This window comes from Aeromonas sp. 102P (genome assembly GCF_051920345.1).
Lineage (GTDB): Bacteria > Pseudomonadota > Gammaproteobacteria > Enterobacterales > Aeromonadaceae > Aeromonas > Aeromonas veronii.
This window is the reverse complement of the sequence record NZ_JBQBCZ010000001.1, coordinates 986,561-1,043,402: the sequence shown is the minus strand read 5'-3', so window position 1 is coordinate 1,043,402 and position 56,842 is coordinate 986,561. Positions and strand designations below refer to the sequence as shown.

Genomic DNA, 56,842 nt, shown 5'->3' with positions numbered 1-56,842 from the left:
CCGGCACCGTGGGCCGAGGCGCCAAACCCCGCCCCCTTGCCGAGACGACTGCGAATGGCCAGCACGGTGAGCACGCTCTCCCCCACCGCCATGCCGATGACGCCGGTCAGCACCACAAACAGCGCCGTGAGATCGCTCTGACCGCCGATGGCGCGGGTCGCCTCCACCGCAAACGGCGTGGTGATGGAGCGCATCGCCAGACTGCGCTGCAGCATGTCGGAGAGATCGAGCCAGCGGGCCAGCAGCACGGTACTCCCCACCGCCATGATGACCGAGGCGACCACCCCCACCGACAGCGACAGCCAGTGGCGACGAATGAGCTGGCGGTTCTCGTAGACCGGCACCGCGAAGGCGACGGAGGCCGGGCCCAACAGCCAGAGCAGCCAGTGGGACTCCGCCATGTAGTCCTGATAGGGGATGTGGAACAGCAGCACCACGGCCACCAGCAGGGTCGGCGCCAGCAGCAGCGGCATCAGCGGCAGGATCCGCTTTTTGCCGTAGAGCCATTTGCTGGCGTAGTAGAAGAGCAGAGTGAGGGCGAAACAGATCAGCCCGAGCAGGGTATCAGACATGACGGCGACTCCGGCGGGCCAGTTTCAATTCGAGGCGGTAAACCCGATCCACCACCAGCGCCGTGGTGCCGAGTACCAAGGTGGTGCTCACCAGCAGCACCACCATGATGCGCCACCCCTCTTGCAGCAGCAGCTCCTGATAGTTGACCACCGCCACTACGGCGGGGACGAAGAAGAGCAGCATCTCCGCCAGCAACCAGCGCGCACCGGCACTGAACCACTCGGCCTTGACCACTCCGAGCAGGATGCAGGCCAACAGCAGCAACATGCCGGTGAGGTTGGCGGGCAGGGGCAGATGGAGGGTTCGAACCGCGGTATCGGCCAGCAGCCAGATGGCTGCCAGCAATACAATCTGGAAGGGCGTCTGTAACCAGCGCAAGCAGAGGGCTTTCATGATCATCGTCTTTCTGTGAACCGACTCACAGTATAGAGTTGAGCAAAACCTGCCAGAAATGAATTAAAATTATCGAATTCATGCCGCATAGGCATACTTCATCCCGTACCCGCCAACACGAGTCGAGAGAGTCCATGGATATTCGCGCCCTGCGCTATTTTGTCGAACTGGTACGGGAAAAAAGCTTCACCCGCGCCTCTGAAAAGCTGTTCGTCACCCAGCCCACCATCAGCAAGATGATCCGCAATATCGAAGAGGAGCTGGGTCAACCCCTGCTCAACCGGGAAGGACGCCGCTTCACCCTGACCGACAGCGGCCAGGTGCTGTTCAACCGGGCCCAGACCATCTTGGCGGAGATGCAGCAGCTGGAGGCCGAACTGGCGGATCTGCAGAGCCTGCAACACGGTCGCCTCACCCTTGGCATTCCCCCGATGGTGGGTCACGTCTATGCGGATCTGATCCGCGCCTACCGCACCCGCTATCCCAAGGTGGAGCTGACCCTGGTGGAGTACGGCGGCCGCCGCATCGAACAGGCGGTGCTGGAGGGGGAGCTGGATCTCGCCATCACCATGCTGCCGACCAAAGAGGGGGGTGCCCTCAGCGCGCTGGAGCTGGATCAATACCCGATCCGGGTGGTGCTGCCGGATCAACCGCGCTGGCATGGCGAAGCGCCGCTGCGGCTCGAGTCCCTGCAGGAGGAGCCCTTCCTGCTCTATACCCAGGCGTTTACCCTGAGCGAGCGGCTGGAGCAGGCGTGTCAGGAAGCGGGCTTTGTGCCGCAGGTGGCGGCGCGCAGCAGCCAGTGGGATTTTCTCACCGCCATGGTGCGCAGCGGCATGGGAGTCGCCTTCTTGCCGGAGCCGGTCTGCAACCGGCTGACCCCGGATGGTCTGGTGCTGCGACTGCTGGAGCCCGAATTGAGCTGGCGACTCGGGGTGATCTGGCCGAGCGAGCGCTACCTGTCGCGCACCGCCGAGGCCTGGCTGGCCCTCTGTCGCCAGCGGCAGGCACCTCAGTAATCGCCGAAGCGATTGGTCTGCGGATTGTAGAAGTAGGGGTGGTAATCGAAGCTGATCCCGTCGAGGAAGGGATTATCCAGCCGCAACAGTCGGCGCTGGGAGAGTTTGGCAAAGGCGATGGCCGGGCCAAAGCTCTTGCGCCACAGCGCCTGTAGCGAGCCATCCTGCCACGCCAGCTGCAACCCCCGCTCGACCCGCTGCAGCGCCTCGCGATTGTTGGGATTGGTGTAGAAAACCCGGGGCAGCGGGTAGTAGATCAACAGCGCGTCATCCACCAGCAGATCCGTCATCTCCTTGTGGGTCAGCTGCTCGCTGCGCAGCTCGCTCACCCCACGGCAGAAGAGATCGAAGCGGCCCCGCGCCACCATTTTGAACAGTTTCTCGTACCCCTCCACTTCCACCACCTCCATCCCGGCGTAGCGCAGGATATCCACATCCAGCCACCCCTTGCCCTGACCAAATGTGAACTGGCGCAGCCCCTTGAGGTCGGTCACTTTGCTCACCGCCGCCTTTTGCTGCGGACTGACAAAACAGATGCGGTAGCTGACGATCCCCAGATGGATGGGAAAACGGACATAGGCGAGCCCCAGATCCTCGCGGGTGCTGCTGTAGCTGTCCATCACAAACAGGTTGGGATAACTGTTGAGCTGCATGCTGACCCGCTCGCGCGCCTTGGTCATGGGCGGCGCAGGCTCCAGCAGATAGTCGCCAAACTGGTCACGAGTCTTGTCGAGGGCGAGCCGCAGCAGCTCCCGATCATAAGTGGTGCGCGGATCCCGCTCGCTCTCCGGGCTGATGAAGGTAAACCGGGTGGCAGCCTGTCCGGTCAGCGACAACATGCAGAACAGAGCGGCAGCCAGCAGATGCAGGGGTGACATAAACCGCGCCTTGGTTGAAGGGTTACTTTCAGTGTAGCCCTGAGCGTGGGCCCCCCACCTTGGCGCGGCCTGTGCGAGGATAAGCAACACGACAAACAGGAGGATGCGGGCAGATATCCTCACGAGTCACATCGCCTCCGGGCCACCACCGGCCCGGAGGGCAGGTTCACACCGTGCCCGGCACTACTCTTCGCCGATGGGAGCGGCGATCCACTTCATCAGCGTCAGCATATCCTGCGGCGCCACGCCGACCGAGAGACCGCGCTTGCCGCCGCTCACCAGGATCTCGTCAAACTGCAGCGCCGACTCGTCGAGCACGGTGGGCAGCAGTTTCTTCTGCGCCAGCGGGCTGATGCCGCCCACCTTGTAACCGGTCAGCTTCTCCGCCTCCGCCGGTTTCATCATCTCCACCTTCTTGAGGCCGGTCGCCTTGGCCAGCTGTTTCAGACTGCACATGCCGGATGAGGGAACGATGGCCACAACTGCTTGCTTGTCGTGATGGGCAACCAGAGTTTTGAACACCTGCGCCTCCGGCAGCCCAAGCTGGGTCGCGGCATGCTTGCCGAAATCATCGTGGGCTTCACACTCGTAGGGGTAGAGCTTGTGGGGGATCTTGAGCTTCTTCAGCAGGTTGATGGCAGGAGTCATGATGGTTGCCTTGAATCGAATCGCATAAAAACAAGGCCAAACAGTCTGCGCCTCACTCTGGGGTGATGCAAGGGGGATGGAAGTTGCAAGGGCCATTGACTGGCCGCCATACCATGCACGCTGGCGGCGAGCGACCAGAACACTTGACCAAACAGAGTCCAAACGGGTATTGCTTTAACCCTTTGACGCCGCCACAACCCATACAGCAGGAGCCCATATGCAACTCACCCCACCCCAACCGCCTCAGGACGATGATGTTGAAGCTCTGCGCATAGGCCTGACGGGCTACAACGTAAGTCAGGCGGGCCCTCAACTGTACGAACTTCGGCGCGAGCGGATCGCCAGCTTTATCAAGGATAAAGAGGGCAAGGTACACGGCGGCATCATCGCCGACATCAAGTGGGGCTGGCTGCACGTCGACTGGCTCTGGATCGATGAAAGCATCCGCCGCGATGGCTGGGGCGGCCGCCTGCTCGGCGCCATGGAGCAGTACGCCCAAAGCAAGGGCATCAGCAACTACCATCTGGAAACCACCAGTTTTCAGGCCCTCCCCTTCTACCAGAAGCAGGGTTACGAGGTCTTTGGCCAGCTGCCCGATATGCCGCCGGGGCATATCAGTTATTTTCTGAAAAAGCAGGAGCACTAATTGAAGATCCTGCCACCTGTCAAAAGGGGGATACCCCAGAACATACATTCCATCATTTCGCATCGGCGATGTAGAGGGTGCACCAACTCACATTAAAAGACTCAAATGCTTCATCATGGGATTGGTTGGAGCTACACTGCCACAAGATGATTTTTAATATATATAATTATTATCTCGGGGTGTTTATGAAAATAAGTAAGTCTCTATCTTCATTGTTTCTATTTCTTCAAGAAAAAGAAAAAAATGGTATTTCTTTCTCCCTAGAAGAAGTTCTTTCTGCGACAGGATGGAAAGCAACAACATTCAGAACTTATTGGATAAAAGGGCAACTAGCAGACTTCATCAGTGAAACCCCAGATGGTTTATATGATGCGTCAAACTGTCAAAATATATCAGAAGTAGAGTTTTCAAAATTACTATCCCAATCCAAAAACAGGAGAGGATTAGGTCACAACTGTAGGTCAAAATTAGCCAAAGCATTATTATCAAAATCTAAAGACAATATGCTCCTTGCCTTGGAGTTATACAATAGGCCATCCTTGGAGAACAAGATGGATGCTTTCTCAATGTGTTTTTGCACGGCGTGGGAGCAATTTCTAAAGGCTGCACTCATAGAACGAGATGGTGAAAAATCTATTTTTCGAACCAAGACAAAAGGATTCAAAGAAACAATATCCTTACGGGAGTGCTTAGAAAGATATTACCCTGCGAATTCTAAAATAAGAAAAAACATAGAGCAGGTCGCTTATTTTAGAGATCAAGCTGTTCATCTACTTATGCCGGAGATACAAGGAATTATATCCAGAGTATTTCAGTCTGGAGTCCTTAACTACACGTCGCAATTCGAAAGTTTCACTGAGGTTTCATTTATAAACAATAGCCACACTGGCATGATTTCCTTAGTTGGTGAATTTAAATCACCACCTATATCTATAATGAAGTCAACTTATGGTGACATTGCTGATGACATCCTAGAATTAGCGACATCAATCGAAAATGAGGTAAATCAAAGCAATGACATTGAGTTTGCCATTCCACTTAATGTAAAACTAATATTTGCTACCGATGATGCTCAAGGAAATACTATTGCGTTAACCAGAGCGGAGGATGGTATTGAAGCCCTTAGACAAGCACTAATAATAGAAAAGCCAACCGATCGAGAAAAGACTCATCCATTCTTACAGAAGGATGCGATCAATGAAATAAACTCTCGACTACAAGACAGATATGATGAGAGTGTTCTTAAAAAGCATTTGTCACATGATAAGAACACAGGCATACCACTAATAAATAAAAATTGCTTCGATGCTGTCGCATTCAAGAATTCGTGGAAATCATGTAACAATAAGTTCCATTATAAGAATGCAAACCCAGAACTACACTATTACTCCATTGAGCTAGTCGAAGAATTTATCAAAAAAACAATGGAGCACTGTGATTATTTAAAAAATGCCAAGAGGAGCTATAACCTCGCAAGAAAACAAAAAAACTAATAATCCCATAATGTACAGTTCTATTTATCACCTACGCTCCCTTTGAGGTTATGGCTGGCCCGGTATTTTTTCCCCCTCCAATCCGCCGAGGGGAAGGTGCAAGGTCAGGAGCGCCATCAGGGATGATGGCGCAGACGCAGCCGGCACAGGGATGTGCCGTCTGCGGCGGTCTGTCCGACCTTGTTCCTGACCCGAGGGAAACCGCGTAGCGGTCGGGTTGGCGGGGGTGGCCTTTCTTTTGGTGACTTTTCTTTGGCCACGCAAAGAAAAGTTACTCGCCCAAGCCCGAAGGGCGGGCGAAACCCCTTCGAGGCCAGCGGCCTCGCGTCCTGCACGGCAAAGCCGTGCCACCACACAACGGCCCCTGCCGCCAGCGCCATACCTCGGAACGGACGATTACGCCTACCGGCTAATCGACCCTACGATTGCACGGCGCAGCCGTGCCTGCTCGCCACTGGCTAGGAGTCTGGCTGGACGACGGGATGCCAGCGGCAAAGGAGGCGTGGCCGCCCCTATCGGCCCAAGAAGGGTTCCCAATCCTTAAACACCGGCTGCAAACCCGCCTGCCGCACGGCGGCGGCGACTTCCCCCACCGGGCGGTCGTCGTGGATGGCGAACTGCTCCAGCTCCTCTTTATCCCCCTCGGCATAGCCACCCGGCTGGGTGCGCGACTCGGCCGACATCTGGGTGATGCCAAGGCGCACCGCGCCGTTGCGAAAGATGGCGGACTCGCGGGTAGAGAGGGACAAGTCCAGCGTGGGCGAGAAGAGGCGCCAGGCGCAGATCAGCTGGGCCAGCTGGCGATCCGACATGACCACGGCAGGCTCCAGCCCACCGGTGCAGGGGCGCAGGCGCGGGAAGGAGAGCGAGTAACGGCTCTGCCAGTGGTGGCGCTCAAGCCAGCTCAGATGCTCGGCGACAAAGTAGCTGTCGGCGCGCCAATCCGAGGAGAGACCGATGAGCGCCCCCAACCCGATTTTATCGATACCAGCGCGGCCCAGCCGATCCGGCGTGGCAAGGCGCCATGCGATGTCCCGCTTGTTGCCGCGCAGGTGGTGGCGGGCGTAGGTGGGGGCGTGGTAGGTCTCCTGATAGACCATGACGGCGTCGAGGCCGAGGGTTTTCAGCTCGGCATATTCGGCCTGCGAGAGGGGCTGCACCTCCATCCCTACCGTGCTGAAGTGGCGGCGGATGATGGGCATTACCTCGCGAAAATAGGCGAGCCCCACCTTGTGCTCGTGCTCGCCGGTCACCAGCAGCACGCTGTCGAAACCGCGCGCCTTGATGGCCAGACACTCGCGCTCAATCTCCTCGCTATTCAAGGTCTTGCGCTTGAGGCGGTTGCTCATGGAGAAGCCGCAGTAGGTGCAGTCGTTGGCACAGAGGTTCGACAGATAGAGCGGCACATAGAAGCCGATGGTGTTGCCAAAGCGCTGGCGAGTGAGCCGCTCAGCCTCGGCCGCCATCTGCGGCAAAAATGCCTCGGCAGCCGGCGAGATCAGCGCCATAAAATCGGCCAGGGTGCGGCGCGGGGCACTCAGGGCGCGTGCCACATCGGCGGCAGTTTTGGCGCGGATCTGCATACCGATATCGTCCCAATCCAGCTCCTGCCATCGGTCGAGAAAGGTAGGCTCCTTAGCCCTCACCCCCAGCCCCTCTCCCAGAGGGAGAGGGGGGCAAACCTCTGGCTGCCCTTGGGGCAAGGGGGAGATGTTCATGGTCGCCCCTGTTTCATGACTCATAACGCCCCCAGAAAATCGGTGAGCGGGCTGGAGGCTTGCGCCTGCAGGGCGCGGGCGCCAAGGCCTGCCTCATAGGCGCTGCGACCGGCGGTGCAGGCCAGCGCAAAGGCGCGGCCCATGGCGACCGGGTCGCCGCTCACCGCGATGGCAGTGTTGACCAGCACGGCATCGGCGCCCAGTTCAAAGGCGGCGGCGGCGTGGCTCGGCGCACCGATGCCCGCATCCACCACCACAGGCACATTGGCCTGCTCGACGATGATGGAGAGAAACTCCCGGGTCACCAGCCCCTGATTGGAACCGATGGGCGCACCGAGCGGCATCACGGCGGCGCAGCCCACCTCTTCCAGCCGCTTGCAGAGCACGGGATCGGCGCCGCAGTAGGGCAGCACCACAAAACCCTCTTTCACCAGCTGCTCGGCGGCTTTCAGCGTCTCGATGGGATCGGGCAGCAGATAGCGCGGGTCGGGGTGGATCTCCAGCTTGAGCCAGTTCGTCCCCAGCGCCTCGCGGGCGAGGTGGGCGGCAAACACCGCCTCGGCGGCGGTCTTGGCACCAGAGGTGTTGGGCAGCAGCTTGACCCCGAGCTGCAACAAGGGGCTCAGGATATCGTCGTGGGCCTTGCCCGGTTCGAGCCGCTTGATGGCCATGGTGACCAGTTGGGAGCCGCTCGCCTCGATGGCGGCGGCCATCAGGTCAGGGCGGGCAAACTTGCCGGTGCCGGTAAAGAGACGCGATGAGAAGGTGTGATCGGCAATTGTCAGCATGTCAGCCTCCCGCAATGGCGGTAAAGAGGTGAATTTCGTCCCCGTCATTGAGACGGGTCTCGGCCCAGCGGCCACGGGGCAGCACGGCGCCGTTAAGGGCCACCGCCACCCCCTGTGGATTAACGTCTTGCGCCGCCAGCAGGTCGGCCACGCTCTGCCCTGCCGCCAGCGACTGGGCTTTATCGTTGAGTCGAATGGTCAAGGTCATGGGGTGATCTCCTTACGCTGCCCGCAGACCGGGCAATCGGGATCGGGGGCCAGAGTGAGGGTCTGCCACTGATGGGTCAACGCATCGAAACGGCGCAGAGTGCCAGCCACCGGGCTTGGCATCCCTAACAGCAGTTTCAGTGCCTCCAGCGCCTGCAAAGAGCCCATCACCCCGACCAGCGGGCCGGTGACACCGCTGGTCTCGCAGCTCTGGGAGAGCTTGGTATCCAGCGGATATAGGCAGGCGTAGCAGGCGTGCTCACTGCTGGTTCGCGCCATCAGCTGCCCCTGCCAACCCACTGCGGCGGCGGAGATCCAGGGCTTGCCCTGAGCCACGCAGGCGGCGTTGATGGCCTGGCGGGTGGCGAGGTTGTCGCAGCAGTCGATCACCAGATCTACCTCGGCCACAAACTCCGGCAGGCTGGCGGCATCGAGCCGCTGGTTAATGGCAATCAGCTCCACCAGAGGGTTGTGGGCGGCCAACCGCTCGCGGGCCAGCTCCGCCTTGGAGTGGTTGACCGCCTCGCTATCGAACAGGATCTGGCGCGGCAGATTGCTGGAGTCCACCGTGTCGCCATCGGCCAGCCACAAGGTGCCCACACCAGCCCCGGCGAGATAGAGGGCGAGCGGCGAGCCAAGCCCGCCGAGGCCCACGATCAGCACAGACTTATCTTTAAGCCGTGCCTGCCCTTCTTCGCCCACTTCCGCCAGCATCAGCTGGCGGCCGTATCGCAAATACTCTTTGTCACTAAGAGAAGCGGCATCAGAGCGCATGTTCTGCCTCCCGTATAACGGTGGCCGAGCGTGGCTCATCCCCTGCCCCCACGGCCGCGAGCAGCCGCTCGGTCGCCCCCTGCCAGTCGTCGCTCGCCGTGATGGCCGAGACCAGCGCGATACTGCCGACCCCGCTTGCCTTGACCGCCGCCACCCGCTCCTCGCTGATGCCGCCGATGGCCACCGTCGGCCACTCCGCCATCAGGGCGCGGTAGCGGTGCAGCCGCACCAGCCCCTGAGGACGCGAAGGCATCGCCTTGGTGTTGGTCGGGAAGATATGGCCGAGCGCCATATAGGAGGGGGCCAGCTCGCGCGCCCGCATCAGCTCGAAGTAGCCGTGGGTGGAGATGCCAAGGCGCAGCCCGGCCGCCTGAATGGCGGCGAGATCGGCGGTCTCCATATCCTCCTGCCCCAGATGCACGCCCCAGGCGCCCGCCTCGATGGCCAGCTGCCAGTAGTCGTTGATAAAGAGCCGCACCCCATGACGGCGACCAAGCTCAACCGCATCGCGAATGGCCGGTGCTACCTGAGCGGCGGGCAGATTCTTGATCCGCAGCTGAATGGTCTTGACCCCCTGCCCCAGCAGGCGGCGCAGCCACTTGACCGAATCGACCACCGGATAGAGACCGAGGTTGTGTTCGGTCGGCGCGAAGGGGCCCTGCGGCAGGCGGGCACTGCTTGTCTCATAAAGTCCGAAGCGGCGATCGAGGGTTGACCCCGCCAATACGGCGCGGGGGAAGTGAGCCAGATCGGCTGGCCAACCGAGATGGGCGATGGGGCCGGGGCCTGCCCCCACTCCTTGCGCCGCCGCCAGCCCCTGTTGCAGGTAGGCGCGAGCGAGGGTGATGGCGTCCTCTACCGGATAATCCTGCGCCACCACGGCGGCGATGGCGCTGGCGTAGCAGCAGCCGGTGCCGTGGCCGTGGCGGGTATCGAGGCGCGGCGCCGCCAGCCAGAATTCGCGGGTCTCATCCTGGTAGTAATCGAGGCAGAGATCGCCACTCCACTCCAGATGGCCCCCCTTGACCAGCACGGCGCGGGCGCCGAGTTCGCGCAGGCGGCGGGCGGCAAGGCGCACCAGTTCGGGGCTGCTGACCGGCAGTCCGGTCAGGGCTTCCAGCTCGGGGCCGTTGGGGGTAATAAGCGACAGACGTGGCAGCAGCTGTTCGCGTACCGCCTCCAGCATATTGGGCTCCGCCATCGGGGTGCCGGTGCTGGCAATGGCCACCGGATCGTAGACCACGAAGGGCGCCTCGATGGCCGCCAGTCGGCGGGCCAGCACCTCGACGTGAAGCCGGGTTGGCAGCAGGCCGATCTTGATGGCGGCAGGCGGCAGATCGACGCCGAGGGCATCGATCTGGGCGGTGAAGGTCTGCATCAGCACCGGGTCAACCATCTTCACCGCCACCGAGTTCTGGGCGGTAATGGCGGAGATGACCGAACAGCCGTGCACGCCGAGGTCGTGCAATGTGTGCAAGTCGGCCTGAATGCCGGCGCCGCCGCCGGAGTCGGAACCGGCGATGGTCCAGACAACTGGGCGGGAGTCCGTCACAGGCGGCAGATCGGCGGGGCTGACAGCCCCGCTTGCGCTGCTCACGCCTCCTCCCCTGCGGCCTGTTTCAGCGCCGCTGCCTGATGGTAGATCTCGCCGCCAGTCTCCTTGAAGGTCTCTGCCATGCGGGCCATGCCGCTCTCCACCTGAGCCACCACCTGCTCCTGCTGGCCATCCATACCGACCAGCTTGATCTCAACGGCTTCCAATTTCGCCGCGTAATCACGCACATCCTGAGTGATCTTCATGGAGCAGAACTTGGGCCCGCACATGGAGCAGAAGTGAGCCACCTTGCCGGACTCCTGCGGCAGGGTCTCGTCGTGGTAGGCACGGGCGGTGTCGGGGTCGAGGGCCAGATTGAACTGATCCTCCCAACGGAACTCGAAGCGCGCCTTGGACATGGCGTTGTCGCGGATCTGGGCGCCCGGGTGCCCCTTGGCCAGATCGGCGGCGTGAGCAGCGATCTTGTAGGTAATCAGCCCCTGCTTCACATCCTCCTTGTTGGGCAGGCCCAGATGCTCCTTGGGGGTGACGTAGCAGAGCATGGCGCAGCCGTACCAGCCGATGAGCGCGGCGCCGATGCCGGAGGTGAAGTGATCGTACCCCGGCGCGATGTCGGTGGTGAGCGGGCCCAGCGTATAGAAGGGCGCCTCGTGGCAGTGCTCCAGCTGCTCGGTCATGTTGCGCTCGATCATGTGCATCGGCACGTGGCCGGGGCCCTCGATCATCACCTGCACGTCGTACTCCCAGGCAATTTTGGTCAGCTCGCCCAGGGTGCGCAGCTCGGCGAACTGGGCCTCGTCGTTGGCGTCATAGACGGAGCCGGGCCGCAGACCGTCGCCCAGCGACAGCGCCACGTCATAGGCGGCGCAGATCTCGCAGATTTCGCGGAAGTGCTGGTAGAGGAAGTTCTCCTTGTGGTGCGACAGGCACCACTTGGCCATGATGCTGCCGCCGCGCGACACGATGCCGGTGAGGCGCTTGGCGGTCATAGGCACGAAACGCAGCAGGACGCCGGCGTGGATGGTGAAGTAGTCCACCCCCTGCTCGGCCTGCTCCAGCAGGGTATCGCGGAACAGCTCCCAGGTGAGGTCTTCGGCGATGCCGTTGGTCTTCTCCAGCGCCTGATAGATGGGCACGGTACCGATGGGCACCGGGCTGTTGCGCAGGATCCACTCGCGGGTCTCGTGGATGTAGCGACCGGTGGAGAGATCCATGACGGTGTCGGCGCCCCAGCGGGTCGACCAGACCAGCTTCTCCACCTCCTCTTCGATGCTGGAGGTGACCGCCGAGTTGCCGATGTTGGCGTTGATCTTCACCAGAAAATTGCGGCCGATGATCATCGGCTCCGCTTCCGGGTGGTTGATGTTGCTGGGGATGATGGCGCGACCGGCGGCCACCTCATCACGCACAAATTCGGGGGTGATGTTCTGGGGCAAACGGGCACCGAAATCGCGGCCCGGATGCTGGGTGCGCAACAGCTCGGAGCGCACCCGCTCACGGCCCATGTTTTCGCGAATGGCGATAAATTCCATCTCGGGAGTGACGATGCCGGCACGGGCATAGTGCAGCTGGGTAACCCGACGACCCGGCTTGGCGCGGCGCGGCTTGGGCAGATGTTCGAAGCGCAGGTGATCCAGCCCTTCGTCGGCCAGACGCTCCTGAGTGAAGGTAGAGCTGAGCCCCGGCAGTTCGTCGGTATCATCGCGCTCCAGCACCCAGTTTTCCCGCAGGCGCGGCAGGCCGCGGCGCACGTCGATGGCGACCCCCTCCTCCCCGTAACGGCCAGAAGTGTCGTAGACCGGGATCGGTTCGTTGGGTTCGAACTTGGGATCTTCTTTGGTGCCGCCGACGAAGGTATCAGCCAGCTGGATCTCCCGCAGGGGAACACGAATATCGGGGCGGGAGCCTTCGATAAAGATGCGACGGGAGTTGGGGTGAGCCATCCCCTTGAGGCTGTCGATAAAGGCCTGAGCGCTGGAGCGCTGCTCGCGGCGGCTGGATTTGGTGGTATCAGATACAGAAGTAGACATAGCAAAACTCACATTAACTGGTTGAAGTTATGGGTGTTTGCTTGTCTGGAGTTCGAGGAGAAGATGAACTTGCGGCGGGGTGTTTATCTCGGGAGGGAGTGCGTACGGGATGGATCTCCGCGCCGCTGTTCTGCCACTTCCCGCTCTCTGCATGCTGTGGGCAAGGCGCCCCACGTGCTGGAAAACCGGACGGGACAGACTCCCTCCTGTGCGCCCTGACCCATCAAGGGTGATCCCTACGATGAGCGGAAGAGGCTTGTTCCTCCTCCGGCGCGGTAACCCGCAAGTTACCCTTGTTCCCTTCGCAGGTTTTAACCTGATCAGGTTCCACGGATCCCGAATTAACGGTCTCAGCTTCGCGTCGTTCGACGGTCAGCACTCCGACAAGATGGCGCCAGTATAAGGGGGAAAATTTAAAGCACAAGCCGTTAACAATCTGGCCAACACTCCTCTTTCAACAAATGAGTGAACGATGCCTCGCTCACGGGGCCACCCCAAACAGAGGTCAAACCTGCGTTGGCATCACCTTGGCAAGCCATAGCTTCCTGTTGTGATCATTTAGGGACAAGAGGACAAAAAGAGAGAAAATCGAGGGGCGCAGGGCAAGCGCATCGTCTTGCGCAGAACAGAAACAGGCCCCTATGAAAGGGGCCTGCGAGTGAGGTTATTGAACCGGAACTATGGTCAGGGATACATTGCCAAACCCTTCGTTGGCAAGGGCCTCGCTGTCCAGATCCACACCGGTAAGCGCCACCTCATCGGCAGAGGCACTGCGCAACTGGGCAGCCTTCGCGGAACGGGTCTGGGGCTGACCGATTTCGATATCGCCGGCAAACTGGCTCTCGGCATAGAAGTCACCGGTCACCGCCGAACGGATCGGGCGCAGCACACGACCCAGGTTATTCTGCATGGTCGACAAACCATACTCGCTGATGGTCCAGTTCCAGTCCCACCACTTCACTTCACCCGGGATATAACGCTTGTCCCACTGGTAGCGGATGCTGCTCGCCTTGTCGCGGAACGGGCCGACGGCAAAGGTATGCTCCCAGGTCGGACGATTCTCAGGATGGGTATACCAGGCATTGCCGCCCCAACGCAGGAAACCCTTCATGGTCAGGTCATAATTGACCTCGGCCTTGAACTCGTAGGGGTAGGAGATGTTGGACTTGTAGAGGGCAACCCGCACCGGCAGGCTGGAGTGAGGCGGCACCGTGGGGCGCGCTTCAACCGAGACGGTCTCGGTCGTCGAACCCCCTTTCTGGGAAGCCCAGCTCTGGCTCGCAGCGATCTCGATAGCCAGTTCGGTTTCCCCCACCAGCGGCCACTGAAACTTGTTCTTGGTGGTCACCTTCTCGCTCAGGCTGTAGGTGTCGGTCTTCGACCAGTTGGTGGCCTTGTCGTACTTCAGGGTCACCACCACCTGCTGGGGCAGGTCGGTGTAGTTGGTCGCATTGGCCGTGATGGTCTTGACCAGCTGCTTGCCGCTCTCGGTGACCTGACCATGGCTGAAGGAGTCGGGTTCCAGGGTATATGAGAAGTTGCTTACCTTGATGGAGCTCTTCTCCCCACAACGATATCCGGAGCAGCCGCCGTCATTATTTCCCTTTATCAGCCAGCCATCGCCAACCCGGGTAACATCCATATCTTCCCCGACATAGGGGCTATGATTTCCACCCACCCAGGCGTATCCCAAATAATGGGCGAGATAACTGACTGGCTTGATAAAATAATCATTGTCGTGGACAAGCCGCCATTGCACATCGACCTCATCACCCGCCGGAATATTCCAGTCAGAGAGTGTTGGTATTTCTCCGGAAACCGGTGAGTTGGGATAACACCAGGTTTCTCCGGCAGTGCCCTGTTTGATTTCGCCATTATATCCAGGCCCCATAATCACCCAGCGATCAGCCAGCCCGGTGATCTGCCACTGCCCCATGCGGCTGACCAGATTACCCTTGATACTCATGGCTTCATCGCGGGTCAGAGGACGATAACCACTGGCACAGACGCCCGTGCCAAGACCCGCCCACTTGACCTGATCAGGGTAGACAGGTTCAGCCGCCTGCACCTGAGCGAGCATCAATGAAGACGCCCAAAACGCCAGATTGGCGGTAATTATTCTATTCATCATTTATCCCTCTTTCAGACATACGATAATTGTTATTGTGTAGAAATATCCTTTTTCATTTGACAGGTATGGACTCCGACAAAACCTGACACAAATAAAATAAACCACCAAAAAACATCCATGACAAACAAAATAATGGTGATACAGGAAAATAATTAGAGCGATGACTTTATTGAGGAATAAATCATAAATATTGTGACAGTCATTATTTAATGGCTGCCACAATATGGTGAAACCATATTAAATAAGAAGATGCTGAATTACTCTTCCGGATTGATCACTTCAATTCCCTGCAATATTCCATCCGCCGAACGGATCAATACCAGCTCGCTCCCGGCATGCAGATCGGCGGCCGAGCCGTTGACCCAGCGCACCTGCGGATTGAGTCGCACAGTGCCCAGGGTGGCCAGCGTGAGCTGCCGGTCATCGAAGGATTGCAGGCGATCTTGCGCCCGCTGCCAGGGCTGATTGGCCAGTGGGGCTCTGGCGGCCAGCAGCTCGATCCGGGTGGCAACGCCATTAGCCACCAGCAGGGCGATCTGGTCGCCGGGTTTGAGTGGCTGCGGCCAAATCTCCCCCTGCCGCCAGATGGCGGCACTGCCCAGCTCCACTTCGGCCCCCTGAAATTGCAGGCGGATGCCGTCGCTGTGCTCCAGTTCCACCAGCCACAATTCGTCGGCTCCCGCCTGCGCCGCCCAGAGCGGCACACCCAGCATCCATGCACACCACTTTCTCGATTGTTCCATCTTCGTTCGTCCCTGAACAAAAAGCCCATGCTGGACAAGCATGGGCTTCATTCGAGAGCATTTCTAATCGGAACGCAGAGGTCGGATCAGTCATCCTCGCGGCAGCGGCTCAGGCGCATGCCGTCAAACTTGCACTCCAGCTCGAGCCAGCGCCCTTCGAACGGCGCCAGACTGTTGTCCGAGGTGGTGTAGCCCCAGATCCGCCCCCCTTCGACCGGCCCCTCCAGTTCCATCTCGTCCTTGTCATCTTCGTCGAGGGCTTCGACCTTGCGCACATAGCGCACGCCGTTCTCCACCACCCCCTTCATCTCGACCCAGGTACCGCCGAGATCATCCTCGTTGAGCCAATCCTTGAAGCGGGTCTGGTCGTCGATCACGAACGGCATGCCGTTGACCATCAACTGGCCAAGCTGCCAGGTGGTGCGGCCGGTCAGTTTGAATTCGGTCGCCTGTGCGGTGCCAAGTGGCAACAAGATCAACAGCAGGAGGGCGCAGAGAGACTTCTTCATCAGGGATCCTCGGGGTTACACTGGCAAACAGGATGCCGAATCCGGTGTGAAAAGAGCGTGAAACGCTCGCCAACCAGGAGAGCAAAGCATGAAGATTTTGGTAGTGGAAGACAATCCTCAGGTGGCGGAAACCATCATGGATTATCTGGAGCTGGCCGGTCACCGCCTCGATTGTGCCTATCACGGTCAGGCGGCGCTGCAACTGCTGGAGGAGCAGCGTTTCGACGTCATCATCATGGATGTGATGATGCCGCGCCTCGATGGCCTCAGCACGGTGGCGCGCCTGCGCGAGCAGGGGATTGCCACTCCCGTGCTGTTTCTCACCGCCCGCGACAGCCTGGAAGACAAGCTGGCGGGCTTCAAGGCGGGAGGGGATGACTATCTGGTCAAGCCGTTCGCCATGGAGGAGCTGGAGGTGCGACTGCAAGCTCTGAGCCTGCGTGGCCCGCGCGGCGATGTGGGGGCCATCAGCTTTGGCGATCTGACGGTCGATGTCGCCAGCGGCCGCGCCACCCGCGCCGGTGAGCCCCTCAAGCTCGGCAAGATCCCGTTCCAAATCCTCGCCCTGCTGGCCCGCCGCGCCCCCGCCATCGTCAGCCGTCAGGAGGTGCTCGACACCGTCTGGGGGGATGAGGAGCCCGACTCCGATGCCTTGCGCAGCCATATCTACGCCCTGCGCAACGCGCTCGACAAGCCCTTCCCCACTCCCATGCTGGAAACCCTCCACGGTCAGGGCTACCGACTGGTGAGCGCATGAGTCTGCCGAGCCTGCGCCGCCGCCTGATCATGGCGCTCGGCGGCGCCGGGGTGGTGCTGCTGATCCTGCTCTCCGGCCTGATGCTGGTGGCCGAGGACAAGATGGAGGAGCTGAGCCTGCGCCACTGGCTGGAAGCCGAAGTGACCCGCTACAGCGATGACTGGCTGCGACTCGGCCCGGCGGCGGCCGCGCCGAGCCCCAGACAGTTCTCCAGCTACTGGACCGAGGCGGGCCGCCTGCTGAAGTGGCTGAAGCCCTACCAGACCCCCGGCTTTTTCGAGCACCAGCTGGGCAAGGAGGACAAACACTTTCTGGTGGCCCGTCACCCCTCCGGCGAGGGACTGCTCTATCTGGTCTTCAACGACGATGCCGACGACTACCTAGACCCCTACGAAGACAAGCTGCATCTGGCGACCCGGCTGATCGGGCTGGCGCTGCTGCTCGCCTGCCTCGGCTTCGGCATCTGGCTGGTACGTCATATCACGGGGCCGCTGCAACGGCTGCAGCACAGGGTCGCCCACCTCACCCCGGATCAGGCGGATTTCGAGCCCGACGCCCCCTGGCAGGAGCTGCGCGATATCGAACTGGCACTGTTGGCCGGTAAACAGGAGGTGAGCGCAGTGTTCGCCCGCGAGCAGGAGTTCAGCCGTTTCGCCAGCCACGAGCTGCGCACCCCCAACATGGTGATCCAGGGCTCGGCGGCCCTGCTCGGCAAGGTGACGGACTTACCCGCACCGGCCGCCCGCGCCACCACCCGCATCCGCGCCGCCGCCGACGAGATGGCGCTGCTCACCGAGACCTTCCTGCTACTGGGCCGCAAGGAGGCAGTGGAGCGACCGCTGCAACAGGTCACCCCGCTGATCCGTCAGGAGCTGGCCCGCCTCGCTCCGCTGTTGCAGCGGGAGGCACTCGATATCCGGCTTAATCTGGACGAGAGCAGCGAAGTAAATGCCCCCCTCTCCCTGCTCGCAATCGCCCTCGGCAACCTGCTGAAAAATGCCCTGAGCTATGCCGAAGGACATATCGACATCGAGCTGTGTGGCCCGGTGCTCACCATCAGCAACCCGACGGCGGCGGCGCCGGATCAGATCCTCGGCTACGGCTGTGGCCTCACCATCATCCAGCGCATCTGCGAGAAACTCGGTTGGCAGATCGACACCCGGCTGGAGAATGGCGTATTCAGCGCCCGGCTGGCGATGATCACTGCCGAACAGTTCCCTCTCCCTTTGGGAGAGGGTTAGGGTGAGGGCGCAGTGGCGCCGCCAACCCACCAGCCAGATAGCAACAAGGCGCCCGAGGGCGCCCTGTTTTTATCTGACGGATGCAAGCCTGAGGCTCACTCCGCCGGTTTGTTCTTGCGGCTCGCCTTGAGTTCGAGGAACTCGATGATCTTGCCGGCCACATCCTTGCCGGAAGCAGCTTCCACCCCTTGCAGGCCGGGGGAGGAGTTGACCTCCAGCACCAGCGGGCCACGGGCGCTGCGCAGGATATCGACCCCCGCCACATCTAGCCCCATGATCTTGGCAGCCTGCACGGCGGTGGCTCGCTCTTCCGGGGTGATCTTGATCGCCTCGGCGGTGCCGCCACGGTGCAGGTTGGAGCGAAATTCCCCCGGCTGGGCCTGACGGCGCATGGCGGCCACCACCTTGCCGTTGACCACCAGACAGCGGATGTCGGCGCCATTGGCCTCGCGAATATACTCCTGCACCAGAATGTTGTTGTTGGTCTGGATAAAGGCCTCGATCACGCTCTCGGCGGCCTTCTGAGTCTCGCAGAGCACCACGCCAATCCCCTGGGTTCCCTCCAGCAGCTTCACCACCAGCGGCGCCCCGCCCACCATGGTGATGAGGTCGGGCACGTCGTGGGTGCTGTGGGCATAGCCGGTGATGGGCAGGCCGATGCCATGGCGGGAGAGCAGTTGCATCGCCCGCAGCTTGTCGCGGGAACGGCTGATGGCCACCGAGCTGTTGAGGGCCATGGTGTTCATCATCTCGAACTGGCGCAGCACGGCGGTGCCGTAGGCGGTAATGCTGGCCCCGATCCGCGGGATCACGGCGTCATAGCTTCCCAGCTCCCCACCCTCGTAGTGAATGGAGGGGTTGTGGGAAGCGATATTCATATAGCAGCGCAGGGTGTCGAGCACCTCTACCTGATGACCGCGCGCCTGTGCCACCTCGACCAGACGGCGGGTGGAGTAGTTTTTCGGCTCACGGGATAAAATGGCGATCTTCATGACAATTCCGCTAGAAGGCTGTGCCTGGGCAGGATGGGGCGGGAGAGTATAAGGTGCCACAGCGCCAAGACAACGCCAATTGTTTATCCTGACAACAAGACAAACCACACCAAACAGCACTCTAACCTGTCACTATGACCAACAGGTTAAACGGCGGCTCTGCGCAGGTTGTTCAACCCGTGCAAGGATGCCGCCGTTTCTCGTTAAAGATCAACCGGTGTCACGCGGGAGTCAGTTCAGGTTTGGCCCCAACCAGCGTTCGGCCTCTGCCAGCGTCATCCCCTTGCGAACGGCGTAATCTTCCACCTGATCTTGCTGGATCTGCGCCACCGCGAAGTATTTGCTCTCGGGGTGGGAGAAGTACCAGCCCGACACCGCAGCACCCGGCCACATGGCGTAGGATTCGGTGAGCTGCATGCCGATAGCCTGCTCCACCTTCAGCAGCTCCCAGATGCTCCCCTTCTCGGTGTGCTCCGGGCAGGCCGGATAACCGGGGGCCGGACGGATGCCCTGATAGTTTTCGCGGATCAGCTCCTCGTTGCTGAGGGCCTCGTCGGGAGCATAACCCCAGTGCCGCTTTCGCACCTGCTCGTGTAGATACTCGGCAAAGGCTTCGGCCAGACGGTCGCACACCGCCTGAATAAGGATGGCGTTGTAGTCATCGTGCTGCGCCTTGTAGGCCTTGGCGATGGCCTCCTCACCGATACCGCCGGTCACCGCGAAGGCGCCGATCCAGTCGGGTTTGCCGCTCTCTTTCGGTGCCACATAGTCCGCCAGACAGTAGTTGGGGAAGCCCTGCTTCTCGCTCTGCTGGCGCAGGTGGTGCAACACCTTGATGACCTCGGTGCGGGACTCGTCGCTGTAGACCTCGATGCTATCCCCTACCGCGTTGGCCGGGAACAGGCCGACCACCCCGGCGCAGCGCACGCTCTGATCCTTTTCCAGCTGATCCAGCATGGCGTTGGCGTCGGCAAACAGCTTGGTCGCTTCCTCGCCGATGATCTCGTCCTCGAGGATGCGCGGATACTTGCCCGCCAGCTCCCAGCTGAGGAAGAACGGCGTCCAGTCGATGTAGGGACGCAGTACCGAAATGGCCACATCTTCGAACTTCTGCACCCCGAGCTCGCGGGGCTTGGGTGGCTGGTAGCCAACCCAATCCAGCTGATGCCGGTTGGCGCGGGCGTGGGCCAGACTGACCGGGCGGGAGCGCGGCTGCTTGCGGGCATGCTGATCCCGGGCGATCTCGTACTCCTTGTCGATGCGGGCGACAAACGCCTCCTTCAGATCCGGACTAAGCAGGCTCTGGGCCACCCCCACCGCGCGGGAGGCGTTGGAGACATAGACCACGGGCTCCGAGTAGTTCTGCTCGATCTTCACCGCAGTGTGGGCCTTGGAGGTGGTGGCACCGCCGATCAGCAGCGGCAGCTTGAAGCCCTGACGCTCCATCTCTTTGGCCACGTGCACCATCTCGTCCAGCGACGGGGTGATGAGACCCGACAGCCCGATGATATCGGCGCCGACCTCCCGCGCAGTCTTGAGAATGGTCTCGCAGGAGACCATGACCCCGAGGTCGACAATCTCGAAGTTGTTGCACTGCAGCACCACCCCGACGATGTTCTTGCCGATGTCGTGCACGTCCCCTTTCACGGTCGCCAGCACGATTTTGCCATTGCTGGAGCCGCCCGATTTTTCCGCCTCGATATAGGGCTGCAGATAGGCCACCGCCCGCTTCATCACCCGCGCTGATTTCACCACCTGCGGCAGGAACATCTTGCCCGCACCGAACAGGTCGCCGACCACATTCATGCCATCCATCAGCGGCCCTTCGATGACGTGCAGCGGCTTCTCGGCACCAGCGCGTGCCTCTTCGGTATCCTCTTCGATAAAGTCGGTGATCCCCTTGACCAGCGCGTGCTCCAGCCGCTTGCCCACCGGCCAGCTGCGCCACTCCTGATCCCGCGGATCCTCAGCCTGTGCACCGGCACCGCGATACTTCTCGGCGATGGCCAGCAGCTCCTCGGTGGCGTTGTCATTGAGGTTGAGCACCACCGCCTCGACCTTCTCTTTCAGCTCCGCCGGAATGTCTTCATAGATGGCGAGCTGACCGGCGTTGACGATCCCCATGTCCATACCGTTCTTGATGGCGTGGTAGAGGAAGACGGCGTGAATGGCTTCGCGCACCGGCTCGTTGCCGCGAAACGAAAACGAGACGTTGGAGACGCCGCCGGAGATCATGGCGTGAGGCAGATGCGTCTTGATGTCCTTCACCGCCTCGATGAAGTCCACCGCGTAGTTGTTGTGCTCGTCGATGCCGGTCGCTACCGCGAAGATATTGGGGTCGAAGATGATGTCTTCCGGCGGGAAACCGACCTGATCAACCAGGATCCGGTAGGCGCGCTGGCAGATCTCGAACTTGCGGGCGCGGGTATCGGCCTGACCCGCTTCATCGAACGCCATCACGATGACGGCGGCGCCGTAGCGGCGCAGCAGTTTCGCCTGCTGAATGAACTTCTCCTCCCCCTCTTTCATGGAGATGGAATTGACCACCGGCTTGCCCTGCACGCACTTGAGGCCCGCTTCCAGCACCTCCCACTTGGAGGAGTCGATCATCACAGGCACCCGGGCGATGTCCGGCTCACCGGCGATGAGGTTCAGAAAGCGCACCATGGCCGCTTCGGCGTCCAGCATCCCCTCGTCCATGTTGATATCGATGATCTGGGCGCCGTTCTCCACCTGCTGCTTGGCAACGTCGAGCGCCTCGTCGTAGAGCCCCTCCTTGATCAGCCGCTTGAACTTGGCCGAACCGGTAACGTTGGTGCGCTCACCCACGTTCACGAACATGGACTCGGGGGTGATGATAAGGGGCTCGAGACCCGACAGGCGGCAGGCTACCGCCAGCTCGGGCAACACGCGCGGCTTGATGCCCGCCACGGCATCGGCCATGGCGCGAATATGGGTCGGGGTGGTACCGCAGCAACCGCCGACCAGATTGAGAAAGCCGCTCTGGGCCCATTCGCGGATATGCTCTGCCATCTCGACGGCATCGAGGTCGTACTCGCCGAACGCATTGGGCAGACCGGCGTTGGGGTGGGCGCTGACGCAGGATTCGCTGATGCGAGACAGCTCCTCCACATACTGGCGAAGCTCGTCTGGCCCGAGCGCACAGTTGAGACCGAACGAGACCGGTTTGACGTGGCGCAGCGAATGGTAGAAGGCTTCGGTGGTCTGGCCGGAGAGGGTACGACCGGAGGCATCGGTAATGGTACCGGAGATCATTACCGGCAGGCTGTAGCCCAGCGCCTCGAACACCCCTTCCACCGCGAAGGCGGCAGCCTTGGCGTTGAGGGTATCGAAGATGGTCTCGATCAGGATGATGTCGGCGCCGCCCTCGATCAGGGCATGGGTCGATTCGGTGTAGGCGGCCACCAGCTGGTCATAGGTGACGTTACGCTTGCCGGGATCGTTCACATCCGGCGAGATGGAGGCGGTACGGTTGGTAGGGCCCAACACCCCAGCCACGAAGCGCGGCTTGGCGGGATCTTTTGCCGTCCACTCGTCTGCCACGGCGCGGGCCAGACGGGCGGCTTCCCGGTTGATCTCGGCGGAAAACTCTTCCATCTCGTAATCGGCCATGGCGATGCGAGTGGCGTTGAAGGTGTTGGTCTCGAGAATGTCGGCCCCGGCAGCGCAATACTGCTCGTGGATCTCGCGGATCACCGCCGGACGGGTCAGCACCAGCAGATCGTTGTTGCCCTTGATGTCGGTATGCCAGTCGGCAAACCGCTCACCCCGATAATCCGCCTCCCCGAGTTTGTAGCCCTGGATCATGGTGCCCATGGCCCCGTCGATGATCAGGATCCGCTCCCTGAGGCAGGCTTCCAGCTTCTTTGTTACGTCCGACTGCTTGCTCGGCTCTCTGCTCGACATTACGTTCGACACCGCGTGTTCCTCTTACATCCATGCAACTGCGTAAACAGCATCCTAACAGCAAACAAATGAAATGGAAATCTAGCCGTCTATCAGTCCAAATGCGCCACCATATACTCATTTATGGGTAATGAGTAACATAGGGCCCGAGAGTAACCTATGCCCGTCCTGCATAGGGATACGTGCTTGCTGTCTACCAACGAGAAAAAAATAACTATGAGCGTCTACTACACACTCTGTTTTCTGGCAGCGTTGGCGATTTTTATCGCCTTTGCCAACCAGTATGTTGTGAAGATCCAGACCACCATCGCCATTACTGCGGGCTCCATGCTGATCTCCGCACTGCTGGTGCTGTTTGGCAAACTGGGCTGGTTCAACCTGGAACCTCTTGCCGTCAAGACCATGGAGAGCATCGACTTCCAGAACTTCCTGCTGAAGGGGATTCTGGGCTTCCTGCTGTTCGCCGGTGGCCTTGGCATCAACCTCAAGGCGCTGCGTAGCCAGAAGTGGGAGATCACCATTCTGGCCATCATTGCCACCCTGCTCTCTACCTTCCTCATCGGCTACGGCTTCTGGTTTATTGCCAAGCTGCTGGGCTGGGAATTGCCGCTGGTCTACTGCATGCTGTTCGGCGCGCTGATCTCCCCCACTGACCCGATTGCCGTACTGGCCATCGTCAAGAAGATGAAAGCGCCACCCCAGATCGCCATCCAGATCGAAGGGGAATCCCTGTTCAACGATGGTGTTGGCCTCGTCATCTTCGCTACCGTGTTTGCCGTCGCCTTTGGCGGTGTCGAACCCACCTTCGGTAGCGTGGCCGGTCTGTTCCTGCACGAAGCCCTCGGCGGCATCCTGTTCGGCGCCGTGCTGGGCCTCATCGCCCACGTGATGATCAGCGCCACCGATGACGGTTCATTGGAGCTGCTGCTGACCCTCTGCATCCCGACCGCCGGCTTCGCCTTTGCCAACATGATCGGCGTCTCCGGCGCACTGGCCATGGTGGTCACCGGCATCATGATCGGCAACTGGACCCGTCACTCCGGCTTCTCCGAGCAGAGCAGCCATCACCTGGATCACTTCTGGGAGTTGATGGACCAGTTCCTCAACGCTCTGCTGTTCCTGCTGATCGGTCTGGCGCTGGTACTGCTGGATCTCGCCTGGCGTGACTGGATCCTGCTGGTCATTGCGGTCCCGCTCTGCCTGGGTGCCCGCTTTATCAGCGTGTCGCTGCCCTATGTGGCTTTCCGCCGATTCCGCAATTACAACACCTTCTCGGTGCGGATCCTCACCTGGGGTGGCCTGCGCGGTGGTCTGGCCATGGCGATGGCACTGGCACTCCCCTCCGGCGTCATGATGATCCCGGAACATGGCGTCGATCTGCGGGAGGTCATCCTGGTGATGACCTACTCAGTGGTGATGTTCTCCATCGTGGTGCAAGGCATGACCATCACCCCGATGATCACGGCTGCCAAAAAGGCCTGTGGCGACTACTGAGTCGGCCCACTGTGCTGATTGCAGAATGAGAGAGGGCTCCCGTCGGGAGCCCTCTTTTTATGGCGGATAGATGCGAATATTTGCTGCTGATAGCCCCTTGATTACACAGAGGAAAAGCGTACTAACTTCAACATCGGCAAATTATTGTTTGCTTTTTATTCATTTCGAGGAGAGAATGCGCGCCGGCTAGTTAATCAGCCCTGTTTATGTTTATCCTGCAATGCTTCACCTCACGATGAATCCTGCCAGTACCCGCATAACCTTCTTCTGATTTACTCGCCTTGAGAACCGTCAGGCTGTCTGCCTGCGTTGCCCGGCTCTCACGGTGCAGACCCGATCTGCCCACCCAATTTGATTTATGCATCAGCATATTCCTTGAAAGTGCAGACGCCCCTTAACCGGGCTGGGTATTCCTGCGCGCTTGTCGTTCACCCAATCGACCGCGCCCATTGACCTGACATTTGCCAATACAAGGAGCAAACACCTAATTTATATAGAGAAATACCATGATGAAAGCAGTACAAACACACAAGCCCCTGCGTCGTAGCAAGCCCATCAACCTGCCTGTGCAAGAGCACGACAATGATGCGTTTCTGATCCAGTTCAGCACCCGCTTCAGCGGCGGTTTCGCCATCTCCTGTGATGGTATCGCTGGCGAGTTCTCCATCGAAGACCTCAACTGATCCTGCCTGCCCTCCGGCAGCGCCCGATGCAGACAGGCCGCAACTCACGGCGGCCTCTTTGCTTCTCTCACGCCTTTAGCCAGACCCGGCCTCTTGCTTGTCACTCAGCCTGACAGCCACCTCGCCATTCGCTTTCCCGCTCTCTGACCTTGATCACTGCTCCAGCAGCAGGCACTCATCGGCATCTTCGCTCAACTTGACCAGTCGACTGCGCACCAGCCCCAGCTTGGCCAACAGGACGATGGATCGCTCGTTACCCGGAGTGACAATGGCAACTACCTGCCCAATCCCCAATCGGCTTTTGCCATCAACAAGGGCGGCCTGCGCCGCTTCAATGGCGTAGCCCTGACCGCGATATTGCGGCAGGAAGGCATAACCGATATCGACCTGCTCCAGGGTATCGCACTTGATCAAACCGCAGATACCGAGGCTGGCACCATCCTCCTTGCGCTCCACCAGATAGAGTCCGTGACCATAGCGGGCATAACTGACCGCCGGCCCCTGCTGGATATACTCCTGCGCCTGCTCCAGGGTGCGAATGCCCCGATCGCCGATGTAGCGATAAAAGTCGCCGTCATTGAGCAGCTCAAGGATGAAGGGGGCATCGGTGGCGATCATTTCGCGCAGGATCAGGCGGGAGGAGGTAATCATGGCAAGGGCTCTCAAACGGAAAGTGAAGGGCAAAGAGTGCCCCGTCACTCCCGGGCTGGCAAGCCTGTGGCGCCATCGGCCATGAAAAAGGGGCCGCGTTGGCCCCTGATGAGATGGGATAAACGGGCTCAGGCAGCCAGCAACCCAGCGTAGCCATTACCCTGCTCACGCAGTGCAGTGAACTGGGCGACGCAATCGGCCCAGCTCAGCCCCAGCGCGTCTGCCACCTTATGGGGCCACTCGGGTGGCGCCTCTTCCCCCACATCGGATTGCGCAGCCAGCACGATCGCCAGATGGATCAACCCTGCCTCGGCGGAGAACTCCTTGGCCAGCATGGGGTTGTAATGATACTCCACCGCATTGCTGATGGTCTCGGGGAACTTCCAGTAACGTGCCATGGCCGCCCCGACCTGGGCATAGTTGAAGCCAACCACCAGCTCTTCCGCCTTGGCCCGCCCCTTGTGCAGCTCCAGATCGTGAATGTGATGGACGGTGTTTTCCGGCAAGCCTACGTGCATCACCAAGCGGCCGAGATCGTAGAGCAGGGCGCAGGTAAAGACCTCATCCCCTTTCATCCCCTTCTTCACCGCCAGACGACGCGCCAGCTCCGCCACGTTGAAGACGCAGCCCCAGAAATGTTTGAGATCAATGCCGGGAACCGCAGTGACCGATTCGGTGAGCCCGCAGGCCAGCACCATGTTACGCACCATTGCCAACCCCAACCGCACCGCAGCTTCATTGACGGTGCCGATCTGGCGACTACTGCCGAACTTGGCGGAATTGGCCAGGCGCAGCAGCTTGGCGGAGATGACTGGGTCCTTGTTGATCAACTTGCTGATCTTGAGCAGATCCGGATCCTTTTCATTGAAGGTCTGGATCAAATCGCGCATCACTTCCGGGATCTGTGGCAGGAGCCGGGGCTCTGCCAGCAGGGAATCTATCGTGGGCATAGGCGTGTCCATCCATGTTATCTGTGTTCCAACCTGTTTGCCTTGGCAAACTCCTCCTAATTATGGGTAACAAATTGCAGCCACACCGGATTGTTTATTCGCTGGTCGTTCAAGGTGTTAGCCACATTCAGGCTATACTGGCCGCCACATTCACTGTTGCGGATATCCCATGAACGACTCTCAAGAATTTTTTGACGAAGCAGCGCTGCTGGAGATGGTGGAGAACCAGCTCAACGATGGTCACCCGCCCCATGTGAAGGCGACCCTGATGCGACTGGTGATGAAGGGCACGCCGCGGGAAGAGGCGCTGCAGTATATCGCCTGCGCCCTCGGGGCCGAGCTGATGGCGATGGAGGCCGATCAGGGCCCCTTCAATCTGACCCGCTATGGCGAGTTCCTCGACAGCCTGCCCGAGATGCCGTGGGCTGACTGATACCGTGAACTGAGTTAAGGTGCCCAACCTTTTCATGGCTCACAAAAAACAGAAGGGCGGGTGCCAATGGCCCCGCCCTTTTTGCATGGATCCGCAGTGGATCAGAACTGGGAGTTGATGATCACCTCTTCACCCAGTGCGCCAGCCAGCGGCATTGGCTGGTAGCTGGAGTTAGCAGCCCGCAGCAGGCGGATGCCACGAGCGCCGATCTCCTGCGCCGCTTTGATATCACCATCAGAATCACCGTAGAAGATCTTCATCTGCTTATCCTTGAGCCACTGCACCTTGGTGTTCTGGCCCGGCTGATCACCGGCGAAGATCACCGGATTGAGCTGGTCGGCCGGAATATTCATGGTCTGCTGCAAGGTCTGGCTCACTGTTTCGGTCTTGGTGGCCGAGCGGCCGGTGACGAAATAGATGTGGTCTCCGCGCTTGAGATGCATGGCGATGAGCGCCTTGCCCACCTCTTTCGGCATGCTGAACGCATCCCAGCCATTGTTCATCTTCTCCCAGAAGGCAGGGTTCTTCAGATAGCTCTCGTCGTTGGGCGAGAACTCCTGTTTGCCGCGATAAAAGCCCGGGCTGGAGAAGAGCAGGGTATCGTCGATATCAAACCCGACGGCCATCGGCGGCAATCCATCAAGGCTCTTGGCAATCTGCTCCACCGACACCCAGTGGATCGGCGCCTGCTGGGCCAGAGTGACGGTGGTGACACCGGCAGGGATTGGCTGAACAGTAGCGGCTTGACCCGCCACAGCAGGCAGAAAGAGGGCGGCAGCCAGCAAGGAGGCAAGCAGCGCCGGACGAGAGATGTGTTTCATAAGGCAGGTTGTCTTCAATCAAAAGAGGGGGCCAATAGTGCCCCCATCCAGCCTCTCAAATCTGTGAATGCTCCTGCAAAAGGGAGCATTTGACGCCCGATAATTAATCCTCGATTGGCAGCAGGTCGGTAAAGACAAAGCCGTCGCGCAGCACTGTCTCGCCGACCCGAATGCCGAGCGGACGGGAGAACATGGGGCCATCATAGGCCAGGGTGTGAAACTCGCCGTTCTCGCCGCACGGATCGACCCCCTCCGGCAGCGCCGCCAGCAGCACCTCGTCAAAGTCGTGGCCCCCCAGGCTGGCATCCAGCTTGTTCGGGTCGAGAGCACTGATCCGCGCCTTCAACCCAGCGGCCACCATCTGCGGCGCCAGTTCACGGGTATTGCTGCCCCACAGCGGGAACAGTGGTTCGATGCCAGTGCCTGCCAGCTGCTTTTCACGGTAGGCGCGCACATCCTCAAGGAACAAGTCGCCAAAGGCCATATGGCGGATCCCCTGTGCCACCACATCGGCGATAAAGCCGGTCATGATGCGGGCGTAATCCTCGTTGCTGCAGGGCCAGGGCAGATCGATGGTGATGAGGGGCAGCCCGACGCAGGCGGCCTGCTCGGTCAACAGTTGCTTGCGCACCCCATGCATCGCCACCCGCTCGAATGCCTGATTGAGGGTGGTAAACAGCCCCACCACCTCGATGGCGGGATCTTGCCGCAACTGATGCAGTGCCCATGCGCAATCCTTGCCGCTGCTCCAGGAGAGCAGTACCCGCTTCTTTTCCATCATTCCTCCGCCAGCGGGGCATTCGGATTGCCCCAAAAAGATGCAAGACAGTGTTGCGAATTGCGCGATTTACACACAAGAGGCAGGCAGCATACTCTCGATCACCTGTATATGCCCCTTGTACGGGGTGACAATAACTAAAAAAACCGATGGGAAACATACGGATATGACCACGACCATACAACAACACGATCACGCCCGCCCCCTCAATCGACAGGATTACAAAACCCTGAGTCTGGCTGCCCTCGGCGGCGCGCTGGAGTTTTACGACTTCATCATCTTCGTCTTCTTCGCCGTGGTCATCGGCGAGCTGTTCTTCCCGGCAGATATTCCCGAGTGGCTGCGCCAGTTCCAGACCTTCGGCATCTTCGCCGCCGGTTATCTGGCCCGCCCACTCGGCGGCATCATCATGGCCCACTTTGGCGATCTCATCGGTCGCAAGCGGATGTTCACCCTCAGCATCATCATGATGGCGCTGCCGACCCTGCTGATCGGTCTGCTGCCCACCTATGCGGTACTCGGCATCGGCGCCCCCATCGCCCTGCTGGGACTGCGGATCCTGCAAGGCGCCGCCATCGGCGGTGAAGTGCCGGGCGCCTGGGTGTTTGTCGCCGAGCACGTCCCTGCCCGTCGGGTCGGGGTCGCCTGCGGCACGCTCACGGCGGGATTGACGGCCGGCATCCTGCTTGGCTCCCTGATCGCCACTGCGGTCAACAAGAGCCTGACACCAGCCGAAGTGAGCGAGTGGGGCTGGCGAGTGCCCTTCCTGCTGGGCGGTATCTTCGGCATCGTCGCCATGTACCTGCGTCGCTGGTTGCACGAGACCCCGGTCTTCGCCGAGATGAAAGCCAACAAGACCCTGGCCGATGAGCTCCCCCTCAAGTCGGTACTGCGCAACCACAAGAGCAGCGTGGTGGTCTCCATGCTGCTCACCTGGCTGCTCTCCGCCGGTATCGTGGTGGTGATCCTGATGACCCCGACCTATCTGCAGAAGGTCTATGGCATCAGCCCGGCTGACGCCCTGACCGCCAACTCGCTGGCCATCGTGGCCCTGACACTCGGCTGCATCGTCTATGGCCGACTGATCGACCTGCTGGGCAGCGGTCTCACCTTCATGTTCGGCTCCCTGCTGCTGGCGGGCTCCAGCTACGCCTTCTATCACGGTCTGGCGGCCGGTACGAGCCAGCTGGTACCGCTCTACATGCTGGCAGGCTTTGCGGTCGGGATTGTCGGCGCCGTGCCTTACGTGATGGTCAACGCCTTCCCGCCGGTGGTGCGCTTCTCCGGTCTGTCGTTCTCCTACAACGTGGCCTACGCCATCTTCGGCGGCCTCACCCCGATGGCGGTTACCCTCTGGATGAAGAGCGACATGCTGGCCCCCTCCCACTATGTGGTGAGTCTGTCAGTGCTGGGTTTCGCCATCGGTCTCTGGCTCTGGTTCCAGCAACGGGCCATCCGGCAGCAGCAAGCGCCGCAAGCGGCCTGACCCGAACAACAAGCCCCGGTATCTGCCGGGGCTTTTTTGTACTGCTTATGTTCAGTTTCGCCAGCATAAGATAACCTCCCTCTGGGGCCTGCCACCCGCATCGCCCCATGGCTTCAAACTCTTTATCCGAGGCTCAAGATGTTCTTTCAGGTCGTATTACTCACCTTGCTGGCGCTGCTGCCCATGGTCAACCCACCCACCACGGCCACCCTGCTGCTGGGGCTGAGCAAGGGGATGTCGCGCGAACACGTGCGCCGTCAGGTCAATCTGGCCGCCATCTATCTGTTCTGCACCCTCTGCATCACCTTCTTTATCGGATCCTCGATCCTGGATCTGTTCGGGATCTCCATTCCGGGCTTGCGTCTGGCCGGTGGCCTCATCATCGGCTTTATCGGCTTTCGCATGCTGTTCCCCGCCCCCAGCCAGCAGAGCGGGGTCGATATAAACCAGAGCATTGCCTTCGTACCGCTCACCATGCCCAGCATGTGCGGGCCAGGTACCATGGCGCTGGTAATAAGCGGGGCCGCCCAGATTGCCGAGCTGCCTGATGAGTACAACCGCATCACCATCTACGCCGGTGTGGTAACGGCGTTTGCCCTGATGAGCCTGATCAGCTGGGGAGTATTGAAGCTGGCGGAGCCGGTCTGCAAGATCCTGGGCGCCACCGGCATCGATGCCATGACCCGCATCATGGGCTTCCTGCTGGTCTGCATGGGTATGCAGTTTTGCATCAATGGCATCAAGGAAGTGGCACAGGATCCGGTATTCCACGGCGGCCAGACCGTGCAAACCGCACCGGCGCTACCAAAGGCTTCCGGCACGTTTGATCAGTTGCCGCAGAAGCCCACCGGCTCTGATTGAAAACGGTATCAAAAAGTCCCTGACGATCTGCACTGATCTTGTCCCTGATCATGTTATTGACACACAAATGAGTTAGTTTGTTTTTCATACAGACTGTATTCAGATGGACGCTGATAGGTTTGTTGATGAATACCCACTCAACTTCAGGAGAGTATGCAGATGGACAAGATGCTGACCGAAATAGGGAGCCATAGCCTGTTTCACGAGTACCTGAACGTGGTTGGGATTGCGAGCCCATCCCTCGCCAAGATCGAGCAACGCTGGGAATATAAAGATCAAGAGCAGCTGGTTGCCAAAATCCAGATCGACAAACAGGGTAACGCTCGCTATTTCATCGACGCACGCGCCATATCCGTCAACTGATACCGAATAACCCGCCAGCCCCGGTCCAACGACCGGGGCTTTTTATTGCCTGTAGTTCCCTGAATAGCAAAACCCCGGCAAGAGCCGGGGTTTGAATGCATCGGGTTACGCCGCTGCGCGGCTAACCCAAACCTACGACGTGCCACCCACGGTGAGCTGGTCCAGTTTGAGGGTGGGCTGGCCGACACCGACCGGCACGCTCTGCCCCTCCTTGCCGCAGATGCCAACCCCGCGATCCAGCGCAAGGTCGCTACCCACCATGGAGACCTGGCTCATCGCCTCAGGGCCGTTGCCGATCAGGGTCGCGCCCTTGATGGGAGCGGTGATCTTGCCATCCTCGATGAGGTAGGCCTCGGAGGCGGAGAAGACAAACTTGCCGGAGGTGATGTCCACCTGGCCGCCACCGAAGTTGGGGGCGTAAATGCCCTTCTTCACCGAGGCGATGATCTCCGCCGGATCATACTGGCCCGCCAGCATGTAGGTGTTGGTCATGCGCGGCATCGGCATGGCGGCGTAGGATTCGCGGCGCCCGTTGCCGGTGAGTGGCACACCCATCAGGCGAGCGTTCTGCTTGTCTTGCAGATAGCCCTTGAGGATACCGTTCTCAATCAGCACGTTGTAGCCACCCGGAGTCCCCTCGTCATCGATGGAGACGGAGCCGCGCCGACCCGGCAGGGTGCCATCATCGACGATGGTACAGTGCTTGGAGGCCACCTGCTCGCCGATGCGGCCAGCAAATGCGGAAGATCCCTTGCGGTTGAAATCCCCCTCCAGACCATGACCTACCGCCTCGTGCAGCAGCACGCCGGGCCAGCCGGAGCCCAGCACCACCGGCATGGTGCCTGCTGGCGCGTCGATGGCTTCCAGATTGACCAGCGCCTGACGCACAGCTTCACGCACATAGCCAAAGGCGCGGCTCTCCAGCCCGTCCAGTTCGAGGAACCAGTCGTAACCAAAGCGCCCGCCGCCACCGGCACTGCCACGCTCGCGGCGATCGCCCTTCTCGGCGATCACCGTCACCGACAGACGCACCAGCGGACGCACATCCGCGGCCAGGGTGCCGTCGGTGGCGGCCACCAGCACCTCTTCGTAGACGCCGCTGATGGAGGCCATCACCTGATTGATGGCGGGATCCAGACTTCTGGCGAACTTGTCCATCTGCTCCAGCAGGGCGATCTTCTGATGCTTGTCGAGGGTCTGCAGCGGATCCATGGCCGGATAGAGCAGGTTCGTTTCGGTGCGGGCCCATGCCTTCACCTTGCCGTGAGCCCCGGCTGCGGCGATGCCGCGAGCGGCAGTCACCGACTGTTGCAACGCCAGCAGGCTCAGCTCGTCCGAGTAGGCGAAGCCGGTCTTCTCGCCGCTGACGGCGCGCACCCCGACCCCTTGATCGATGTTGTAGCTGCCATCCTTGACGATGCCATCTTCCAGCATCCAGGACTCGTGCCAGCTGCGCTGGAAATAGAGATCGCCGAACTCCACCTGATGGCTCATCAGGCTGCCGAGCAACTGCTGCAGGCGCCCTTCATCGAGGTCGTTGGGGGCCAACAGGGAGGCACTAACCTGGCTCAATAGACTCAATCTTCTTCTCCACTCTCGTAACGAGCTGTTTTAAATCGTCTTGCCGACGGGTTGGCAACAAGCCACACCATCACAACAAACGGGCATGCTCCAGCACGGACAAACGGCTGCGTTTCAATTTTTCACCACACCATCAGAGCAAACGGGCGTGTTGCAGCACTGGCATGGTGCGTTTCAATTCGTCGATAAGCCCGGGCTCCATCTGCGCCAATACGGTGCCACGCCCGCACTCTTTGCTCGCCAGCACTCGGCCCCATGGGTCGATCACCATGCTGTGGCCCCAGGTCTGGCGCCCCGTCTCGTGAGTGCCGCCCTGATTGGCAGCAACTACGTAGCACTGGTTTTCGATGGCTCGGGCACGCAGCAGCGGCTCCCAGTGCGCCTCGCCGGTCACGGCGGTAAAGGCGGCAGGCACCAGCAGCACGCGGGCACCGGCTCGGGCCAACTGGCGGTAGAGCTCGGGAAAGCGCAGATCATAACAGATCGAGAGGCCGAGGGGACCAAAGGGAGAGTCCACCAACACAGGCGCCTCCCCCGGGCTGAAGGTCTCCGACTCACGGTAGCGACCGTGATTGTCCGCCACATCCACGTCGAACAGGTGGATCTTGTGGTAGTGGCCCCTGAGCTCACCGCTGGGGTCAAACACCAGCGAGCTGGTGTGGATATGGTCGGAACCTGCGATGGTGGTCGGCATAGCCCCGGCCACCAGCCAGATGCCGTAATCTCGTGCCCATTCGGCCAGCTGCTGCTGGATCGGGCCCTCACCTATGGTCTCGGCCCCATCCAGATAACCCTGCCGTTCGCCAAACAGGGCGAAGTTCTCCGGCAACAGCACCAGCAGCGGCCGCTCTTTGGGCAAGGCCGCCAGTTCAGCGGCGATCTGCTCCCGGTTATCCTGCCAGTGACGGCCAGATACTAGCTGTATTGCGGCTAACCACATGACGTTCTCCTTGTCCGCATTAATCGCGATCCACAATATTCGGGTCTTTATCCATTTCTGCCAGCAACTTGCGAAGATGATGCCTGACCAATCCCCGCTGCCCCCGCTCCGCCCATTTGAGGCAATCGAACAACTCCCACACCAGCCCATCCCCTTCGGCCATATAGGCAGGAAAGTCCCAATGGCTTGGGGCAGGGCCAGAAACCTCAAGCGCACCAAGGGAGGAAGTTTTATCGAACAGTGGCAAATAAGGTTTGGCAAGGGGGAACTCAGCCCCCCGATCAAGGATGTGGATCTCGATGCTGGTCATGTCGAGGAATATGAAGCGCCAGTATGAACAGACCTCTTCATGTCTTCCTTGCCAGCAGTGAAAGATGGGCCGATCCCCCACAATGGTGCGCACCAGTTCGTCTCCCTGCTTATGGAAGCCAGGCTCGGCCAGCAACAAGAGATCGACATCGGATACCCGGTCTGCCTTGCCCTTGGCGAGCGACCCAACCACTACCCCGGCATCAATCGCAGGATGAGCTGCGCCATGTTTCATAACCGATTCCAGCAGTGCGCGCTGCAGTGGAGGGATGGCAGCCCAGTGCTCATCCACCATCATAACGGCCCCTCTGGCACAACCCGATCCCCCGCCTGCAGGGTGTAATCCAGCACTATGATGCGCTCCAGCACAGGGCGGAAGATAGCCTTGAGGGCATCGTGATCAGGATGGGGCAGATAGCGCTGGCGGGCCGCTTCGTCGGCGAAGGTCATCAGCACGCTGTGGGTAAACCCCTCGGCTCGCCCCTCCGGGCTGTCATCCCGACCCCACTCCACAGCGATCACGCCGCTGACCTGATGGGGAATGGCGAGAAAAGCGTTACGCACCGCATCTATCTGGGCAGGCTGGGTGCCCGGCTTGAAGGCGATCAGCAGGATATGTCGGATCATGGCTCACTCCTTGTGATGATGCCGGGCCGCTCGTTCAGCGCTGAGCGGACCCTGCATGTTTGGGGTTCAGCAGGAAAGGGGTCACCTCTTGGGTCGGCAAGCTGGGAGCAACGGCGTCAACCGCCTCTTTCTGCTGCTGGTTGAGCTTGATGCGCGCGCGATCTCGTCCCGCCTCGATCAGCTTGGGTGCGTCGAGCGGGCCCGAGATGCGAAAATCGATGCGAGTCACCACATCCACCACCGGCTCCAGCAGTTTGGAGAGGGCCAGCACATAGAGACCCGTGACCGGCGTGATGGAGAAGGCCGCCACCACCGGCAGGGTGCCCCCCAGATTGGGAGAGAAGCTCAGCTCGTAGTCGAGCCGCCAGCGCACCAGATCGGCGATCCCCTCGCCGCGCAGGTTACCTGCCGCCCCCTTCATATAGAAATCATCGTTGCTGACCTGCCCCTGCTTGATGGTGGCAGAGGCGGACATGGATTCGAAGTAGAAGCCCTTGTCGAACACATCGCGAAAATCGAGCCGCAGCTTGCGCAGCAGGGAGTCGAGGCTGAGCAGGGAGAGCAGCCGTGCCCCCTTATCGTTGATCTCCCGCAGGGTGCCACCCTCCAGCTGATAGTTGGCACTTCCCCCCAGAGTCGGCAGGCTCGGGCGATAGGGCACATCCTGCCAGTTCAGATCAAAAGCGAGGGAGCCGGGGGCATCGCCGATGGGCGAGGTGTAGCCCAGCCGCTTGAGCAGCAGTTCGCTGTTGTTGCTGGTCAGCTTGCCACGGGCGCGGGTCTGCATCCGGTTGCCATCGGCCAGCCAGTCGACGCTGCCGGTGAGCTGACTCCCCGCCAGCCGCACATCCAGCCCCTTGAGTGTCACCTTGTTGGCGCCGGGCACCAGCTCCCCTTTCACTTCACCAAGAGGTAGCTCGCCAAAGCGGCAATCGACACAGCTCACCTTCAACCAGGGGATGGAGGCCATGATGGCGTTATCCTGCCTAGCATCGGGATCCGGGCTGAGATCCGAACTCTTGCCGGACCAGTAGATGCGGGCAAACTTGGCATCCACCGGGCGATTGGCCACTGCGGGCAGGCGGATCACCCCCATCACATCGGGGCTGTCGATCATCACTTCGGTCGCCTGATTGGTCGGCCCCACGGTGAAACGCGCCGCCTTGAGGGTGGCACTGCCGATATAGGCGCGAGCCAGCTGTCCATCCACCCACCACTCCTGCGGCAGGAAGGCCGGGCCAACCACCGCATTGCCAGTCTGGTTCTGCGCTGGCAGCCACTGCTTGAGTCGCGCCAGCCAGCCACCGACATCGGCCTCCTGCTGGTTGATGGCAAGCAGCATGGGAGCATCGCGCATTACCCGGGCGCCCGGCTGACCCACATCGACCCGCACCCGGCTGAGATAAGGCACCCCTTCGCCGTAGACCAGTCGGGTCTGCATATCCACATCGGCCCCCAACACGGCACGAATGTCGGCGCTGCCATCCCGGCCACGGGCGATCACCTTGAGCGGCAGCCGGCTGGCGCTGCTCTTGGCCAGCGGCAGCGGCAGATCCAGCGCCATCCCCTGCAAGTTGGAGTCGAGCGCCAGCTGGAAGCTGAACGGCTTGCTGTCGGGCAGGGTCAACCCGAGCTTGCCGCCCCAGTTACTGCGGCCGTTGAGAATGCCGAATGAAGAGATGGCGGCGGGTTGGCGGCGACTATCCCACTGCCCCTTGAAATCGAGGTCGACCTGATAGTGATCCGGATGCTGGCGCCCCTGATAGTCGAGGGTCAGCGGCTGGTTCCACAGGCTCGCCTTGAGGTTGTTGAAACGGGTCTGCTGGTTGTCATATTCGAGGCGCCCCTGCACCTTCTCCAGCGGCAGATCCAGACTGGCGACCCGCACCTTGTTGTTGCTGAAGGTGGCATCGCCACTCGCCTTCACCTCGCTCTCGCCATCGAGAGGAATATCGAGCTTGACCGAACCGGCCATCGGGCCGCGGATCTCGATCTCTCGCAGCGCCTGACCTACCGAACTGCCCAGCGGTGAGTCCTGCAGGTAGTCGCTGATGGCCTTGCCCTCCCCCTGCACCTTGGCATCCACATAGAGGTGGGCGCCAGGGGAGAGATCCGGGATCCAGGCATGCACCGAGTCGGAGCTCGCCTTGCCAAGTTTGGTGGAGCGGCTGCGCATATCGAGACCGGCATTCTGGAACAAGAGATCGATCTGCAGGTCGGTAAGCGGTTGCCAACCGGGGAAGAACTCGTAGGTCGCCTGCTCCAGCGGCACCGCCACCTGGAAGATGCCCTTGCCGTTGTCGTAGGGGAAATCCCGAAACTCCCCATACCAGAGCAGGTCGGCCCCCTTGGCCTTGCCCCCCTTGATGGCGCCGCTCAGGTAATCCACCAGCCCCTTGTCCATCGCCTGCAGCGGGAAGTAGCGATCCGCATGGCCCGCGTTCTTCACATCGATGCGGCCGGTCAGGGCGAGGAAGGGGTGCTCGAACAGATCGAGGCGGAAACGGCTGGCCAGGGTCAGATCCGGGTTATCCAGCGCGATATCCTGCCCGTAAAGCACCCAGCCCTGTTCCTCGCGCCACCAGTCGAGGCGGGCCGAGAAGTGGTCGACCGGGATTGGCTCCTTGAAGTGACGGGCGGGATCCACCTTGTCGTTCGCCAGCGCCAATCTGGCGCTACCGCCGGTCGGGGTAAGCCAGAACTCGCCGTTGAGATCCTGCATCCCGGGTATATCCTGCCACGCCTTGAGGCGCACCTTGCTGAAGCGGCCACTGAGGGAGAGATCCTGCCAGTCGGCATTGGCCAGCAGCGTCAGCTCCTGCACCGACCCCTGCGGATTGGTCTGGCGCAGGGTCTCGCAGAGTGTGGGGTAGAGCGCCGAGACCAGCTGACTGATCTGGGTGATCTTGTCGAACTCTATGCTGGGCAGGTAGCCCTGCACCCGATCCCCGATCCGTTCCAGTTGCAAGCGGCTCTGCAACCAGGGTTTGCCATCCAACTTGAAGGTGACGTTATGGCTCGCCAGTTGCCAGTCGGAGCCCTCACGGCGCAGCTGGATCTTGCCACCATCGAGACCGAAACGGTGCATCTCCCCTTTCTTGGGATCCTTCCAGATCAGGTAGTTGTTGCCAAACGCCAGCAGGGTATTGCCCAGCTTGCCGCTGTCAAACTCGCTCCAGAGCTGGAAGTCGAGCTGACCGGCAACCTTGGGTTCGCCCGCATGGATCTTGGCCAGGGTCGGGGTGATATCGAGCTGGCGGGCCCCCAGATAGAGCTGACCCTTGAGGCGATCGAGCCTGGCAGTCGGGGCGTCCACATCCAGAATCAGATCGAGGGTGCTCTCGCCCACCCCGTTGATGAGGTAAGCCTTGCCGACCCCCTGATGGCGCTTGCCACGGTTCTGCCAGCGCAGTTGGGCGATGTCGAGGGCGCGCAGATCACCGAGGGAGGTGGTGACGCTGAGGCGGGTGTTGTGCACATCGAAGGTGGAGAGCTGGGTCAGCAGAAAGCGCAGCAGGGCGCCCTGCTGGGGATCGCCGGAGGGGCTGTCGTCAGCCGGTTGGCGCAAGTCGATGGTGATATCGCCATCGCTGAGGATCAGCTCGCCAAACACCGGCTTGAGCTCGTTAATGGTGCGCCAGAAGTCGAGATGCACCCAGGCTTTGCCGAGCTGTACGGCAAAACGCCCCGAATCCGGGGCGATGGCGAGTTGCTGCAGTTCGAGGGCGGGCCCGGACTGTGTCCAGTCCAGCCCCACTTGCTCCACGCTGACCTTGAGTTGTGAATCACCCAGCAGAGTGTGGATCAGACTCTCCCGGTATTGATTCAGCAAAGGGCCCCCGACCCGTACCAGGGTGACCAGCATGGCCATCAGTACGAACAGGACCCCCAGGGCCAACCAGCCCCGACTCAGCCAGCGATAGACCAATTACATCATCACCACGTCGAACTGCTCCTGACCACAGAGGGGTTCGCTCACTACCCGCACCTGCTTGCCGATGAACACTTCCAGCTCAGCCAGACTGTGGGACTCCTCGCCATGGAGGTAGTCGGCCACGGCCGGGGCTGCGTAAACGGTGAACTGATCCGCATCGTAGGCGCGATTGACCCGGATGATCTCCCGCAGGATCTCGAAGCAGACAGACTCCACCGTCTTGACCCGGCCGCGCCCCTTGCACTCGGGGCACTCGGAGCAGAGCACATGCTCCAGACTCTCGCGGGTGCGCTTGCGGGTCATCTCCACCAGGCCGAGCTGGGAGAAGCCATTGACGTTGGTCTTGGCGCGATCCTTTGAGAGCGCCTGCTCCAGGCTGTGCAGCACCCGACGGCGATGATCTTCCGACTGCATGTCGATGAAGTCGATGATGATGATGCCGCCGAGATTGCGCAGGCGCAGATGACGCGCGATGGCCGCCGTCGCCTCGACGTTGGTGTTGAAGATGGTCTCTTCCAGATTGCGATGACCGACAAAGGCGCCGGTGTTGATATCCACCGTGGTCATGGCTTCGGTCTGGTCGATGATGAGGTAGCCACCGGATTTCAGCTCTACCTTGCGCTCCAGTGCCCGCTGGATCTCGTTCTCCACGTCGTAGAGATCGAAGATCGGTGACTCGCCAGGATAGTATTCCAGCTTGCTGGCCAGCTCCGGCACGTACTCTTCGGTGAAGCGCTTGAGCTGATCGAAGCTCTGGCGGGAGTCAACGCGGATCTTGTCGAGTTCTGCACCGACGAAATCGCGCACCACCCGAAAGGCCAGACTGGGATCCTCGTAGAGGATCTTGCAGGGGGGATACTTCTGCTTGCGCTCGAGGATCTTGCGCCACAGCCGCTTCAGGAAGGCGGCATCCTGCTCCAGCTCCTGCTCCCCCACCCCTTCGGCAGCGGTACGGATGATGTAGCCACCCAGCTCATCCACATAGCCAGCTACGGTGCGCTTGAGGCGCTCCCGCTCCGCTTCGGACTCGATTCGCTGGGAGACGCCGACGTGAGCGCTGCCCGGCATAAAGACCAGATAGCGGGAAGGCAAGGTGATATCGGTGGTGAGACGGGCACCCTTGGTACCCAGCGGGTCTTTCACCACCTGCACCATGATGTCCTGCCCCTGACGCACCAGCTCGGCGATATTGCCGACCTGGAACTGCTCCTTCTCCTTCACAGCCACACACTCGGTATGGGGCACAATATCGGAGGCGTGTAAAAAGGCCGCCTTGTCCATACCGATATCGACGAAAGCCGCCTGCATGCCCGGGAGCACCCGGCTGATCTTGCCTTTGTAGATGTTGCCGACAATGCCGCGTTTGGCCTGACGCTCTACATGCACTTCCTGCAGCAGACCGTTTTCGACCAGAGCGACCCGGGTTTCGGAGGGGGTAACGTTAACCAGCAGTTCTACCGACATAACTAACCTTGCCTGTTCCAGTTTTGAATTCTTATACAGCCAATCCGGTACAACGCGCGCAAGGGAGAAACGCAGCAGAGCACAGCTGACGGGAAATTATTTGAGCTGTTCCAGATGATGCTTGATCAGCAAGTCTGTCTCCAGCAGGGGCAGGCCGACCACGGCGCTATAGCTCCCCTCGATGCGGCTGACAAACTTGCCCGCAATCCCCTGAATACCATAAGCCCCGGCCTTGTCACAGGGCTCACCAGTCTGCCAGTAGGCCTCGATCTCGGCCTCGTCCAGCTTGCGAAACGCCACGTTGGTGGTGACCAGACGCACGTCACAACGATCCTTGCTGGCCAGCGCCACCGCCGTCATTACCTGATGCACCTTGCCGGAGAGGGACTCCAGCATATCTTTGGCATCCAGCAGATCGGACGGTTTCTCCAGCACCCGGTCGCCCAGCACCACTATGGTGTCGGCACCCAGCACCGGCAACGCCGTCGGCGCACACGCCACGCCCGCCATCGCCTTGTCACGGGCGAGACGGCAGACGTAATCCTGCGCCTTTTCACCCTCTTCCCGCTGCTCGGGCACATCCAGTTTCAGCACCTCGAAGCGGTAGCCAATCTGGGTCAGCAGTTCACGGCGACGGGGAGAAGCCGAGGCGAGATAGAGTTGTGGTTCGTTGTTTTTGTTCATATTTACCTGATATTGAAGCGGCGCCGCACCTTGCGCAGCACCAGAAACACCCAGGGCCATATTAGCATCGTCGTCAACGTCGACCAAAAGTAGGAGAAGTTGAGACTGGCCTGGCTGAACAGATGCTCGGCCCAGAATACCGTCATTTTACCCACCAGCGAGAGGCCACCGATAATCAGTGCCTGCTGCCAGAGGGAGAAGTTGCGGATCTTCTGGAACTGGAAGGCCGCCAGATAGGTGGTGATGGCCATCGCCATCGCCCGCACGCCGAGGGTGCTGCCAAGCAGCACATCCAGCAGCAGGCCCGCCACCCAGGCTGTGCCAACGTTGGTCCGGTGCGGCAAGGCCAGTGCCCAGTAGATGAGCACCATGGCCAGCCAGTCCGGGCGGAAGGGGTCAAATTCGAAAGGAAGCGGCAGGATCGACAGGCTCAAGGCCAGCAGGATCGAGATCCAGATCCATATCCTGCCGCTGGCGGGTTCTAGCATTAGCGGGTGGCTCCTGCGGCGGACGCAGCGGGAGCCGCCCGTTCGCCATCCTCATCATGTACTTCAGGCTTCTTGTCGGTCCACAGCAGCAGCAGATAGCGCAGTCTGTCCAGCTCCACCAGCGGCTTGGCCTCGACCTGAGCGAAGGGCTTGCCCTCCACATACTCGGAGCGGGTCACGGTCGCCACCGGATAGCCTTCCGGGAAGCGGCCACCCAGACCGGAGGTGACCAGCAGGTCACCCACCTGAATATCGGTGTTGCGCGGCAGGTTGCGCAGCTCCAGCTTGTCGAGCTCGCCACTGCCGGAGGCAATAGCACGCAAGTCGTTGCGCAGCACCCGCACCGGAATGCCGTGGCTGGAGTCGGTAATGAGCAGCACGCGACTGGTGGTGGAGCCCACGTGGAGCACCTGACCAATCACGCCCTGATCGTTGATCACCGCCTGACCGTTGTAGACGCCATCCAGCGCCCCCTTGTTGATCAGCACCTGATGGCTGAAGGGGTCGGAATCCACCGACAGCAGCTCGGCCACCATCTTGCGGGACTCTTTGTGCACCGGCGAACCGAGCAGCTCACGCAGCCTTTGGTTCTCGTGCTCCAGCTGATCCATTTTGAGCAGACGGGCACGCAGGGTAAACAGCTGTTGCTCCTGCTGCTTGGTCTGCTCGATGAGATCGGCGCGGGTCTGCACCTGGGTCGACATGGTGTCGAGCAGGGTACCCGGCGCATTGGCCATGTATTGCAGGGGACTGACTAACGAACTGAGGTAGACGCGGACATGGGTAAACACACCGAAGCGGGAATCCGCGACGATGGCAGCGATGGAGATGATGACGGCGAGAAACAACCGTAACTGAAGCGAAGGGCCTCTACCAAAAATGGGTTTCATGGGTCGTCAAAAAAGAGCCGGCACGTTGGCCGGCTTTGGGTCTTATTCGTAGTGGAACAGATCGCCACCGTGCATATCGATCAGCTCCAGCGCCTTGCCGCCGCCACGGGCCACACAGGTGAGGGGATCTTCGGCCACGACGACAGGAATGCCGGTCTCTTCCATCAGCAGACGGTCGATATCTTTCAGCAGTGCGCCACCACCGGTCAGCACCATGCCGCGCTCGGAGATGTCGGAAGCCAGTTCCGGCGGAGACTGCTCCAGCGCTACCATGACGGCAGCCACGATACCGGACAGCGGCTCTTGCAGCGCTTCCAGAATTTCGTTGGAGTTGAGAGTGAAGCTGCGCGGCACACCTTCAGCCAGGTTGCGACCACGGACTTCAATCTCGCGCACCTCTTCGCCCGGATAGGCGGAGCCGATCTCGTGCTTGATGCGCTCGGCAGTCGCTTCACCGATCAGGCTGCCGTAGTTGCGACGGACGTAGCTGATGATGGCTTCGTCAAACTTGTCGCCACCGATACGGACGGACTGGGAGTAGACCACACCGTTCAGAGAGATGATGGCCACTTCAGTGGTACCACCACCGATATCAACCACCATGGAACCGGTCGCTTCGGATACCGGCAGGCCGGCACCGATGGCAGCAGCCATAGGCTCGTCGATCAGGTAGACCTCGCGGGCACCGGCGCCCAGTGCGGACTCCTTGATGGCGCGACGCTCAACCTGAGTTGAACCGCACGGTACACACACCAGCACACGCGGGCTGGGGCGGAAATAGTTGTTGTCGTGAACCTGTTTGATGAAGTGCTGCAGCATCTTCTCGGTCACGTAGAAATCGGCGATCACGCCATCTTTCATCGGGCGGATTGCGGAAATGTTGCCCGGGGTACGGCCCAGCATCTGCTTGGCGGCATGACCGACAGCAGCGACCGATTTGGCGTTCCCGCGCTCTTGGCGAATGGCGACAACTGAGGGTTCGTTAAGGACGATCCCTTGATCTTTTACATAGATCAGGGTGTTGGCAGTTCCCAAATCGATCGACAGATCGTTGGAAAAGACGCCTCTGAGCTTTTTGAACATGGCTACGGGAAATCCTAAGAATTTGGAGGTGCAGAAAACCGGCTAACTTTACCAATGCCCACCCCAATGGGCAAGCGCTCAAACTGTCGCCAATCAATCAGGCGCGACAAAAATGCGAGTCATCACTCACTCGGACACGCTTGCAAACACTAATAAACAAGGATTTAGGGGGATGCTGTTGGGCCAGCCCCCCTTTCACATCATTCAGTGCAATACTTCGCGCCGATAAATAATTCTGTCATTACCCCGGCTGGAGCCGAAAATGGCCTCACCTTGCAGGTTGCCGTCATTGGCACTCGTTGGGTCAGACAACCAGAGTGGCTGCGACGGCTGTTTTGCCAATTCGACCTTGTAGGGGATGCGGACCGAGATGTCCGGCTTGGCAAAATGGAACAGGATCTCCCCATCTTTCGCCAGTGCAGCATCCCCACCCGGTGCCGAACTGCCCAACCCCAACTTTATCTTGCGACCCGCCCCCAAATTCAGCTCGCGAGTCGCCGCATCAAAGGTGTGACTCGGATTGAGGAAAGTGAACCCCTGATTGGCCAAAGAGAGCTGGGTACATTGATCTTCCTTGTTTTGCAGCCAGTTGCCCGCTTCGTAATATTGCATCTGCAGTGGAATGGCCAGCGGCGCCGAGGCCAGACCCGCCGCCGTGCCAGCCTGCAGGCGGCCATAATAAGCCGTCATGGTGTTATTCACCCGCGTAGGAATCGTCAACTGCTTGGCATTGCAGTTAACCCCTTTGGTACAACCATTCTTGATGCCAGGATTCAGGTCAGCGTCAGCCATGAAAGTGACTGAGGGTGACTCCTCATCAAGCACTTGCAGGCCAAAACGCAGTAACTTAAAGGGCTCTTCGGGAGTAGTCAGGCCGGGAGCGCGCTCAGAAAGCCGGGCAAAGCGGCTCTGGCTGTCAATATTGGCTTCACCTGATGCCCAGCTGGCCATCATGCTCCCCACTCGATCCGTGCGATCAATCCCATCATGATTATTGCCTGCCACCAGATAGAGCCGCCCCTTCGCGAACTCGCCACCATAGTTTTTGGTCACCCCGGCACTCTTGTTACGAGCCTGTACCGTCATCTTGACCCCGAATGGCTGACTCATATAGCTGAACTGCCCGCAAGCAGGAGTAAGCACCCCGCTCAGCAAATTGAAATCCCAAGGGACAAAACGTCCCACCGGCACGCTGCTGGCGGGAGGGATGGTATAGCCGAAATAGCCCGTAGATACAGTGCTTCCTTCTGGCTGCTTTGCCGCCGGTGGCGTCGCCGTCATCCGGAACACTCCCACCTCGCTCACGGTCTGGCTAACGTTATTGGCACTGTTGGCCGCAGCCACATGGCTATAGGCGGTAGTACCCAGCGTTGCATTGGTGCCCGGATTGGGCGCCACCAGCGTACTGCCCAGAGCAATATTACTCAGCACAAAGTTGGGCGTGGTCAGATTCCCGGCGCAGATATCCCCATCATTGGCCGATTCCCAGGCCATCGCCTTGATATCCACCTGGAATGTTTCCCCTGCTTTTTTGAAGACCGGACAGCTGCTATCACCAGCCGCGCAGACCCCTTGCGGAGGGGTTATACACAAGCCGACAGGACGTGTCACAAACGTGTCGGCCCCCTTAATCACCAGACCCGCCGTCTCACCACTGCCATTATGACTAGCTGAAAGCTGCATCTGACCCGCATCCGGGTAGGTCACTTTTTTCAAGGTCGCTTTACCCTGATTATCAAAAGTCAGGTTAAGGGTGGTTGGCGTTGGTGAGGGAACACTGGCGGCATAGGTAGCGATGGCATTGCCATCTATCGAGATCTTGCTACCAAAGTTATTGGTATTTGGATTGTTGTACGTTCCCCAAAAGCCGACAGACCTCACGCCGGTAAATCCGGGCACACATTGCTTGGTAATGTCGTCTTTTTTGACCGCACTGATAGTCACATCCTGAGGCTGGTTGGAATAAGTATCAGGCACATCAAAGAAGAAGCCGCTATCGGCAAAGTTGAGGGTGCAAGCCGCAACGCTGGGGTCTCCATTGCCAGCCTTGCACAAGGTGGTACTGTATGGCTTGGTAGTCGGCGCGGAACTGGACACTCCGACGGTAACTGGTGTCGTCGTGTTATTGCGCAACTGCACTGTGGTCGAGCCACCACTGAACGACACCGTATTGCCGCCGATCCAACCATTATTGCCAGAGGTAGGGTCGAGACTCAGCGTTGCCGTGACAGGATCCGTGATAAGGGTGCTACAAGCGGCATTGGCACATGCTTTGACTGTCACCGTCTCGGGATTGCAGGTCAGCGGCTGACCGGAGTAATCAAGCTGGAAATGATCGATCTGCACACCAATCGGGTTGGAGCGCAGGGCACAGATCTGAATGTTGTCGATCTCGTGAATATTGGTTGAACCGCCCGTAGAACCAGTCAACGATAACAAGAAATCCTCTGGTAAAACCGATTGCCCCGCCAATCCCACAACATTAAAGCTGTCAATCTCCGTGATATAACCAGAACCAGTGTTGCGTTCAATCTTGACCATAGACTGACCTGAAACCCGGGAGTCCACTGTTAGCCGATAGCGATGACTGGCATTGCCATTGTTGTCCACTGTCGGGTTGAGACAGTTGCCAGTAGTATTGGTAGTGCCGTTACTACAGGTGCCTCTCAGATAATTGTAACCACTGGTGCCAGCCCCTGATCCTCTCACAGCCACTGACTGGCGTCTTTGTCCTACGTTGACTGTGCCACCTTCGCCAGAAAAGTTGCCGTATTCATCGATCCCTACTCCTAGCCACCCCCCATCAAAACCTGAAATACCGGGTTTGAAACCATACCCAAGCGGCCCACCAAAGGCCCCTGGCTGAGGAGCAATTCTGGCATCCGACAGCACCACGGCGATACCATCTGCACCACTGCCGTTATAGGCATAGTGGTTGAATTCGATGGTGACCAGATTGTTAGCGGCGGGAAACAAGCGCTGAAATGTAGCCGATGTAGCCTGATCGCCAATATTACGGGTCATCCGTAAGCGACCCTGCTGAATCGATGGCAACTCACTGTGATTACGCTCTGCAACTACCCAGTCATCCCCTATAGTACTTCTTGTAAAATCATCATTAAAGCACTTGGATAGTGGCGTCTCAGCACTGCCGTTAATCACTGCATTCGTATACATATAAAGGTTTCTGGCACTGACTCTGCCGTTAACCACAGCGTTGCCTGCCATCGTCAGAGTTTCATGAGAGTAAACATAACCATCCACCCGACTACTGCTATTCATGGTGATATTGTTGTAACCAAACAACAAAATTGCACCACCGCCAGCACGAAGCAAGTTAGCATTTTCCAGTGACGTCGCTGTATTGACAAAAATCCTCACCTGCCCGCGCGCCTCAATAGTACTGCCGCTGAACATGTTAAGACTGTTAATGAAATAATCACCCGCATTCAAGATGGCCTTACCGCCATCTCTTATGGTCAATGTACGTAGCCGATACTCACTCTTGCTTTCCGAGAAAGTGAGGTTGCAATTATTGTTGAGAGTAAAATCCCGGTACTGGTTTTGTGTCCCGGTACCAATAACTTGTGAGGAACTACAAGTTAGACTTCCTCCAGCATTCGAACTCACTGAAAAAGTATTCTCTCCTAGAATCGATAACGCCAAGACACGGCTATTACCAATGGCACAACGCCGATCACCGCCATCCACCGTATCGCAGCCTCGTTCAGGTAACGGGCTATTTGAAGAACAAAAATTTAAATCAGTGCCTTGAGTACCATTAATACGGGCATTGCCATATTGTTCCAGACGTCCGCCACGACCGGTTGAGCAGGTACTTCCGTCATCCCCACGATGCCCCTGTACCACTGCGGGGAAAAAGGTATCACTATCAATCTGCTGAAACGCCCCTGCTGAACCACTAAATAGCCACACGGCTGCGACGATCCATAAATTGCGCATCAGGGAGTTCCTCCATCATAAGCTTCGACCATCAGGGTTCGGCTCACGGCAAAATCAGGGCTGGCACTGTTAAGGTCCGAGCTGCCACAGGTGCCGACACTCTCGAGCCGGTAGCCCGTGTTGCTCTGGTTGTTATAGGTCACCGGTACCTCCCGGCAGCTAACCACAACCTGACAACCAGCCAAACCGATGTTGTCATTAAACTGCTGTGTGGCAAGTACCAGACCACAACGATTAGGTGATGATACAGCTAGTCTGTTAGGGAATAGCTGATATAGAGCAATCTCCAGCCCGCTCTGGGCGGCCAGCAGGGCACGCACGCTGCGCACCTCCACCGTATTTTTCTCGCCGCTATCGACCAGAAAACGCCCCATGGCAGCCGCCAGCAGCGCCATCACCACAATCACAAACAGGGCGATCATCAAGGCACTGCCTCGCATCCGTCCGAAAGCCTGTGGATCAGGGCACATTGAACACCTCTATCTTGTGGTTAAAGGTGACCGACTCCCCCTTGCGCTCGAACACAAAACGCATACCAAACTCCCCTTCAGCGTTAAACGCCGAGGTTTCACGATAGAAGACATTGCCAGGCCGAAGTGACTCGGCCATCAGGACTCCTAGCGGTAAAGTGCTGCCAGCGGCACTGATCCCTGCACTGGTTCGGTATAGCGCCCCTCCAGATACGCAGTAACGCACCTGCTCGCGAGCAAAATACGCTCTCATGCCGGGAGATGTACCATCCAGCAGCGCACCGCTATACCCGATTGATTGGGCTCCAGAGATCACCGGACCCACAGCCTCAACTTGCGCCACGCAACGACCATAATCACAGCGGTCCCGTATCGACTGCGTACCGCTGGAAACGGGTTGGGGAAACACCACTAACCAGTCGTTTACCGGCTCAACTGCAACAGGAGGCGCAACCATTACCAGCTCAAGTGTGGACGAGGCGCCAGACGGGCGATTGAGGGCAAGATAGCGCCCCGAGTTGCTGATGGGCCAGAACCGCAGACAGGGGCCTTGGTCCAGCCAGTTACCATTCTGCTCTTCAATGCGCTCCGATCCCGGCACCGCATCGCGCAGTTCGCGGTTAAGTCGCTCCATGGCGAAACGGGCATCACTCATCAACTGTTCACGGCTACTGGCATCGCCATAAATCTGGGTGCCGATTCCGATAAACTGGCTGGTAAAGGTCGCCATAATCCCGAGCAACAGGATGACCATCACCAGCTCGACCAGAGTAAAGCCACTGTTACCCCGAGGCTTGCGGTAGGTTCGATTAGCAGCCAAGCGTAATCGGACGTCGGAAGTAGCAGCAGGAGCAAACATTCGGATAGACAAGCAGGAGCGTTCCATCAGTAGTTCCCCCGATAGAAGGAGAAGTCGAGCACACTCCCATCCGGCAGCTTCACCTGCAACAGAACTCGCTTGCCGATAGACTCTGCCTTAAGACCCGGGCTGCCAAACAGGTCATCCGGCGTCACGGCGATCCTGACCTGGTAGTTGCGATACTCATCGCTTGCGACCTTGGAATCGGCTTGAGTAAAGAATGTCGCCTCAATCCAGTCACTGTTCAAGCAGTTAACCTCAGCCCATCCCTTGGCACAAATGACGCTGGTCTGATAATCATCCACATCATTAAAGGTATAGGGCTCCCGTTCGCCACCATCCGGGCCATACTGGCTGGGCTGCCAAACCGCAATCGCCGGAGCAGGAGGATTCTGGGTACAGGTCACACCGACAGGGCAACTGCAATCCCCATAAAATTGGCCATTGAAGGTCTCGCCACAACGATAACGACCACCATTATGATCCGACTTTTCATCAAACGACTTTTGCAAGATCTCGCCGGAGAGGCGCTGGGCCAGCTGGGCGGCGCGTACCTGCTGCACCGGGTCTACCGCCTGCGGCGCCTGATTGATGAGTAAACCGAGAATGCCGGTCAGCGCCACCGCCAGCAGCACTATGCCGACGATCAGCTCGATCAGGGTAAAACCACGCTTAAGGGATCTCATGGATAAACCCCTCGGATTCAATCTTGATAGGGCCACTCTCGCGACCATCGGTGACTTGCAGCTCGCAGCCACCGGCGCAGCTACCGAGCGGGCGGCCCATCTGATCAAAGCGGATAACAAAAGGAGGTGTGCCCTTGTTCGAGGAGAGGGAGATCCCGGCTGACAGGGTCACCGGACGACCACGGGTGAGCTGATTAGCGTTCCAGCTCGATATAGCCGCAGGATCGCCACAAGGGGAGAGCGTGCTGTGGCCAAACTGGCCCGCGTCAACCCGCAGTGAGGTACAACGATTGGCCGGCTCATGCATATTGACGGTCTGTACCAGCCGCAGCCGGGTCAGCAGCTCGTCACGCACGGTTTGAGTTTCAAAGCCGCCTTTGCCCAGCCATTTGGGCACGGCAAAGGCGGCCAGAATCCCGAGTAACAGGATCACCAGTACCAGTTCAATCAGGGTAAAGCCTTTTTGCATCGACTCACTCTCGATAGAAAAAGCGGGGCTTTAGCCCCGCTTTCATAGAACAGGTTAGCAACCAGACTTGGCTGTAGATGCAGCACCACTGGCATTCGCTTCGGTGTAGACCACAGTGCAAGTAGAACCTGAAGTCTGATACACATAGGTAGAACCACTAACACTACCAACCCAAAGAGGGTCGATGGTCGCAGCTTTACCAATACCACCAGAAGTCGCTGTCGGATATCCGTATTTGATAGTAACGGTAGAGTTATCAGCAAGCTTCACCGTCTTAGTACCAGTGTCATCTTTTTCGCTACCATCCAATACTGCTCGGCTATAGACCAGTTGGGATGCACTTGCTACTGCACCTTTTACGCCATCAGCAGCTGCTTTCTTAGCATCATCCTGCAGATTCAGGAACTTGGGTGCAGCGTGACCGCCAGAATACCCAGAATGATGATCACGATAACCAGTTCGATCAGGGTAAAACCCGCCTGTTTTTTCATTTCACTTTCCTCTGTTAATTAATATTTGTGGTCACCTGACCGGATGCCGGGCGGTAACTGAAACTCATAAATGCATCAGTCTTGCCTTGCGGATCCTGATACTTGCCATCACTGCCCTTACTCAAACTATTGACCAGATAGTAACGGCAGACCGAATCCAGTCCATTACTGCTTACTGTGGCATAGTATTTCAGGTCATTGCCGCTACCGCGCACTTCATTGAAGCTGGCCGTAGCCTTGGGCGGGTTTTGCAGTAACCCCTCCCAAATATTGAGACAACGTTCGGCGGTCAGATTAGCCGGATCCACATCGGGATTACCGCTGGCAACGGTATCCATGGGATAGCCGGGCGACAGCTCGCCGTTAGTGATCTGGGTATCGGTCGGAGTGGTCAGATAGAAGCGACTACCGTCATAAAGCACGGTGTTGAGGCTGTCCTGTTTGGCGCGGCCTTCCGCCTCCCATTGCGCCCGCACCAGTGAAACGCCGGTAGCAAAACCGCCAGAGACCCCTTCCACGCTGGCCTTTTTCGCTTCGTAAGTCACATCGAGAAAGCGCGGCAGCGCAGTCACCGCCAGGATCCCCAGGATCACGATAACGATCACCAGCTCAATGAGGGAAAAGCCGGCAGACCGTCTTCTCATCCCGTTTTCCGGCATTGTTGGTGCCATTGGTTTCATTGTCATGCTCCCTCCGTAATGCACCGCATTATTTCATGCAGGCCCAAAAAAATCATGTAGTTGGGTCATATGATTAGTTTCATTCAAGGCTTTTTCATCACCCGCCCGTCAGAAAACTGATAAACCAGCCAATAACCATCCCACCCCATCTCGCAACCACTGCCATCGGGGCGGGCCAGAACCTGCAGGGGAGGCACGCCCCCCTTCGTCTCACCCATCAGTGCCAGCCACAACTGACGGCAATTTTCCGAAGGAGATTGCAGCGGCACCAGCCCCAAGGGCCACCCTCGGGCATCAAACTGCCACCCCTTGCCGGCGACATGCAGTGTCTGCGGGCGCCGCTCATCGAGCCAAATGCCGTGCAAACGCTGTGCCCGCTCGGCAAATTGCGCCCCCAGCAAGGTGAGAGTGAGCTGCTGCGCCTCTTCCCGGTGGCCCTGATAGCTGCGCACCAGGGTCGCCACGATCACCATCAGCAGGATGATCACGGCGATCCGCCGATATCCGGTCAGCCAGCGATCATCCTGCTGCGTCTGTCTGCTCATCCAGCCCTCGACTCCACCGATCACTTGCCTCTTACGGCTTGCATCATGTCCCACCACCCAGGCGTGAAGATATCAAGTTCCAGCAAGATTACTTGCCGCGAACTGCGCGCATCATGTCCCACATGGGGGTGAAGATACCCAGCGCCAGGATCAGTACCATCACCGCCACGATCCCGATCAGGATCGGCTCGATGCGGGCGGTGAGACTCTTGAGGTCATAATCCACCTCCCGCTCGTAATACTCGGCCGCTTCGTGCAGCAGGTCATCGACCTGACCGGTCTCCTCCCCCACGGCGATCATCTGCATCACCAGCGGGGTGAACAGGCCGCTGCTGCTGGCGGTGCGCAGCAGGCTCTCGCCCCGCTCGATACCGGCGCGCATATCCCGCACCCGCCCCGCCATATAAGCGTTATCCACCGCATCGGCCACCAAGGTCAGCGCCGTGTTTAGCGGCACCCCGGCCTTGAGCATCATGGAAAAACTGCGGGCAAAACGGGCCAGCAGGGAGCGCTCTATGATGGTGCCGACGATCGGCAACTTGAGCTGCCAGCGGTGCCAGGTCAGCTTGCCCTTGGTGGTGGCGACCCAGCGGCGCCAACCGAACACCATCCCAGCCAGAATGGCGAGCAGCAGCCACCAGTAGTTGACAAAAAAATGCGAGGTGGCAAGCAGAATGCGGGTAGCCAGCGGCAATTCCACCCCGAATTTGGCGAACATGCCGGCAAACACCGGGATCACCATGATATTGAGGATCACCATGGCGATACCGATGGCGATCATCACGAAGCTGGGGTAGCGCATGGCGGTCTTGATCCGCTTGCGGGTCTCCAGCTCTAGCTCGAAATAGTTCGCGAGCTGCAAAAAGGACTCTTCCAGCTGACCTGTGTTCTCACCCACATGGATGATGGCGACAAACAGGCTGCTGAATACCTTGGGGTGCGCCTGCATCGAGCTCGACAGCGGACGACCGTTGCCGAGATCTTCCCCCAGCGAGTGAAGCGCCCGCTTGAGCGGCTTGCTGTGAGTGCTCTCCTCCAGCCCAGCGATGGCGCGCAGGATCGGGATCCCGGCCCGGGTCAGGGCATACATCTGGCGGCTGAAGATCACCAGCTCATCCAGCTTGACGCCCCCTTCCAGCAACAATGACCAGTCGATGGCAGCGGATTTGGCCTTGCCCGGTTTGAGCTCGGTCGGCATCACGCCACGGCGCATCAGCTGTTCGGCGGCCGCCATCTCGTTGGCCGCTTCGACCACGCCACTGGTGGCGTTGCCCTGGCTGTCACGTCCCTTGTAGGCAAAGTTAGCCATCGCTTACCCCAAATCCTCGGCCAGTCGTAGCACCTCATCCACCGAGGTGATCCCCTGACGGGCATAATCGAGGGCAGTGAGGGCCAGCGGCCGGTAGTGTTCATGTTGACGGGCCGCCTTGGCGAACCCTTCCGCATCGTTGCGGCGCAGGGCATCCATCATCGGCTGATCCAGCTCCAGCAGCTCGTAGACCCCGATCCGGCCGGAATAACCGGTAAAGTTGCAGCTCTGGCAACCCCGGCCCTTGTGATAGTTGTGTTGGCCGGGCGCCTCGCCGGAGAGCACGGTGAGCCAGGTGGCCTGCCCTTCGTCGGGCGCCTTCTCCTCGACGCAGTGCTCACATACCCGCCGCACCAGCCGCTGTGCGACCACCGCCCGCAGGGCGCTCGCCACCAGATAGCCGGGCGCCCCCATGTCGATGAGGCGCAAGGCACTGGTCACCGCATCGTTGGTGTGCAGGGTGGTCAGCACCAGGTGACCTGTGATGGCGCCACGCAAGCCGATCTCCACCGTCTCGTTGTCCCGCATCTCGCCCACCAGCAGAATGTCCGGATCCTGACGCAGGGTGGAGCGCAGCACGTTGGAGAAGGTGAGGCCGATCTTGGGGTTGACCTGCACCTGATTGACGCGGGAGAGACGGTATTCCACCGGGTCTTCTACCGTGATGATCTTGTTGCTGGACTGATTGAGCTCGGAGAGGGCGCCATAGAGGGTGGTAGTCTTGCCGCTCCCGGTCGGGCCGGTCACCAGGATCATCCCGTGCGGGCGTTTGAGCTGACGGCGGAAACGGGTCAGGATCTCCGGCGGCATGCCGGTCTCGGTCAGCGACAGAATGCCGGAGGATTGATCCAGCAGACGCATCACCACCGACTCGCCATACTGCACCGGCATGGTGGACATCCGCACATCCACATCGCGTCCGCGTACCTTCATGTTGAAACGGCCATCCTGCGGCAAGCGCTTCTCGGAGATATCGAGCCCCGCCACCAGCTTGAGACGTAGCACCAGCGCCTGGGCGATGCGCACCTCGTTGAGGATATTCTCGTGGAGGATACCGTCGATCCGCTGGCGAATCCGCAGCACCTTCTCGTCCGGCTCGATGTGGATATCCGACGCCCCCACCTGCACCGCATCCTCGAACAGGGAGCGCAGCAGCTTGGCCACCGTCGCCTCCCCCTCGTCATTGGCTCCCAGATTGCTGGAGCCCAGCTCGAAGCCGGAGTCCTGATACTCCTCCTGCAGCTGTTCGGCGAAACTTTCAATCTCGCGGGTACGGCGATAGAGGCGGTCGAAATACTCCAGCAGCTGCCCTTCCCGCGCCACCGCCAGCACCATAATGCGCGGGCTGAGCAGGGCCGCGATGGCATCCAGTGCGCTCAGATCCGCCGGATCCGACATGGCCACCGTCACCTTGTCGTCGGTAAGGTTGACCGCCAGCGCCCGATAGCGACGCGCCTGCACTTCGGGCAGCAGTGGCACCGCGGCGGCGTCGATGGTGAGGTTGTTAAGATCGAAGAAGGGCACATCCAGCTGGCGGGCGAGGAACTGCAACAGCTGCACCTCGCTGATAAAGCCGAGGTCGATGAGAGTGGTGCCCAGCTTGCGGCCGGTCTGACGCTGCTGCTGCAGGGCAAGCTGCAGCTGATCATCAGAGATGATCTGCTCTTGTACCAGCAGGTCGCCGAGGCGCATTTTCAGTCTGGGTTGTGCCATGTTTGCTCCGATCTCTGTTACTTCACACCCGTTGCCGCATCCGATTAGGCTTAGCTAATCGAACCTGCTGTTTATCAAGGGGTTAGTTGACCAATTCGTTGTTCCAGCCAGTTGGTCGATGCTTCGCCGAGGTTGCCGTGCAGCAAGGCGTTGCGATAGGCATCGAGCGCCCGCTGGCTGTGGCCCTGACCATCCTCGGCCACACCGAGGCCAAGCCACCAGCGGCCCTGATCCGGCTGCTGACGCAGCAGCTTCACATAGAGCGCCGCCGCATCGGCATTCTGGCCCAGCTCCTGAGTCAGCCCGGCCCAGGTCGCGTAATAGTCCATGTTGCTGGCGAGATCCGGCTGATAACCGGACAACCAGCCAAGCGCTTGCTGCTGCTGCCCCTCGCTGATGGCAAGACGGGCCAGCAGCAGACGAAAATCAGCCTGCTGGGGATCGAGCCGGATCCCCTCCTCCAGCAGCTGGCGTGCCTCGGTCAGGCGGCCCTCGCCGTAGAGCAAACCCGCCAGTTGCTCGCGCGCGCCCTGGTTATAGGGGTCGTGGGCCAGCACCTGATAGTAGTTGTCCTGGGCATCCCGCAGGCTCCCCTTGGCCATGGCGGTGGTCGCCTTGCGCTCCGCCAGTGCCGCCAGCTCCTTGGCCGACAGCTCCACCGTCTCGATCTTCAATACGCTCGGTTTGCGAGGCGCGCTGGCGACTGCCTGCTGCTCTGCCGCCAGTTCGGCGTAAAGCTCGGGCTGCAGCTCTTCATCGGTCGGCTCGGACTCGTCAACATCGCTGGAGGCATCAAAGGGCACCCCATAGGCCGTATCGCCAGAGTCATGCTCCCCAACCTCATCATTCACCGCATCCTGGCTTGGCAGCGGCAGCGAGGCCGCCACCTCGACCGGCTCGGGCTGGCTGACGGGCGCGGCGGCCCTTGCCACCACATCGGGAGTCACCGCATCGGGGGCGACCACTTCGCTGGCAGCCGTGACGATATGGGTCTGCTGCCAGTAGATCCAGGTTCGCCAACCAAGGATCCCCAGTGCCAGACCGCAGATCAGGGTCAACAGCAACATCCACCATCCCTGCTGGCGCGCAGGGGCAATATAGACGGCAGCGCCATCGGATCCTTGCTGGCGCCGATCCAGATCTTTCAGCATCTGGTTGATGACACTCATGGCCAGACTCCATAAGCCAGGGCGCACCCCAGCAACAGTAACAGGGGCCACCAGCGCCGTGGCGCAAAGCGGCGGGCATCGTCGGTATCGCGAATGGCGAGCCGGACCAGACGACTGTCGATCTGACGCACACCCTGACCATAGGCCAGCATCAGGCACTTCTGCGCCAGGATATTGATAAGTCTCGGGATCCCTCGCGATGCGCGCCACAACAGACGCATGGCGCGACCTGCAAACAGCGGTGCCCCGCGGTAACCGGAGACCTGCAATCTGTGCTCCAGATAGGCGCGAGTCTCGTCAAAACGTAGCGGCCGCAGGCAGTAGGAGAAGCCAATCCGCTGGCGCAGTTGGCGCAGATGCGGCTTGCCCAGTCTGGTATCCAGCTCCGGCTGGCCAAACAGCACGATCTGCAGCAGCTTGCTCGATTCGGTCTCGAGATTGCCAAACAGGCGGATCGCCTCCAGCGTCTCGTCCGGCAGCGCTTGCGCCTCGTCGATCAGCACCACCACCCGGCAGCCCTGCTGGTGCAGGCTGATCAGGTGACGATGGATACGATCGGTCAGATCCAGCTCGCTCTGATCCCGTACCGCCAACCCCAGCTCCAGCGCCAGCGCGATGCGCAGTTCGGCCGGAGTGAGGTGGGGATTGGGCAACCAGGCAAGCCGCATCGGACGCGCTTCCGAACCCAGCTCGCTGAGCAACTTGCGGCAGAGCAGGGTCTTGCCGGTACCCACCTCGCCGGTCACCTTGATAAAGCCCTCCCCCTGCGCCAGCGCCCAGTTGAGCACCTGCAGCGCCTCTTCGTGAGGCGGCAGGCCGTAGTAGAAGCCGGTATTGGGAGTGAGGCTGAACGGTGCCTCCTGCAGGCCGAAGTGGGTCAGGTACATGAGACCTCACCTGCCACGGCAAGCAAGCAGCCTGTGCTGGCAAGGCAGCACAGGCCGTT

51 protein-coding genes, 1 pseudogene and 1 riboswitch (1 of these 53 only partly in view) are annotated in these 56,842 nt (G+C 59.8%); of the genes and pseudogenes, 11 read left to right on the top strand and 41 right to left on the bottom strand.

The window, feature by feature from the left end; all coding sequences use genetic code 11:
• Nucleotides 1-572: the 5' portion of an LrgB family protein gene (locus tag ACTG1K_RS04990; RefSeq protein ID WP_429136808.1), read on the bottom strand. It extends 118 nt beyond the left edge of the window; 572 of the gene's 690 nt are visible here — the first part of the coding sequence; its start codon is at nucleotides 570-572; its stop codon lies beyond the left edge, outside the window.
• Nucleotides 565-966: a CidA/LrgA family protein gene (locus ACTG1K_RS04985; protein ID WP_041202734.1), complete on the bottom strand. Its 402-nt coding sequence runs from the start codon at nucleotides 964-966 to the stop codon at nucleotides 565-567. The genes ACTG1K_RS04990 and ACTG1K_RS04985 overlap by 8 nt, the downstream gene beginning before the upstream one ends.
• Before the next feature lie 134 nt (nucleotides 967-1,100).
• Here ACTG1K_RS04985 and ACTG1K_RS04980 point away from each other — a divergent pair, with 134 nt between their 5' ends.
• Nucleotides 1,101-1,985 carry a LysR family transcriptional regulator gene (locus ACTG1K_RS04980; RefSeq protein WP_139411631.1) on the top strand — a complete coding sequence of 295 codons (885 nt, stop codon included), beginning with the start codon at nucleotides 1,101-1,103 and terminating at the stop codon, nucleotides 1,983-1,985.
• On the opposite strand, the gene ACTG1K_RS04975 is transcribed toward ACTG1K_RS04980, so the two are convergent.
• Both ACTG1K_RS04975 and ybaK read right to left on the bottom strand, forming a co-directional pair.
• Entirely contained in the window at nucleotides 1,979-2,863 is an 885-nt protein-coding gene (locus ACTG1K_RS04975) for a hypothetical protein (protein ID WP_440004887.1), read from the bottom strand. The two genes, ACTG1K_RS04980 and ACTG1K_RS04975, sit on opposite strands and share 7 nt — an antisense overlap.
• Before the next feature lie 183 nt (nucleotides 2,864-3,046).
• Nucleotides 3,047-3,511 carry a Cys-tRNA(Pro) deacylase gene (gene ybaK, locus ACTG1K_RS04970; RefSeq protein WP_005336092.1) on the bottom strand — a complete coding sequence of 155 codons (465 nt, stop codon included), beginning with the start codon at nucleotides 3,509-3,511 and terminating at the stop codon, nucleotides 3,047-3,049.
• Between the two features lie 217 nt (nucleotides 3,512-3,728).
• On the opposite strand from ybaK, the gene ACTG1K_RS04965 reads away from it, so the two are divergent.
• Together ACTG1K_RS04965 and ACTG1K_RS04960 are read left to right on the top strand one after the other, a co-directional pair.
• Nucleotides 3,729-4,157 (top strand): GNAT family N-acetyltransferase, encoded by a 429-nt coding sequence (locus ACTG1K_RS04965; protein ID WP_268011868.1) that lies wholly within the window; start codon nucleotides 3,729-3,731, stop codon nucleotides 4,155-4,157.
• 185 nt (nucleotides 4,158-4,342) lie between these two features.
• Nucleotides 4,343-5,650, top strand: a complete 1,308-nt coding sequence (locus ACTG1K_RS04960; protein WP_268011869.1) for a DUF3644 domain-containing protein — start codon at nucleotides 4,343-4,345, stop codon at nucleotides 5,648-5,650.
• 512 nt (nucleotides 5,651-6,162) lie between these two features.
• On the opposite strand, the gene thiH is transcribed toward ACTG1K_RS04960, so the two are convergent.
• The 9 genes from thiH to ACTG1K_RS04915 form a co-directional block, all read right to left on the bottom strand.
• Nucleotides 6,163-7,368 (bottom strand): 2-iminoacetate synthase ThiH, encoded by a 1,206-nt coding sequence (thiH, locus tag ACTG1K_RS04955; protein WP_440006799.1) that lies wholly within the window; start codon nucleotides 7,366-7,368, stop codon nucleotides 6,163-6,165.
• 20 nt (nucleotides 7,369-7,388) lie between these two features.
• Complete coding sequence (locus ACTG1K_RS04950) at nucleotides 7,389-8,156, bottom strand: thiazole synthase (protein WP_005357775.1); 768 nt, start codon at nucleotides 8,154-8,156, stop codon at nucleotides 7,389-7,391.
• Between the two features lies 1 nt (nucleotide 8,157).
• Entirely contained in the window at nucleotides 8,158-8,364 is a 207-nt protein-coding gene (thiS, locus tag ACTG1K_RS04945) for a sulfur carrier protein ThiS (RefSeq protein ID WP_101323398.1), read from the bottom strand.
• A complete protein-coding gene (locus ACTG1K_RS04940; RefSeq protein WP_440004886.1) occupies nucleotides 8,361-9,137 on the bottom strand; it encodes a HesA/MoeB/ThiF family protein in 777 nt (258 codons plus the stop codon). The genes thiS and ACTG1K_RS04940 overlap by 4 nt, the downstream gene beginning before the upstream one ends.
• The gene (thiE, locus tag ACTG1K_RS04935) at nucleotides 9,127-10,734 is read right to left on the bottom strand and encodes a thiamine phosphate synthase (protein WP_440004885.1); all 1,608 of its coding nucleotides are present in this window, start codon (nucleotides 10,732-10,734) and stop codon (nucleotides 9,127-9,129) included. The genes ACTG1K_RS04940 and thiE overlap by 11 nt, the downstream gene beginning before the upstream one ends.
• Nucleotides 10,731-12,722 carry a phosphomethylpyrimidine synthase ThiC gene (gene thiC / locus ACTG1K_RS04930; protein WP_075116133.1) on the bottom strand — a complete coding sequence of 664 codons (1,992 nt, stop codon included), beginning with the start codon at nucleotides 12,720-12,722 and terminating at the stop codon, nucleotides 10,731-10,733. The genes thiE and thiC overlap by 4 nt, the downstream gene beginning before the upstream one ends.
• A gap of 280 nt (nucleotides 12,723-13,002) precedes the next feature.
• Nucleotides 13,003-13,115: riboswitch (TPP riboswitch) on the bottom strand.
• A 271-nt stretch (nucleotides 13,116-13,386) separates the two neighbouring features.
• The gene (gene aerA, locus ACTG1K_RS04925) at nucleotides 13,387-14,850 is read right to left on the bottom strand and encodes an aerolysin AerA (protein WP_193558119.1); all 1,464 of its coding nucleotides are present in this window, start codon (nucleotides 14,848-14,850) and stop codon (nucleotides 13,387-13,389) included.
• A 260-nt stretch (nucleotides 14,851-15,110) separates the two neighbouring features.
• On the bottom strand, nucleotides 15,111-15,596 hold the full coding sequence (locus ACTG1K_RS04920; RefSeq protein WP_440004884.1) for a hypothetical protein: 486 nt from the start codon (nucleotides 15,594-15,596) through the stop codon (nucleotides 15,111-15,113).
• A gap of 86 nt (nucleotides 15,597-15,682) precedes the next feature.
• Nucleotides 15,683-16,105 carry a hypothetical protein gene (locus tag ACTG1K_RS04915; protein ID WP_258721587.1) on the bottom strand — a complete coding sequence of 141 codons (423 nt, stop codon included), beginning with the start codon at nucleotides 16,103-16,105 and terminating at the stop codon, nucleotides 15,683-15,685.
• Nucleotides 16,106-16,193: 88 nt separating this feature from the next.
• Between ACTG1K_RS04915 and ACTG1K_RS04910 the strand changes: the two genes are divergently transcribed.
• Together ACTG1K_RS04910 and ACTG1K_RS04905 are read left to right on the top strand one after the other, a co-directional pair.
• Nucleotides 16,194-16,862: a response regulator transcription factor gene (locus ACTG1K_RS04910; protein ID WP_019446511.1), complete on the top strand. Its 669-nt coding sequence runs from the start codon at nucleotides 16,194-16,196 to the stop codon at nucleotides 16,860-16,862.
• Nucleotides 16,859-18,103, top strand: a complete 1,245-nt coding sequence (locus tag ACTG1K_RS04905) for a sensor histidine kinase (RefSeq protein ID WP_440004883.1) — start codon at nucleotides 16,859-16,861, stop codon at nucleotides 18,101-18,103. Before ACTG1K_RS04910 ends, ACTG1K_RS04905 begins: the two co-directional genes overlap by 4 nt.
• A gap of 95 nt (nucleotides 18,104-18,198) precedes the next feature.
• Here ACTG1K_RS04905 and rimK read toward each other — a convergent pair whose 3' ends face one another.
• Both rimK and metH read right to left on the bottom strand, forming a co-directional pair.
• On the bottom strand, nucleotides 18,199-19,095 hold the full coding sequence (gene rimK, locus ACTG1K_RS04900) for a 30S ribosomal protein S6--L-glutamate ligase (protein WP_005340088.1): 897 nt from the start codon (nucleotides 19,093-19,095) through the stop codon (nucleotides 18,199-18,201).
• A gap of 231 nt (nucleotides 19,096-19,326) precedes the next feature.
• Nucleotides 19,327-23,022, bottom strand: a complete 3,696-nt coding sequence (metH, locus tag ACTG1K_RS04895; protein WP_101531378.1) for a methionine synthase — start codon at nucleotides 23,020-23,022, stop codon at nucleotides 19,327-19,329.
• A gap of 216 nt (nucleotides 23,023-23,238) precedes the next feature.
• Here metH and ACTG1K_RS04890 point away from each other — a divergent pair, with 216 nt between their 5' ends.
• Nucleotides 23,239-24,516 carry a cation:proton antiporter gene (locus ACTG1K_RS04890; protein WP_019446508.1) on the top strand — a complete coding sequence of 426 codons (1,278 nt, stop codon included), beginning with the start codon at nucleotides 23,239-23,241 and terminating at the stop codon, nucleotides 24,514-24,516.
• Nucleotides 24,517-25,022: 506 nt separating this feature from the next.
• Nucleotides 25,023-25,199: a hypothetical protein gene (locus ACTG1K_RS04885; RefSeq protein WP_005340085.1), complete on the top strand. Its 177-nt coding sequence runs from the start codon at nucleotides 25,023-25,025 to the stop codon at nucleotides 25,197-25,199.
• 153 nt (nucleotides 25,200-25,352) lie between these two features.
• Here ACTG1K_RS04885 and ACTG1K_RS04880 read toward each other — a convergent pair whose 3' ends face one another.
• Together ACTG1K_RS04880 and ACTG1K_RS04875 are read right to left on the bottom strand one after the other, a co-directional pair.
• A complete protein-coding gene (locus ACTG1K_RS04880) occupies nucleotides 25,353-25,850 on the bottom strand; it encodes a GNAT family N-acetyltransferase (RefSeq protein ID WP_440004882.1) in 498 nt (165 codons plus the stop codon).
• Nucleotides 25,851-25,978: 128 nt separating this feature from the next.
• Nucleotides 25,979-26,800, bottom strand: a complete 822-nt coding sequence (locus ACTG1K_RS04875; RefSeq protein WP_440004881.1) for an HDOD domain-containing protein — start codon at nucleotides 26,798-26,800, stop codon at nucleotides 25,979-25,981.
• A 169-nt stretch (nucleotides 26,801-26,969) separates the two neighbouring features.
• Here ACTG1K_RS04875 and ACTG1K_RS04870 point away from each other — a divergent pair, with 169 nt between their 5' ends.
• Nucleotides 26,970-27,233: a hypothetical protein gene (locus ACTG1K_RS04870; RefSeq protein ID WP_033135066.1), complete on the top strand. Its 264-nt coding sequence runs from the start codon at nucleotides 26,970-26,972 to the stop codon at nucleotides 27,231-27,233.
• A gap of 101 nt (nucleotides 27,234-27,334) precedes the next feature.
• Here ACTG1K_RS04870 and aphA read toward each other — a convergent pair whose 3' ends face one another.
• Together aphA and ACTG1K_RS04860 are read right to left on the bottom strand one after the other, a co-directional pair.
• Nucleotides 27,335-28,054, bottom strand: a complete 720-nt coding sequence (gene aphA, locus ACTG1K_RS04865; protein WP_440004880.1) for an acid phosphatase AphA — start codon at nucleotides 28,052-28,054, stop codon at nucleotides 27,335-27,337.
• Between the two features lie 103 nt (nucleotides 28,055-28,157).
• Complete coding sequence (locus ACTG1K_RS04860; protein ID WP_139443100.1) at nucleotides 28,158-28,832, bottom strand: adenine nucleotide alpha hydrolase; 675 nt, start codon at nucleotides 28,830-28,832, stop codon at nucleotides 28,158-28,160.
• A 166-nt stretch (nucleotides 28,833-28,998) separates the two neighbouring features.
• Between ACTG1K_RS04860 and ACTG1K_RS04855 the strand changes: the two genes are divergently transcribed.
• The 3 genes from ACTG1K_RS04855 to ACTG1K_RS04845 all read left to right on the top strand — a co-directional run bounded on the left by ACTG1K_RS04855 (nucleotide 28,999) and on the right by ACTG1K_RS04845 (nucleotide 31,542).
• Nucleotides 28,999-30,318, top strand: a complete 1,320-nt coding sequence (locus ACTG1K_RS04855; RefSeq protein ID WP_101531384.1) for an MFS transporter — start codon at nucleotides 28,999-29,001, stop codon at nucleotides 30,316-30,318.
• 138 nt (nucleotides 30,319-30,456) lie between these two features.
• Nucleotides 30,457-31,179, top strand: coding sequence for a MarC family NAAT transporter (locus ACTG1K_RS04850; protein WP_101531385.1), 723 nt, complete (start codon nucleotides 30,457-30,459; stop codon nucleotides 31,177-31,179).
• A gap of 159 nt (nucleotides 31,180-31,338) precedes the next feature.
• The gene (locus tag ACTG1K_RS04845) at nucleotides 31,339-31,542 is read left to right on the top strand and encodes a hypothetical protein (RefSeq protein ID WP_005340062.1); all 204 of its coding nucleotides are present in this window, start codon (nucleotides 31,339-31,341) and stop codon (nucleotides 31,540-31,542) included.
• Nucleotides 31,543-31,674: 132 nt separating this feature from the next.
• On the opposite strand, the gene tldD is transcribed toward ACTG1K_RS04845, so the two are convergent.
• The 22 genes and pseudogenes from tldD to ACTG1K_RS04735 form a co-directional block, all read right to left on the bottom strand.
• Nucleotides 31,675-33,123 (bottom strand): metalloprotease TldD, encoded by a 1,449-nt coding sequence (gene tldD / locus ACTG1K_RS04840; RefSeq protein ID WP_429059710.1) that lies wholly within the window; start codon nucleotides 33,121-33,123, stop codon nucleotides 31,675-31,677.
• Nucleotides 33,124-33,256: 133 nt separating this feature from the next.
• The gene (locus tag ACTG1K_RS04835) at nucleotides 33,257-34,063 is read right to left on the bottom strand and encodes a carbon-nitrogen hydrolase family protein (RefSeq protein WP_440004879.1); all 807 of its coding nucleotides are present in this window, start codon (nucleotides 34,061-34,063) and stop codon (nucleotides 33,257-33,259) included.
• Nucleotides 34,064-34,082: 19 nt separating this feature from the next.
• Nucleotides 34,083-34,670, bottom strand: a complete 588-nt coding sequence (locus ACTG1K_RS04830; RefSeq protein ID WP_167573673.1) for a nucleotidyltransferase domain-containing protein — start codon at nucleotides 34,668-34,670, stop codon at nucleotides 34,083-34,085.
• Nucleotides 34,667-34,999 carry a Dabb family protein gene (locus tag ACTG1K_RS04825; protein WP_075116150.1) on the bottom strand — a complete coding sequence of 111 codons (333 nt, stop codon included), beginning with the start codon at nucleotides 34,997-34,999 and terminating at the stop codon, nucleotides 34,667-34,669. Before ACTG1K_RS04825 ends, ACTG1K_RS04830 begins: the two co-directional genes overlap by 4 nt.
• A 34-nt stretch (nucleotides 35,000-35,033) precedes the next feature.
• Complete coding sequence (locus tag ACTG1K_RS04820) at nucleotides 35,034-38,927, bottom strand: YhdP family protein (protein WP_440004878.1); 3,894 nt, start codon at nucleotides 38,925-38,927, stop codon at nucleotides 35,034-35,036.
• Complete coding sequence (rng, locus tag ACTG1K_RS04815) at nucleotides 38,928-40,397, bottom strand: ribonuclease G (RefSeq protein ID WP_005340056.1); 1,470 nt, start codon at nucleotides 40,395-40,397, stop codon at nucleotides 38,928-38,930.
• A 96-nt stretch (nucleotides 40,398-40,493) separates the two neighbouring features.
• Nucleotides 40,494-41,081, bottom strand: coding sequence for a Maf family protein (locus tag ACTG1K_RS04810; RefSeq protein ID WP_005340055.1), 588 nt, complete (start codon nucleotides 41,079-41,081; stop codon nucleotides 40,494-40,496).
• A 2-nt stretch (nucleotides 41,082-41,083) separates the two neighbouring features.
• Nucleotides 41,084-41,569 carry a rod shape-determining protein MreD gene (gene mreD, locus ACTG1K_RS04805; RefSeq protein ID WP_005340054.1) on the bottom strand — a complete coding sequence of 162 codons (486 nt, stop codon included), beginning with the start codon at nucleotides 41,567-41,569 and terminating at the stop codon, nucleotides 41,084-41,086.
• The gene (gene mreC / locus ACTG1K_RS04800) at nucleotides 41,569-42,459 is read right to left on the bottom strand and encodes a rod shape-determining protein MreC (RefSeq protein ID WP_005340053.1); all 891 of its coding nucleotides are present in this window, start codon (nucleotides 42,457-42,459) and stop codon (nucleotides 41,569-41,571) included. Before mreC ends, mreD begins: the two co-directional genes overlap by 1 nt.
• Nucleotides 42,460-42,501: 42 nt before the next feature.
• Nucleotides 42,502-43,542: a rod shape-determining protein gene (locus ACTG1K_RS04795; RefSeq protein WP_005340051.1), complete on the bottom strand. Its 1,041-nt coding sequence runs from the start codon at nucleotides 43,540-43,542 to the stop codon at nucleotides 42,502-42,504.
• A 204-nt stretch (nucleotides 43,543-43,746) separates the two neighbouring features.
• Complete coding sequence (locus tag ACTG1K_RS04790) at nucleotides 43,747-47,505, bottom strand: DUF6701 domain-containing protein (RefSeq protein WP_440004877.1); 3,759 nt, start codon at nucleotides 47,503-47,505, stop codon at nucleotides 43,747-43,749.
• Nucleotides 47,505-47,975, bottom strand: a complete 471-nt coding sequence (locus ACTG1K_RS04785) for an MSHA biogenesis protein MshP (protein WP_425856094.1) — start codon at nucleotides 47,973-47,975, stop codon at nucleotides 47,505-47,507. Before ACTG1K_RS04785 ends, ACTG1K_RS04790 begins: the two co-directional genes overlap by 1 nt.
• Entirely contained in the window at nucleotides 47,965-48,861 is an 897-nt protein-coding gene (locus ACTG1K_RS04780; RefSeq protein WP_425856096.1) for a PilW family protein, read from the bottom strand. The genes ACTG1K_RS04785 and ACTG1K_RS04780 overlap by 11 nt, the downstream gene beginning before the upstream one ends.
• Nucleotides 48,861-49,520: a type IV pilus modification PilV family protein gene (locus ACTG1K_RS04775; protein WP_425856098.1), complete on the bottom strand. Its 660-nt coding sequence runs from the start codon at nucleotides 49,518-49,520 to the stop codon at nucleotides 48,861-48,863. The genes ACTG1K_RS04780 and ACTG1K_RS04775 overlap by 1 nt, the downstream gene beginning before the upstream one ends.
• A complete protein-coding gene (locus ACTG1K_RS04770) occupies nucleotides 49,507-49,989 on the bottom strand; it encodes a prepilin-type N-terminal cleavage/methylation domain-containing protein (RefSeq protein ID WP_425856099.1) in 483 nt (160 codons plus the stop codon). Before ACTG1K_RS04770 ends, ACTG1K_RS04775 begins: the two co-directional genes overlap by 14 nt.
• 54 nt (nucleotides 49,990-50,043) lie before the next feature.
• Nucleotides 50,044-50,480 (bottom strand): annotated as a pseudogene (locus tag ACTG1K_RS04765) (prepilin-type N-terminal cleavage/methylation domain-containing protein).
• A gap of 14 nt (nucleotides 50,481-50,494) precedes the next feature.
• A complete protein-coding gene (locus ACTG1K_RS04760) occupies nucleotides 50,495-51,166 on the bottom strand; it encodes a type II secretion system protein (protein WP_440004876.1) in 672 nt (223 codons plus the stop codon).
• 77 nt (nucleotides 51,167-51,243) lie between these two features.
• Entirely contained in the window at nucleotides 51,244-51,705 is a 462-nt protein-coding gene (locus ACTG1K_RS04755; RefSeq protein WP_159164460.1) for a hypothetical protein, read from the bottom strand.
• Nucleotides 51,706-51,793: 88 nt separating this feature from the next.
• Nucleotides 51,794-53,014, bottom strand: coding sequence for a type II secretion system F family protein (locus tag ACTG1K_RS04750; protein WP_005340027.1), 1,221 nt, complete (start codon nucleotides 53,012-53,014; stop codon nucleotides 51,794-51,796).
• Between the two features lie 3 nt (nucleotides 53,015-53,017).
• Nucleotides 53,018-54,727, bottom strand: a complete 1,710-nt coding sequence (mshE, locus tag ACTG1K_RS04745) for an MSHA fimbrial ATPase MshE (RefSeq protein WP_139403122.1) — start codon at nucleotides 54,725-54,727, stop codon at nucleotides 53,018-53,020.
• A gap of 74 nt (nucleotides 54,728-54,801) precedes the next feature.
• Nucleotides 54,802-55,896, bottom strand: a complete 1,095-nt coding sequence (locus tag ACTG1K_RS04740; protein ID WP_167573663.1) for a tetratricopeptide repeat protein — start codon at nucleotides 55,894-55,896, stop codon at nucleotides 54,802-54,804.
• A complete protein-coding gene (locus ACTG1K_RS04735; RefSeq protein ID WP_167573662.1) occupies nucleotides 55,893-56,783 on the bottom strand; it encodes an AAA family ATPase in 891 nt (296 codons plus the stop codon). Before ACTG1K_RS04735 ends, ACTG1K_RS04740 begins: the two co-directional genes overlap by 4 nt.
• Nucleotides 56,784-56,842 lie beyond the last annotated feature (59 nt).

Bases quoted from the DNA above. Each gene is read 5' to 3' on its own strand.
- ACTG1K_RS04985 (WP_041202734.1), bottom strand. From the start codon at position 966: ATGAAAGCCCTCTGCTTGCGCTGGTTACAGACGCCCTTCCAGATTGTA.
- ACTG1K_RS04980 (WP_139411631.1), top strand. From the start codon at position 1,101: ATGGATATTCGCGCCCTGCGCTATTTTGTCGAACTGGTACGGGAAAAA.
- ACTG1K_RS04975 (WP_440004887.1), bottom strand. From the start codon at position 2,863: ATGTCACCCCTGCATCTGCTGGCTGCCGCTCTGTTCTGCATGTTGTCG.
- ybaK (WP_005336092.1), bottom strand. From the start codon at position 3,511: ATGACTCCTGCCATCAACCTGCTGAAGAAGCTCAAGATCCCCCACAAG.
- ACTG1K_RS04965 (WP_268011868.1), top strand. From the start codon at position 3,729: ATGCAACTCACCCCACCCCAACCGCCTCAGGACGATGATGTTGAAGCT.
- ACTG1K_RS04960 (WP_268011869.1), top strand. From the start codon at position 4,343: ATGAAAATAAGTAAGTCTCTATCTTCATTGTTTCTATTTCTTCAAGAA.
- thiH (WP_440006799.1), bottom strand. From the start codon at position 7,368: ATGAACATCTCCCCCTTGCCCCAAGGGCAGCCAGAGGTTTGCCCCCCT.
- ACTG1K_RS04950 (WP_005357775.1), bottom strand. From the start codon at position 8,156: ATGCTGACAATTGCCGATCACACCTTCTCATCGCGTCTCTTTACCGGC.
- thiS (WP_101323398.1), bottom strand. From the start codon at position 8,364: ATGACCTTGACCATTCGACTCAACGATAAAGCCCAGTCGCTGGCGGCA.
- ACTG1K_RS04940 (WP_440004886.1), bottom strand. From the start codon at position 9,137: ATGCGCTCTGATGCCGCTTCTCTTAGTGACAAAGAGTATTTGCGATAC.
- thiC (WP_075116133.1), bottom strand. From the start codon at position 12,722: ATGTCTACTTCTGTATCTGATACCACCAAATCCAGCCGCCGCGAGCAG.
- aerA (WP_193558119.1), bottom strand. From the start codon at position 14,850: ATGAATAGAATAATTACCGCCAATCTGGCGTTTTGGGCGTCTTCATTG.
- ACTG1K_RS04920 (WP_440004884.1), bottom strand. From the start codon at position 15,596: ATGGAACAATCGAGAAAGTGGTGTGCATGGATGCTGGGTGTGCCGCTC.
- ACTG1K_RS04915 (WP_258721587.1), bottom strand. From the start codon at position 16,105: ATGAAGAAGTCTCTCTGCGCCCTCCTGCTGTTGATCTTGTTGCCACTT.
- ACTG1K_RS04910 (WP_019446511.1), top strand. From the start codon at position 16,194: ATGAAGATTTTGGTAGTGGAAGACAATCCTCAGGTGGCGGAAACCATC.
- ACTG1K_RS04905 (WP_440004883.1), top strand. From the start codon at position 16,859: ATGAGTCTGCCGAGCCTGCGCCGCCGCCTGATCATGGCGCTCGGCGGC.
- rimK (WP_005340088.1), bottom strand. From the start codon at position 19,095: ATGAAGATCGCCATTTTATCCCGTGAGCCGAAAAACTACTCCACCCGC.
- metH (WP_101531378.1), bottom strand. From the start codon at position 23,022: ATGTCGAGCAGAGAGCCGAGCAAGCAGTCGGACGTAACAAAGAAGCTG.
- ACTG1K_RS04890 (WP_019446508.1), top strand. From the start codon at position 23,239: ATGAGCGTCTACTACACACTCTGTTTTCTGGCAGCGTTGGCGATTTTT.
- ACTG1K_RS04885 (WP_005340085.1), top strand. From the start codon at position 25,023: ATGATGAAAGCAGTACAAACACACAAGCCCCTGCGTCGTAGCAAGCCC.
- ACTG1K_RS04880 (WP_440004882.1), bottom strand. From the start codon at position 25,850: ATGATTACCTCCTCCCGCCTGATCCTGCGCGAAATGATCGCCACCGAT.
- ACTG1K_RS04875 (WP_440004881.1), bottom strand. From the start codon at position 26,800: ATGCCCACGATAGATTCCCTGCTGGCAGAGCCCCGGCTCCTGCCACAG.
- ACTG1K_RS04870 (WP_033135066.1), top strand. From the start codon at position 26,970: ATGAACGACTCTCAAGAATTTTTTGACGAAGCAGCGCTGCTGGAGATG.
- aphA (WP_440004880.1), bottom strand. From the start codon at position 28,054: ATGAAACACATCTCTCGTCCGGCGCTGCTTGCCTCCTTGCTGGCTGCC.
- ACTG1K_RS04860 (WP_139443100.1), bottom strand. From the start codon at position 28,832: ATGGAAAAGAAGCGGGTACTGCTCTCCTGGAGCAGCGGCAAGGATTGC.
- ACTG1K_RS04855 (WP_101531384.1), top strand. From the start codon at position 28,999: ATGACCACGACCATACAACAACACGATCACGCCCGCCCCCTCAATCGA.
- ACTG1K_RS04850 (WP_101531385.1), top strand. From the start codon at position 30,457: ATGTTCTTTCAGGTCGTATTACTCACCTTGCTGGCGCTGCTGCCCATG.
- ACTG1K_RS04845 (WP_005340062.1), top strand. From the start codon at position 31,339: ATGGACAAGATGCTGACCGAAATAGGGAGCCATAGCCTGTTTCACGAG.
- ACTG1K_RS04835 (WP_440004879.1), bottom strand. From the start codon at position 34,063: ATGTGGTTAGCCGCAATACAGCTAGTATCTGGCCGTCACTGGCAGGAT.
- ACTG1K_RS04830 (WP_167573673.1), bottom strand. From the start codon at position 34,670: ATGATGGTGGATGAGCACTGGGCTGCCATCCCTCCACTGCAGCGCGCA.
- ACTG1K_RS04825 (WP_075116150.1), bottom strand. From the start codon at position 34,999: ATGATCCGACATATCCTGCTGATCGCCTTCAAGCCGGGCACCCAGCCT.
- rng (WP_005340056.1), bottom strand. From the start codon at position 40,397: ATGTCGGTAGAACTGCTGGTTAACGTTACCCCCTCCGAAACCCGGGTC.
- ACTG1K_RS04810 (WP_005340055.1), bottom strand. From the start codon at position 41,081: ATGAACAAAAACAACGAACCACAACTCTATCTCGCCTCGGCTTCTCCC.
- mreD (WP_005340054.1), bottom strand. From the start codon at position 41,569: ATGCTAGAACCCGCCAGCGGCAGGATATGGATCTGGATCTCGATCCTG.
- mreC (WP_005340053.1), bottom strand. From the start codon at position 42,459: ATGAAACCCATTTTTGGTAGAGGCCCTTCGCTTCAGTTACGGTTGTTT.
- ACTG1K_RS04795 (WP_005340051.1), bottom strand. From the start codon at position 43,542: ATGTTCAAAAAGCTCAGAGGCGTCTTTTCCAACGATCTGTCGATCGAT.
- ACTG1K_RS04790 (WP_440004877.1), bottom strand. From the start codon at position 47,505: ATGCGCAATTTATGGATCGTCGCAGCCGTGTGGCTATTTAGTGGTTCA.
- ACTG1K_RS04785 (WP_425856094.1), bottom strand. From the start codon at position 47,975: ATGTGCCCTGATCCACAGGCTTTCGGACGGATGCGAGGCAGTGCCTTG.
- ACTG1K_RS04780 (WP_425856096.1), bottom strand. From the start codon at position 48,861: ATGGAACGCTCCTGCTTGTCTATCCGAATGTTTGCTCCTGCTGCTACT.
- ACTG1K_RS04775 (WP_425856098.1), bottom strand. From the start codon at position 49,520: ATGAGATCCCTTAAGCGTGGTTTTACCCTGATCGAGCTGATCGTCGGC.
- ACTG1K_RS04770 (WP_425856099.1), bottom strand. From the start codon at position 49,989: ATGCAAAAAGGCTTTACCCTGATTGAACTGGTACTGGTGATCCTGTTA.
- ACTG1K_RS04760 (WP_440004876.1), bottom strand. From the start codon at position 51,166: ATGACAATGAAACCAATGGCACCAACAATGCCGGAAAACGGGATGAGA.
- ACTG1K_RS04755 (WP_159164460.1), bottom strand. From the start codon at position 51,705: ATGAGCAGACAGACGCAGCAGGATGATCGCTGGCTGACCGGATATCGG.
- ACTG1K_RS04750 (WP_005340027.1), bottom strand. From the start codon at position 53,014: ATGGCTAACTTTGCCTACAAGGGACGTGACAGCCAGGGCAACGCCACC.
- mshE (WP_139403122.1), bottom strand. From the start codon at position 54,727: ATGGCACAACCCAGACTGAAAATGCGCCTCGGCGACCTGCTGGTACAA.
- ACTG1K_RS04740 (WP_167573663.1), bottom strand. From the start codon at position 55,896: ATGAGTGTCATCAACCAGATGCTGAAAGATCTGGATCGGCGCCAGCAA.
- ACTG1K_RS04735 (WP_167573662.1), bottom strand. From the start codon at position 56,783: ATGTACCTGACCCACTTCGGCCTGCAGGAGGCACCGTTCAGCCTCACT.